This window comes from Sphingopyxis sp. BE235 (assembly GCF_031457175.1).
Classification (GTDB): domain Bacteria; phylum Pseudomonadota; class Alphaproteobacteria; order Sphingomonadales; family Sphingomonadaceae; genus Sphingopyxis.
In genome coordinates this window covers 109,255-163,848 of sequence record NZ_JAVDWC010000005.1, presented here as the reverse complement: position 1 = coordinate 163,848, position 54,594 = coordinate 109,255, and the positions used below count along the sequence as shown (strand labels likewise).

56 protein-coding genes, 2 tRNA genes, 1 other RNA gene and 1 pseudogene (2 of these 60 cut by a window edge) are annotated in these 54,594 nt (G+C 65.5%); 44 read left to right on the top strand and 16 right to left on the bottom strand.

The genetic code is table 11. The annotated features are described in order from the left end of the window. From J2X38_RS19295 to J2X38_RS19270, 6 genes are all read left to right on the top strand, one after another. Positions 1–260, top strand: the 3' portion of a protein-coding gene (locus J2X38_RS19295) for a response regulator (RefSeq protein WP_039575078.1). The gene continues 115 nt to the left of window position 1, outside the view; 260 of the gene's 375 nt are visible here — the last part of the coding sequence; its start codon lies beyond the left edge, outside the window; the stop codon is at positions 258–260. Between the two features lie 67 nt (positions 261–327). Continuing rightward, on the top strand, positions 328–1,383 hold the full coding sequence (gene cheB / locus J2X38_RS19290) for a chemotaxis-specific protein-glutamate methyltransferase CheB (RefSeq protein ID WP_310256398.1): 1,056 nt from the start codon (positions 328–330) through the stop codon (positions 1,381–1,383). Then, the gene (locus J2X38_RS19285; RefSeq protein ID WP_310256396.1) at positions 1,380–2,237 is read left to right on the top strand and encodes a CheR family methyltransferase; all 858 of its coding nucleotides are present in this window, start codon (positions 1,380–1,382) and stop codon (positions 2,235–2,237) included. The genes cheB and J2X38_RS19285 overlap by 4 nt, the downstream gene beginning before the upstream one ends. A 78-nt stretch (positions 2,238–2,315) precedes the next feature. After that, on the top strand, positions 2,316–3,005 hold the full coding sequence (locus J2X38_RS19280) for an N-acetylmuramoyl-L-alanine amidase (protein ID WP_058536091.1): 690 nt from the start codon (positions 2,316–2,318) through the stop codon (positions 3,003–3,005). A gap of 41 nt (positions 3,006–3,046) precedes the next feature. Continuing rightward, an RNA gene (rnpB, locus tag J2X38_RS19275) (RNase P RNA component class A) lies at positions 3,047–3,435 on the top strand. A gap of 76 nt (positions 3,436–3,511) precedes the next feature. Beyond that, a complete protein-coding gene (locus J2X38_RS19270; protein WP_310256393.1) occupies positions 3,512–3,667 on the top strand; it encodes a hypothetical protein in 156 nt (51 codons plus the stop codon). Positions 3,668–3,675: 8 nt separating this feature from the next. On the opposite strand, the gene J2X38_RS19265 is transcribed toward J2X38_RS19270, so the two are convergent. The 3 genes from J2X38_RS19265 to J2X38_RS19255 all read right to left on the bottom strand — a co-directional run bounded on the left by J2X38_RS19265 (position 3,676) and on the right by J2X38_RS19255 (position 6,941). Continuing rightward, complete coding sequence (locus J2X38_RS19265) at positions 3,676–4,332, bottom strand: hypothetical protein (protein ID WP_310256391.1); 657 nt, start codon at positions 4,330–4,332, stop codon at positions 3,676–3,678. 89 nt (positions 4,333–4,421) lie between these two features. After that, positions 4,422–4,904: a transcription elongation factor GreB gene (greB, locus tag J2X38_RS19260; RefSeq protein ID WP_310256389.1), complete on the bottom strand. Its 483-nt coding sequence runs from the start codon at positions 4,902–4,904 to the stop codon at positions 4,422–4,424. Positions 4,905–4,910: 6 nt separating this feature from the next. After that, a complete protein-coding gene (locus tag J2X38_RS19255) occupies positions 4,911–6,941 on the bottom strand; it encodes a transglycosylase SLT domain-containing protein (protein WP_310256387.1) in 2,031 nt (676 codons plus the stop codon). 100 nt (positions 6,942–7,041) lie between these two features. Between J2X38_RS19255 and dapA the strand changes: the two genes are divergently transcribed. The 12 genes from dapA (at position 7,042) to J2X38_RS19195 (ending at position 20,654) form a co-directional block, all read left to right on the top strand. Beyond that, complete coding sequence (gene dapA / locus J2X38_RS19250; RefSeq protein WP_310256385.1) at positions 7,042–7,917, top strand: 4-hydroxy-tetrahydrodipicolinate synthase; 876 nt, start codon at positions 7,042–7,044, stop codon at positions 7,915–7,917. 8 nt (positions 7,918–7,925) lie between these two features. Continuing rightward, positions 7,926–8,411 carry an SsrA-binding protein SmpB gene (gene smpB, locus J2X38_RS19245; RefSeq protein ID WP_058536096.1) on the top strand — a complete coding sequence of 162 codons (486 nt, stop codon included), beginning with the start codon at positions 7,926–7,928 and terminating at the stop codon, positions 8,409–8,411. Then, the gene (locus tag J2X38_RS19240) at positions 8,408–9,019 is read left to right on the top strand and encodes a DUF2062 domain-containing protein (RefSeq protein WP_156419572.1); all 612 of its coding nucleotides are present in this window, start codon (positions 8,408–8,410) and stop codon (positions 9,017–9,019) included. The genes smpB and J2X38_RS19240 overlap by 4 nt, the downstream gene beginning before the upstream one ends. Before the next feature lie 96 nt (positions 9,020–9,115). Continuing rightward, positions 9,116–11,173: a M13-type metalloendopeptidase gene (locus tag J2X38_RS19235; RefSeq protein ID WP_310256380.1), complete on the top strand. Its 2,058-nt coding sequence runs from the start codon at positions 9,116–9,118 to the stop codon at positions 11,171–11,173. Positions 11,174–11,279: 106 nt separating this feature from the next. After that, a complete protein-coding gene (locus J2X38_RS19230; protein WP_058536492.1) occupies positions 11,280–13,646 on the top strand; it encodes a response regulator in 2,367 nt (788 codons plus the stop codon). Next, on the top strand, positions 13,636–13,989 hold the full coding sequence (locus J2X38_RS19225; protein WP_058536097.1) for a response regulator: 354 nt from the start codon (positions 13,636–13,638) through the stop codon (positions 13,987–13,989). Before J2X38_RS19230 ends, J2X38_RS19225 begins: the two co-directional genes overlap by 11 nt. A gap of 180 nt (positions 13,990–14,169) precedes the next feature. Beyond that, complete coding sequence (gene recA / locus J2X38_RS19220; protein ID WP_058536098.1) at positions 14,170–15,249, top strand: recombinase RecA; 1,080 nt, start codon at positions 14,170–14,172, stop codon at positions 15,247–15,249. A 146-nt stretch (positions 15,250–15,395) separates the two neighbouring features. Then, positions 15,396–16,211 carry an agmatinase gene (gene speB / locus J2X38_RS19215; protein ID WP_310256376.1) on the top strand — a complete coding sequence of 272 codons (816 nt, stop codon included), beginning with the start codon at positions 15,396–15,398 and terminating at the stop codon, positions 16,209–16,211. An 18-nt stretch (positions 16,212–16,229) separates the two neighbouring features. Beyond that, positions 16,230–16,856: a glutathione S-transferase gene (locus tag J2X38_RS19210; RefSeq protein WP_310256374.1), complete on the top strand. Its 627-nt coding sequence runs from the start codon at positions 16,230–16,232 to the stop codon at positions 16,854–16,856. Continuing rightward, a complete protein-coding gene (locus tag J2X38_RS19205; protein WP_310256372.1) occupies positions 16,846–17,445 on the top strand; it encodes a hypothetical protein in 600 nt (199 codons plus the stop codon). Before J2X38_RS19210 ends, J2X38_RS19205 begins: the two co-directional genes overlap by 11 nt. A 72-nt stretch (positions 17,446–17,517) precedes the next feature. Next, positions 17,518–20,175, top strand: a complete 2,658-nt coding sequence (alaS, locus tag J2X38_RS19200; RefSeq protein WP_310256370.1) for an alanine--tRNA ligase — start codon at positions 17,518–17,520, stop codon at positions 20,173–20,175. Then, complete coding sequence (locus tag J2X38_RS19195) at positions 20,172–20,654, top strand: SRPBCC domain-containing protein (RefSeq protein ID WP_310256368.1); 483 nt, start codon at positions 20,172–20,174, stop codon at positions 20,652–20,654. The genes alaS and J2X38_RS19195 overlap by 4 nt, the downstream gene beginning before the upstream one ends. A 107-nt stretch (positions 20,655–20,761) precedes the next feature. Here J2X38_RS19195 and J2X38_RS19190 read toward each other — a convergent pair whose 3' ends face one another. Beyond that, complete coding sequence (locus tag J2X38_RS19190) at positions 20,762–21,175, bottom strand: holin family protein (RefSeq protein ID WP_310256365.1); 414 nt, start codon at positions 21,173–21,175, stop codon at positions 20,762–20,764. A gap of 63 nt (positions 21,176–21,238) precedes the next feature. Further along, the gene (locus J2X38_RS19185) at positions 21,239–21,808 is read right to left on the bottom strand and encodes a glycosyl hydrolase 108 family protein (RefSeq protein ID WP_310256363.1); all 570 of its coding nucleotides are present in this window, start codon (positions 21,806–21,808) and stop codon (positions 21,239–21,241) included. A gap of 71 nt (positions 21,809–21,879) precedes the next feature. Here J2X38_RS19185 and J2X38_RS19180 point away from each other — a divergent pair, with 71 nt between their 5' ends. After that, positions 21,880–22,857, top strand: coding sequence for an NADPH:quinone oxidoreductase family protein (locus J2X38_RS19180; RefSeq protein ID WP_310256360.1), 978 nt, complete (start codon positions 21,880–21,882; stop codon positions 22,855–22,857). 97 nt (positions 22,858–22,954) lie between these two features. Beyond that, positions 22,955–23,281 (top strand): EF-hand domain-containing protein, encoded by a 327-nt coding sequence (locus tag J2X38_RS19175; RefSeq protein ID WP_310256358.1) that lies wholly within the window; start codon positions 22,955–22,957, stop codon positions 23,279–23,281. Here J2X38_RS19175 and J2X38_RS19170 read toward each other — a convergent pair. From J2X38_RS19170 to J2X38_RS19160, 3 genes are all read right to left on the bottom strand, one after another. Then, the gene (locus J2X38_RS19170; protein ID WP_310256356.1) at positions 23,278–24,051 is read right to left on the bottom strand and encodes a TSUP family transporter; all 774 of its coding nucleotides are present in this window, start codon (positions 24,049–24,051) and stop codon (positions 23,278–23,280) included. The genes J2X38_RS19175 and J2X38_RS19170 overlap by 4 nt on opposite strands. 78 nt (positions 24,052–24,129) lie before the next feature. Continuing rightward, positions 24,130–25,185: a proline racemase family protein gene (locus J2X38_RS19165; RefSeq protein WP_310256354.1), complete on the bottom strand. Its 1,056-nt coding sequence runs from the start codon at positions 25,183–25,185 to the stop codon at positions 24,130–24,132. A gap of 317 nt (positions 25,186–25,502) precedes the next feature. Continuing rightward, a tRNA-Pro gene (locus J2X38_RS19160) sits at positions 25,503–25,579 on the bottom strand. Positions 25,580–25,839: 260 nt separating this feature from the next. On the opposite strand from J2X38_RS19160, the gene yajC reads away from it, so the two are divergent. Genes yajC through secF form a run of 3 tightly spaced genes read left to right on the top strand, consistent with a single transcriptional unit; the run spans position 25,840 to position 28,831 of the window. Then, positions 25,840–26,169: a preprotein translocase subunit YajC gene (yajC, locus tag J2X38_RS19155; protein WP_052182143.1), complete on the top strand. Its 330-nt coding sequence runs from the start codon at positions 25,840–25,842 to the stop codon at positions 26,167–26,169. Between the two features lie 55 nt (positions 26,170–26,224). Further along, positions 26,225–27,838 carry a protein translocase subunit SecD gene (gene secD, locus J2X38_RS19150; protein WP_310256349.1) on the top strand — a complete coding sequence of 538 codons (1,614 nt, stop codon included), beginning with the start codon at positions 26,225–26,227 and terminating at the stop codon, positions 27,836–27,838. A gap of 12 nt (positions 27,839–27,850) precedes the next feature. Continuing rightward, positions 27,851–28,831, top strand: coding sequence for a protein translocase subunit SecF (gene secF, locus J2X38_RS19145; protein ID WP_310256347.1), 981 nt, complete (start codon positions 27,851–27,853; stop codon positions 28,829–28,831). Between the two features lie 61 nt (positions 28,832–28,892). Here secF and J2X38_RS19140 read toward each other — a convergent pair whose 3' ends face one another. Together J2X38_RS19140 and J2X38_RS19135 are read right to left on the bottom strand one after the other, a co-directional pair. Continuing rightward, positions 28,893–30,068: a glycosyltransferase gene (locus J2X38_RS19140; RefSeq protein WP_310256345.1), complete on the bottom strand. Its 1,176-nt coding sequence runs from the start codon at positions 30,066–30,068 to the stop codon at positions 28,893–28,895. Continuing rightward, positions 30,069–30,629: a helix-turn-helix domain-containing protein gene (locus J2X38_RS19135; protein WP_058536123.1), complete on the bottom strand. Its 561-nt coding sequence runs from the start codon at positions 30,627–30,629 to the stop codon at positions 30,069–30,071. A gap of 87 nt (positions 30,630–30,716) precedes the next feature. On the opposite strand from J2X38_RS19135, the gene J2X38_RS19130 reads away from it, so the two are divergent. Then, positions 30,717–31,199, top strand: coding sequence for a DUF6456 domain-containing protein (locus tag J2X38_RS19130; protein WP_405053476.1), 483 nt, complete (start codon positions 30,717–30,719; stop codon positions 31,197–31,199). A 186-nt stretch (positions 31,200–31,385) separates the two neighbouring features. Here J2X38_RS19130 and J2X38_RS19125 read toward each other — a convergent pair whose 3' ends face one another. Further along, positions 31,386–33,161 carry an ATP-binding cassette domain-containing protein gene (locus tag J2X38_RS19125; RefSeq protein WP_310256342.1) on the bottom strand — a complete coding sequence of 592 codons (1,776 nt, stop codon included), beginning with the start codon at positions 33,159–33,161 and terminating at the stop codon, positions 31,386–31,388. Between the two features lie 134 nt (positions 33,162–33,295). Between J2X38_RS19125 and J2X38_RS19120 the strand changes: the two genes are divergently transcribed. Beyond that, positions 33,296–34,042: an SIMPL domain-containing protein gene (locus J2X38_RS19120; protein ID WP_310256340.1), complete on the top strand. Its 747-nt coding sequence runs from the start codon at positions 33,296–33,298 to the stop codon at positions 34,040–34,042. 90 nt (positions 34,043–34,132) lie between these two features. On the opposite strand, the gene J2X38_RS19115 is transcribed toward J2X38_RS19120, so the two are convergent. Next, positions 34,133–34,816: a 2OG-Fe(II) oxygenase gene (locus J2X38_RS19115; RefSeq protein WP_310256338.1), complete on the bottom strand. Its 684-nt coding sequence runs from the start codon at positions 34,814–34,816 to the stop codon at positions 34,133–34,135. 114 nt (positions 34,817–34,930) lie between these two features. Here J2X38_RS19115 and J2X38_RS19110 point away from each other — a divergent pair. The 13 genes from J2X38_RS19110 (at position 34,931) to J2X38_RS19050 (ending at position 45,409) form a co-directional block, all read left to right on the top strand. Further along, positions 34,931–35,007: transfer RNA gene (locus J2X38_RS19110), tRNA-His, on the top strand. 98 nt (positions 35,008–35,105) lie between these two features. After that, positions 35,106–36,155: a Glu/Leu/Phe/Val dehydrogenase dimerization domain-containing protein gene (locus J2X38_RS19105; RefSeq protein WP_310256336.1), complete on the top strand. Its 1,050-nt coding sequence runs from the start codon at positions 35,106–35,108 to the stop codon at positions 36,153–36,155. A 126-nt stretch (positions 36,156–36,281) separates the two neighbouring features. Next, entirely contained in the window at positions 36,282–36,635 is a 354-nt protein-coding gene (locus J2X38_RS19100) for a YbaN family protein (protein WP_058536128.1), read from the top strand. A 205-nt stretch (positions 36,636–36,840) separates the two neighbouring features. Continuing rightward, positions 36,841–37,575, top strand: a complete 735-nt coding sequence (gene ccmC, locus J2X38_RS19095) for a heme ABC transporter permease CcmC (RefSeq protein ID WP_058536129.1) — start codon at positions 36,841–36,843, stop codon at positions 37,573–37,575. Between the two features lie 3 nt (positions 37,576–37,578). Next, the gene (locus J2X38_RS19090; protein ID WP_156419576.1) at positions 37,579–37,734 is read left to right on the top strand and encodes a heme exporter protein CcmD; all 156 of its coding nucleotides are present in this window, start codon (positions 37,579–37,581) and stop codon (positions 37,732–37,734) included. Then, complete coding sequence (gene ccmE, locus J2X38_RS19085) at positions 37,731–38,168, top strand: cytochrome c maturation protein CcmE (RefSeq protein ID WP_310256332.1); 438 nt, start codon at positions 37,731–37,733, stop codon at positions 38,166–38,168. The genes J2X38_RS19090 and ccmE overlap by 4 nt, the downstream gene beginning before the upstream one ends. Positions 38,169–38,268: 100 nt before the next feature. Next, complete coding sequence (locus J2X38_RS19080) at positions 38,269–40,239, top strand: heme lyase CcmF/NrfE family subunit (RefSeq protein ID WP_310256330.1); 1,971 nt, start codon at positions 38,269–38,271, stop codon at positions 40,237–40,239. Continuing rightward, complete coding sequence (locus tag J2X38_RS19075; RefSeq protein WP_310256328.1) at positions 40,236–40,766, top strand: DsbE family thiol:disulfide interchange protein; 531 nt, start codon at positions 40,236–40,238, stop codon at positions 40,764–40,766. Before J2X38_RS19080 ends, J2X38_RS19075 begins: the two co-directional genes overlap by 4 nt. A gap of 140 nt (positions 40,767–40,906) precedes the next feature. Beyond that, the gene (locus tag J2X38_RS19070) at positions 40,907–41,329 is read left to right on the top strand and encodes a cytochrome c-type biogenesis protein (protein WP_310256326.1); all 423 of its coding nucleotides are present in this window, start codon (positions 40,907–40,909) and stop codon (positions 41,327–41,329) included. Next, the gene (locus J2X38_RS19065) at positions 41,326–41,997 is read left to right on the top strand and encodes a tetratricopeptide repeat protein (protein ID WP_310256324.1); all 672 of its coding nucleotides are present in this window, start codon (positions 41,326–41,328) and stop codon (positions 41,995–41,997) included. The genes J2X38_RS19070 and J2X38_RS19065 overlap by 4 nt, the downstream gene beginning before the upstream one ends. Positions 41,998–42,036: 39 nt before the next feature. Next, positions 42,037–43,998, top strand: a complete 1,962-nt coding sequence (locus J2X38_RS19060) for a potassium transporter Kup (protein ID WP_310256322.1) — start codon at positions 42,037–42,039, stop codon at positions 43,996–43,998. A gap of 89 nt (positions 43,999–44,087) precedes the next feature. Beyond that, a complete protein-coding gene (locus J2X38_RS19055; protein ID WP_310256320.1) occupies positions 44,088–44,933 on the top strand; it encodes a hypothetical protein in 846 nt (281 codons plus the stop codon). After that, complete coding sequence (locus tag J2X38_RS19050; RefSeq protein WP_310256318.1) at positions 44,933–45,409, top strand: AHH domain-containing protein; 477 nt, start codon at positions 44,933–44,935, stop codon at positions 45,407–45,409. The genes J2X38_RS19055 and J2X38_RS19050 overlap by 1 nt, the downstream gene beginning before the upstream one ends. Before the next feature lie 192 nt (positions 45,410–45,601). Here J2X38_RS19050 and J2X38_RS19045 read toward each other — a convergent pair whose 3' ends face one another. Next, on the bottom strand, positions 45,602–46,573 hold the full coding sequence (locus tag J2X38_RS19045; protein ID WP_058536138.1) for a nitronate monooxygenase family protein: 972 nt from the start codon (positions 46,571–46,573) through the stop codon (positions 45,602–45,604). A gap of 308 nt (positions 46,574–46,881) precedes the next feature. Between J2X38_RS19045 and J2X38_RS19040 the strand changes: the two genes are divergently transcribed. Next, the gene (locus tag J2X38_RS19040) at positions 46,882–47,760 is read left to right on the top strand and encodes an OmpA family protein (protein WP_058536139.1); all 879 of its coding nucleotides are present in this window, start codon (positions 46,882–46,884) and stop codon (positions 47,758–47,760) included. Positions 47,761–47,863: 103 nt separating this feature from the next. Here J2X38_RS19040 and J2X38_RS19035 read toward each other — a convergent pair whose 3' ends face one another. Next, positions 47,864–48,358 carry a hypothetical protein gene (locus J2X38_RS19035; protein ID WP_310256315.1) on the bottom strand — a complete coding sequence of 165 codons (495 nt, stop codon included), beginning with the start codon at positions 48,356–48,358 and terminating at the stop codon, positions 47,864–47,866. A 71-nt stretch (positions 48,359–48,429) separates the two neighbouring features. Further along, a complete protein-coding gene (locus tag J2X38_RS19030; protein ID WP_310256313.1) occupies positions 48,430–49,257 on the bottom strand; it encodes an alpha/beta hydrolase in 828 nt (275 codons plus the stop codon). Positions 49,258–49,395: 138 nt separating this feature from the next. Here J2X38_RS19030 and J2X38_RS19025 point away from each other — a divergent pair, with 138 nt between their 5' ends. The 5 genes and pseudogenes from J2X38_RS19025 to J2X38_RS19005 all read left to right on the top strand — a co-directional run bounded on the left by J2X38_RS19025 (position 49,396) and on the right by J2X38_RS19005 (position 54,149). Next, positions 49,396–50,409 carry a GlxA family transcriptional regulator gene (locus J2X38_RS19025; protein WP_310256311.1) on the top strand — a complete coding sequence of 338 codons (1,014 nt, stop codon included), beginning with the start codon at positions 49,396–49,398 and terminating at the stop codon, positions 50,407–50,409. Positions 50,410–50,499: 90 nt separating this feature from the next. Beyond that, positions 50,500–50,850, top strand: a pseudogene (locus J2X38_RS19020) (YciI family protein); the annotation flags it as partial. A 135-nt stretch (positions 50,851–50,985) separates the two neighbouring features. Continuing rightward, positions 50,986–52,248, top strand: a complete 1,263-nt coding sequence (locus tag J2X38_RS19015) for an RNA polymerase sigma factor (protein WP_310256310.1) — start codon at positions 50,986–50,988, stop codon at positions 52,246–52,248. Next, positions 52,245–52,916, top strand: coding sequence for a DUF6445 family protein (locus tag J2X38_RS19010; RefSeq protein WP_310256308.1), 672 nt, complete (start codon positions 52,245–52,247; stop codon positions 52,914–52,916). Before J2X38_RS19015 ends, J2X38_RS19010 begins: the two co-directional genes overlap by 4 nt. 153 nt (positions 52,917–53,069) lie before the next feature. Next, positions 53,070–54,149: a choice-of-anchor A family protein gene (locus tag J2X38_RS19005; protein ID WP_405053475.1), complete on the top strand. Its 1,080-nt coding sequence runs from the start codon at positions 53,070–53,072 to the stop codon at positions 54,147–54,149. Positions 54,150–54,243: 94 nt separating this feature from the next. Here J2X38_RS19005 and J2X38_RS19000 read toward each other — a convergent pair whose 3' ends face one another. Next, positions 54,244–54,594, bottom strand: partial view of a hemerythrin domain-containing protein gene (locus J2X38_RS19000; RefSeq protein WP_310256306.1) — the 3' portion only. The gene runs 144 nt beyond the window's last position; 351 of the gene's 495 nt are visible here — the last part of the coding sequence; the start codon falls outside the window, past its right edge; its stop codon occupies positions 54,244–54,246.

The following is a 54,594-nucleotide window of genomic DNA, read 5'->3' as shown; positions in this document are numbered from 1 at the left end:
TGACCTTCTGCCGCGCCAATCGTCCCGACGTCATCCTGCTCGACTGGAATATGCCGGTGATGAGCGGAATGGAGTTCCTCGGGGCGTTCAACGATCTCGACTATGGGCGCGAAGAACGCCCGCGCGTCGTTTTCTGCACGACCGAAAACAGCATCGACCATATCCGCGCCGCGATCGAAGCCGGCGCGGACGAATATGTCATGAAGCCGTTCGACCGCGAAACGCTCGAAGGAAAGCTGCAACTCGTCGGCATCGCTTGAGGTTTTTTACGTGGCCCGTCCACAACCCCTGATACAAGATCCAGAGCCAACCGCCCGCACCGTGCGCGTGATGCTCGTCGACGACAGCCTCGTCGTTCGTAGCATCCTCGAGCGGATCGTCGATCAGCGGCCGGGGCTCAAGATCTGCGCGTCGGTCGCCTCGGCGCACGAAGCGCTCGATTATCTGGCACGCGAGCCCGTCGATGTTGTCGTGCTCGACGTCGAAATGCCCGGAATGAACGGCATCGACGCTCTGCCGCACATATTGGAGCGCGCCGAAAAGGCGCGCGTTCTCATCCTCTCGTCGAACTGCGTCGAGGGCGGTCCCGCCGCGATCGACGCGCTCGCGCTCGGCGCCAGCGACACGCTCGCCAAACCCGGGCGCGGCAGCTTTTCGGGGCGTTTCGCCGAAGTGCTGACCGAGCGGATCATGACGCTCGGCCATCAGCGCGATTTCCCTGCAACGGTCCCCGTTGCCGAGCGCCCGGCTCCGCCGCCCGCCGCCTTCGCGATCGATACCGATCAGCCGATCGAATGCATCGCGGTCGCGGCATCGACCGGCGGCATCCCCGCCTTCGCCAATTTCCTCGCGCACCTCGATCCCAGGATCAGCGCGCCGATTCTGCTCACCCAGCATCTGCCCGACGCCTTCATGGAATTTTACGCGAAGCAGATCGCGACGATGACGACGCGCCGCGTCCGCGTTGCCGAAGCCGGAATGGCCGTCGAGCGCGGCTGCATCTATCTCGCGCCGGGGGATGCGCATTTGCTCGTCGTCGCCAATGGGCGCCGAGCCGAAATCGCGCTCGATCACCGTGTCGTCGACAATGGCTGCTGCCCCTCGGCCGACCCGATGCTCGATTCGGTCGCCGAGATTTATGGCAAGGGCGGGGTTGCCGTCATCCTCAGCGGCATGGGCCGCGATGGGGTGATCGGTGCGGCGCGGCTGAAGGACGCTGGCGGCACGATTTTCGCGCAGGCGCCTGAAAGCTGCGTGATCTGGGGCATGCCGGGCGCGGTCGCCAAGGCGGGCATCGCGGCGGCGACGCTGAACCCCGACGCGATCGCGCTGATGCTCGGCAGCTTCCTGCAAGGGCGCGGGCAGGGGCGCCGCAAGCCATGATGGACGGAAGCGCCAGCGAATCGGCGTACCGCGTCCTGATGGGCGTGCTCGAATCGCGGACGGGGCAGACGCTGTCGCCGAACCGCATCTGGCGGATCGAAATGTCGCTGAAGCCCGTGATGCAGCGCCACGGTATCGCGGATCTTGATGCGCTCGTCGCGGCGCTGGTGACCTCGAACAGTCGGCAATTGCTCGACGATACCGTCGATGCGATGCTGAACAACGAAACATATTTCTACCGTGAATATAGTGTGTTCGACGAAATAGCTGCGACCGCGCTTGAGAAGATTCGCGAAATCAACAAATTGCGCCGCCGGCTGACCGTCTGGCATTGCGGCGTATCGACGGGGCAGGAAGCCTATTCGCTGGCAATGCTGATCGCCGAGCAAGGCGAAAAATGGGCGGGTTGGCAGGTCGATATCGTCGGCACTGACGTCAGCTATCATGCGATTTCGCGCGCGCGCGTCGGCCTCTACAGCCAGTTCGAGATCCAGCGCGGTCTGCCGGTGCAGCGCATGGTGCGCTGGTTCGACCAGACCGAGGGCGGATGGCTTGCCAAGGCGGACCTGCGCCGCCGCGTCGATTTTTCGGTGCAGAATATGCTCACCGACCGGCCGCCGCTGGCGAGCCCCGCCGACCTGATCTTCTGCCGCAACCTGCTGCTCTATTTCTCGGCGCCGATGCGGCAGAAAGCCTTTGCGCGGCTCCGCGCGATGGCGGCGCCGCAAAGCTTCCTCGTGCTCGGTGCGGGGGAAACGGTGCTCGGCCAGACCGATCAGTTCGTCGCGAGCCCGCGCCTGCGCGGCCTTTACGAGCCCGCCGATCAGCAGGGGCGCCGCGCCGCCGCGGCCTAGGACAGGCTCTGCCTTGCTTTTTGCGCGCCACTGGCGCAATCGACGGCTTGGCAAGCACAGGACGGGTCCCCCGAGCGCATGAGCGATTTTATCGAACGCTGGTCTCCCAATTTCGACGAGCGCGCGCTGCCCATCTCGATGATCGTGCTGCATTATACCGGTATGAAGAGCGGTGCCGAAGCCATTGATTGGCTTGCCAATCCCGAAGCCGGGGTTTCGGCGCACTATGTCGTCAGCGAGGACGGGCAGATCACCCAGATGGTGCCCGAGGACAAGCGCGCCTGGCACGCGGGCAAGTCGCACTGGCGCGGCATCAGCGACATCAATTCGGCGAGCGTCGGGATCGAGATCGTCAATCCGGGGCATGAATGGGGCTATGTGCCGTTCCCCGATCCGCAGGTCGCCTCGGTCGTCCGCCTCGTCCACCAGATCAAGGACCGGCATTCGGTCACCCGCGGAAATGTCATCGGCCATTCGGACATCGCGCCGACGCGCAAGCAGGATCCGGGCGAGTTGTTTCCGTGGGAAGAGCTTGCGCGCCGCCGCCTCGCGCTTCCGCGCCCGACCAAGAAGCTCACCGATCCCTTGTGGACCGACGCGGGCTTCCTGCTCGCGCTCGAACGTTTCGGTTACGATGTGACCGACGGGTTCGCGGCGACCGTCGCGTTCCAGCGGCGCTTTCGCCCCGAACTCATCGACGGCACGATCGACGGCGAATGCCGCGCGATCCTGCTCGCGCTGCTGCTTCCCCAGCCCGAAGGCAATTGATTCCTCGTCAAAGCGCCCGATGAGGGCTATACTCGCTCTCGCCAGAGGGTCGGGCGATCGCCGCTTTCGCAAGAAAGGGGAGGAAAGTCCGGGCTCCACGGAAATCACGGTGCCGGATAACGTCCGGCGGATCGGGCTTCGGCCAGGTTCAGGGAAAGTGCCACAGAGAGCAGACCGCCAAAGGCTTCGGCCCGGCGAAAGGTGAAAGGGTGCGGTAAGAGCGCACCGCGCGGCTGGTAACAGGCGCGGCACGGCAAACCCCACCGGGAGCAAGGTCGAATAGGGACGGTACGGATTTATCCAGGGCTGATTCCGGCCCAGCCGTCCGGGTTGACTGCTTGAGCGTTCGGGTAACCGTTCGCCTAGAGGAATGATCGCACAGTCTCCGCAAGGGGATGGACAGAACCCGGCTTATAGACCCTCTGGCACCTCTCTCCCCAATACCCGGGCGGAACGCCCAAGCCTGGGCCGCGTTCTAGGCGGACGAGTTGGAAGGGAAACGCACCATGAAAGTCGTCGATGAGCATGTCGAAGTGACCGAGACGGAAGCGAGCGGCGGCGTCAAAGGCCATAATGTCCGCTATGTACTGGGGTTCTCACTGATTGCGGTGATCATCGTCATGTCCGCGATCTGGATCATTCCGGTGCTGTTGCAGCCCTGATTTTTTAATCACTTTGCCTTGGTAACGCCGACGAGTTCTTCCTCTGCTCCCGGCGTGTCCTCCATATAGATCGTGCGCACTGGCCGCTTGAACTTGCGCGTATGCAGCTTGTCATACCCACGGTCGCCGCTTGTCGCGACCTTCAGCAAGCTGGTGATCGTGTCGCCCGTCGCGACGTTCCAGCTCATTTCGCTGCCGTCATGCGCATAGGTGCGGCTGTACACAGTCGCATCGAGCCCAATCAGGCGCATCCGCTGCCCCGCCTTCGTCGTCGCGGACCGATAGCGATAGGTCGCCGATAGCGCGGTGGTGCCGCCGGTCAGGTCGCGGATCGTCAGGACACCCTTGTTGATCGTCAGCCCGGCGGGGCCGAGCGGATCGGGCTCCAGCTTGAAATTGCCCCCCGGTTCGTGCCCGATGTCGACCTCGCCGCGATAGCTGAGCACGACATAGAGGTGCCGCTCGTCGGGGCTGGCGACGACGAAGACGGTGTCCATATTGCCATCGCCGTTGAGGTCGCCATCGGCGCGCGTTTCGATTTCTTCGCCGAGTTCGAGCTGATCGAGAAGGAACTGGTCGCCGACCGGAGGCAAGGTTGGGCGGTCTTGCGCGGCGTGCGCCGTGCCGGACAGCAATAGCGCGGCCAGGAATACCGGTTTTCGCATTGCCCTCATCTCTCCCTCAGTCGGTATCAGACTATCAGCTGTTACGCGCTCGTCCAGCCGCTGTCGGTGATGCCGCGCACAGGCGAATGTCAGGGGTAGCCGACCGCGATCACTTCCCACTCTTTCGGTCCCGCGGGTAGCTGCACGGTGCGCAGGTCGCCGATCGCGGCGCCGCGCAGCGCGCGGGCGAGGGGGCTGTTCCAGCCGATCCGGCCTTCGCCGGCCTCGGCCTCGTCGTCGCCGACCAACGTGACGATGCGCCGCGCGTCATCGTCGTCGGCGAGTTCGACGGTGGCGCCGAACCAGATGCGGCTCTTGTCGGGCTGCTCGGCGGGGTCGACGACGCGTGCCGCTTTCATCCGCCGCGCGAGGAAGGAGAGGCGCCGGTCGATCTCGCGCAGCCGCTTGCGGCCATAGATATAGTCGCCATTTTCGCTGCGGTCGCCGTTGCCCGCCGCCCAGCTGATCACCTCGACGAGCTTCGGCCGCTCGTCGCCGAGCAGCACGTCATATTCGGAGCGCAGCGCGGCATAACCCGCTGGCGAAATGATGTTCGTCTTCTCCCCCGCCATGCGGATTTAGCCGGGCGTGCGTTTGCCGAGGTAGAAACTCAGCGGCGCCTGCTGCCGCGACCCGCTGCCATCGCGCAGCGTGTCGTAGACGACGGCATTTTCCAACACGCGCTGGACATAGTTGCGCGTTTCGAAGATCGGGATCGCCTCGATCCAGTCGACCATTTCGATCCCGCCGCCGCGCGGGTCGCCATTGGCGCGCAGCCATTTGTTCACATTGCCCGGACCGGCATTATACGCCGCGACTGCGAGCGGATAGCTGCCGCCGAAATAGCGGAGCATCTGCTGAAAATAGGTCGATCCCAGCATCATATTGTAATTGGTGTCGGTGGTCAGCGAGCCAGCGTCATAGCTCATCCCAAGCTTGCCCGCGACTTCGCGTGCGGTGCCCGGCATCAACTGCATCATCCCGCGCGCGCCGGCGTGGCTGATCGCCTGCCGGTCGAACTGGCTTTCCTGCCGCGTGATCGCGTGGATGAAGGTCCAGTTGCTTTCATGCCCGGCAGGGACGCGCACCGTCGGGAAACCCGACACCTCGACCGCATCGAGGCTGTTCGCCTGCGCGCTGCGGCCGATCATCACGCCAAGGTCGGGGCGTCCGATCTGCGACGCGAGTTTGCCCGCGAGCACATGGTCGGCGGGCGAGGTCGCCTGTTGCGCGAGGGCGCGCAGGAACTGCGACTGTTCGCGCCATGCGCCGATTTCGCCGAGCGCGCGCGCGGCGCGCACCAGCCGGTCGTCCTCGAACTCGCGGCGCTCGTCATTGCTGACCTGAATGGTCGGATCGGGGGTCGGCTTGGGCTGCGGGCGGTTCAGCCGCTCAAGCGACAACTGGCCATAGAATTGGTCATAATGCTGCGCGGCATCGGCAAAATGCGCATTCGCTGTCGAGCGGTCGCCCGCCGCCAGCGCCGCGCGGCCGGCCCAGTAAAAGCCTTTCGTGCGTGTCTGCGCCGAGCGTGCGGCTTCGCCATAGGCGCGGTAGAGGCGCACCGCCTCGGCCGGGCGGCGCAGATCGCGATAGGCAAGCTGCCCGGCGAGCCAGGCGAGCGAGGTATAATCGTCGCGCACGCCAAGCGACGTCTCGCGGATCACCGTTCCGGGTGGGAAGGCGTCGTCGAGCTGGCGCGCGATATTATAGGCGGTCGTCTTGTCGCCGCCATCGCTCGCCTGCCGCGCGTTGGTGAGCAGCGTTTCGAGCCATTCCTCCGGATCGGTCGGCGCCTTCGTCAGCGAGCGCGGCGCGGCGAGCAGCGCGCGCGCTTCGCCGACGCGGCCCGCCTTGCGCAGCCAGGTCGCCTTGTCGGTGATATAGCCCGCATCGGTGCGGGTCAGCGCCGGATTGGCGCTTTCGGCGGCCGATGCCTGAAAGGCCGCGTCGACCGAGGCGTTGCGCATCGCTAGCCGTGCCGCAAACACGTTGCGCTTGTCGGGCGAGGTATAGGCGAGCTGGCGGCCCGCAGCGGCGGTGGCGCCAAGCCAGAGCAGCCGGTCCATGCGCGCGTCATGGTCGGCGGGCGTGATCGCGCCGGGGAACATGGCGAGCGCGCGGCTCGTTTCATAATCGTCGAGCGGCCCGCTCGTCCACGCGCGGCGAACCGCCGCGGCGGCGTCCTCGCGGCGCCCCGACGCGTTGAGCGCGAGCGCGTAGCGGAGCTGTCCGCTCGCGGTCTGCGGCGGATAGGCATTGAAATAGGCGAGGGTGCGCTGCGGATCGTAGCTGTCGAGCGAGATGGCCTTTTCGGCGCGCGTGCGCATCTTGTCGTTATCGGGCCAGCCCTTGTTCGCCATCAGGAAACGCGAAAGCTGGTCGAACGAGGCGCCGGTGTTCGCCGTCAGCCGCCGCCATTCCATCACCGCATCGCCGACCGAACTCGTCGACGGCGGCGGACCCGACGTCGCCGCCAAGCCCATCTGCGCGCGATACCAGGCCATTTGTTCGGGAGTGAGTTCGCTGGCATGGGCGGTGGTCGGAATGAGGAGGGCCGCGGCGAGCGCGAGGCGGGAGATACGGGTCAGCGAGGTCATAGCTGCCATGGTAATGCCAAACTCCTTGCGGGGCGCTGAATAGACGTCCAATAGCGGCGCGCTGGCCGGATTCTATCGGTCACAGCGGGGTATTGTAAAGGAGCGGAGCATGTTTTCGGGTTCGATTCCCGCTTTGGTGACGCCATTTCGCGATGGGGCGTTCGACGCTCCGGCCTTCGCACGCCTTGTCGATTGGCAGATCAAAGAAGGGACCAGCGCGCTGGTTCCGTGCGGAACGACCGGCGAAAGCCCGACGCTCGGCTACGACGAACATTATCAGGTGATCGACAGCTGCATCGAGGCGGCGGCGGGACGCGTTCCCGTGATCGCGGGCTGCGGGTCGAACGACACCGCGACCGCCATACGGCATATGCGCCATGCGCAGGCGGCCGGCGCGACCGCGGCGCTGATCGTCGCGCCTTACTACAACCGGCCGAGCCAGGCCGGTATGATCGCGCATTTTCAGGCGCTCGCCGACGCGAGCGACCTGCCGATCGTCGTCTATAACGTCCCCAGCCGCACCGTCGCCGACATCAGCGCCGAGACGATGTGCAAGCTCGCCGAAATCCCGAGCGTCGTCGCAATCAAGGATGCGAGCGGCGATCTGGCGCGCGTGACCATCCACCGTGCGGGCGCCGGCACGGGCTTCTGTCAGCTTTCGGGCAACGACGATCTCTGGCTGCCGCACGCGGTGATGGGCGGCGCGGGCTGCATCTCGGTCACCGCCAATGTCGCGCCGCGTCTGTGTGCCGATTTCGCCGCCGCCGCCGCCGCGGGCGACTGGGCGCGCGCGCTGGTGCTGCACGACCGGCTGTTCGATCTGCACAAGGCGATGTTCTCCGACACCTCGCCGGGTCCGGTTAAATATGCGCTGTCGCGCATCCACGACTGGTTTTCGCCCGAAGTGCGCCTACCTATCATCGCGGCGAACGATGCTTCGCGCGCCGCCGTCGATGCCGCGCTGTCCGCGGCCGGAGTAATCTAGGTCCCGAAATGGCTCGTCCCCAGTCCGCCGCCGAATTCGACAAGAAGAAAGTCGTCGCCGAGAACCGGCGCGCGCGGTTCGACTTTGCCATCGACGAGGTGTTCGAGGCGGGGATTGCGTTGCAAGGAACCGAGGTCAAGTCGCTGCGCTTTGGCGAAGGGACGATTGCGGAGAGTTACGCCGAGGTAAAGGGGCACGAGGTATGGCTGGTGAACAGCAATATCCCCGAATTCAGCCACGGCAACCGGCACAATCATGAACCCAAGCGGCCGCGCAAGCTGTTGCTCAGCGGCCGCGAGATCAACAAGATGCACGCCGCGGTCGCGCGGCAGGGGATGACGCTTGTCCCGCTGTCCATCTATTTCAACAGCCGCGGCCGCGCCAAGGTCGAACTGGCGATCGCGAAGGGCAAGAAGGCGCACGACAAGCGGGAGTCGATAAAGGAACGCGACTGGAAGCGCGACAAGCAGCGGTTGATGAAGGACCGCGGATGAGCGGCAGCCCTCGCGACAAGGCGGCAGTGATGAACTGGATACGCCGCAACTCGCCGACGCGCGAGGAATTGCTCGCGAGCCGTTTCGTCAAGCCATTTGCCCATAGGGTCGCGCACAGCCATTTGTGGCGCTTCACCCGCACCTCGGTCCCGCGCGGCACCGCGCTCGGGCTGTTCGTCGGCATCTTCTTCCTGATTCCCGGGGTGCAGATATTGGGCGTGGCGCTGCTCGCGCTGCCCGTTCGTGCCAATATCCCGATCGGCGCGGCGATGACCTTCCTGTCGAACCCGGTGACGACGCCGTTCATCATCCTTGCGTCGGTGTGGCTCGGCGACTGGCTGTTCGGGCTCCATGCCAACAGCGCGACCTTTTCGGCGATGATCGAGCATGGCGCGTCGGCGGGCGAATGGGCGCGCTGGGTCTTTTCGGACGCTGCGCCCGCGATGCTCGCCGGACTGTTCGTCATTTCGCTGGTGTCGGCGATCATAGGCTATGTCTTGGCGTCGATCTTCTGGGACAATTGGATTCGCCTTCGCTGGCGGCGCAAACTAGCGCGGGCGCGCGACCAACGACATGAGGCATCGACCAGCGACACCGCGGCCGGTTGAACCCCCAAATAGCAAGCGTATAGCTGTCGCATCGCTAATCTGCGCCGTGCCAGCGCGGCGCGGATTTTCGCTTCATATCGAAAACTGGGGAATATCATGACTCTGCATATTTCTTCGCGCCTGATGGCGACCGCCGCGCTTGGCGCATTGATGCTCGCCGCCGTTCCGGCGACCGCCAAGGAAAAGGCCGCCACTGCGCCCGCCACCGAAACGACGGCAAAGCCCGAGATCGGCGATTTCGGTTTCGACCTCACCGGCATGGACAAGACCGTCCAGCCCGGCGACGACTTCTATGCCTATGCCAACGGCACCTGGGCGAAGAACGCACAGATCCCGGCCGACAAGTCGAACTATGGCATGTTCACCGCGCTCGCCGATCTGTCGCAGAAGCGCACGCGCGAAATCCTCGACGTCGCAAAGGGCGATCCGAACAGCATGATCGGCCGCGCTTACTCATCCTATCTCGATGCGTCCGCCGTCGAGGCGAAGGGCCTCGCGCCGATCCAGCCGTGGCTGACCAAGGTCCGCGCCGTCGACAAGGCGGGCCTCGCGAAGCTGCTGTCCGAGGCCGACCGCAGCGGCATCCAGCATTTCTTCGGCGGCTATGTCGGGCAGGACGACAAGAACCCCGACGTCTATATCTACACGATGTTCCAGGGCGGCATCGGCATGCCCGACCGCGATTTCTATCTGAAGGACGGCGAACGCAATACCAAGCTGCAGGCCGCCTATCTGAAGCACCTCGAAAATGTCCTGACGCTCGCGGGCGAAAAGGATGCGCCGGCGCGCGCCAAGGCGATCTATGATTTCGAAAAGCAGATCGCGACCGTCCACTGGGACAAGAACGACAGCAGCGACGCGACCAAAGTCTATAACAAGATGACGATCGCCGAGCTCGCGAAGGCGGCGCCGGGCTTCGACTGGCAGGCGTTCATCCGCGGCATCGGCGTCAATGAGGATTCGATCCTCGTGTCGCAGCCGAGCGCCTTCACCGGCGAGGCCAAGCTGCTCGCCGACGCGCCGATCGGCGTGATCCGCGACGCGCTGATCGTGCGCAGCCTCGACGGCTTCGCGGGCGCGCTGCCCGACGCGGTCGCGCAGGAGGCCTTCTCCTTCTACAGCACCGCGCTGTCGGGCACCCCGCAGATGCAGGAGCGCTGGAAGCGCGCGGTCGATTTCACCACCAACAATATGGGTGAGGCCGTCGGCCAGGATTATGTCGCGAAATATTTCCCGCCCGAAACCAAGGCGGCGATGGACGTGCTCGTCAAGAATGTGCTCGCCGCGCTCGACACGCGCATCGGCAAGCTGACGTGGATGCAGCCCGGGACGAAGGTGAAGGCGAAGAAGAAGCTCGCCAATTTCACCACCAAGATCGGCTACCCCGACCGCTGGAAGGATTATAGCAAGCTCGAAATCCGCGGCGACGACCTGTTCGGCAACCAGCTGCGCGCCAACCAGTTCGCGCACGACGACAATGTCAGCCGCCTCGGCGGGCCGATCCGCCGCTGGGAATGGGGGATGACCCCGATGGAGGTCAACGCCTACGCCAATTTCGGGATGAACGAGATCGTCTTCCCCGCCGCGATTCTGCAGCCGCCCTTCTTCGATCCGCACGCCGACGCGGCGGTCAATTATGGCGGCATCGGTGCGGTGATCGGCCACGAGATCAGCCATCACTTCGACGATCAGGGCGCGAAATATGACGAGACCGGCAAGCTCGCCGACTGGTGGACCCCCGCCGACGTCGCGGCGTTCGAGGCCGCGGGCAAGGCGCTGATCGCGCAGTACGACGCGTATGAAGTGCTTCCCGGCGAAAAGCTCGACGGCACCTTTACGCTCGGCGAGAATATCGGCGATCTCGCCGGCCTGACGATCGCCTATGACGCGTACAAGAAGTCGCTCGGCGGCAAGGAAGCGCCGGTGATCGACGGGCTGACCGGCGACCAGCGCTTCTTCCTCGGCTGGGCGCAGGTGTGGCGCCGCAACTATCGCGAGCAGAATCTGTCGCAGCGGATCACGACCGATCCGCATTCGCCCTCGATCCAGCGGACTTGGGTCTCGCGCAATCTTGACCCGTGGTATAAGGCCTATCAGATCAAGCAGGGTCAGAAGCTCTATCTCGAGCCGAAAGACCGCGTCCGCATCTGGTGATGCACCAATAGAAAGATAACCGTTGACCGCGCAAAGCCTGTCCTCCGCTGATGGTGATGTCATCAGGGGGGCGGGGCCCGCCGGGCCTTTATCGGCCCCCGCGGGCCTGTCGCCGGTCGACAAGGCAGTGCTCGGCGGGCTGGCTTTGCTGTCCGCCGCATTGCTGTTCTGGGCGACGCGCGATGCGATATTGGCAGTCGGTTTCCTCGCCGGGCTTGCGGTTGCCGCGGGCGGGGTGCTCCTCGCGCGCCGGCTGTTCCCGGCGGCGGTGACGGGCGAGGCGGTCGCGCCCGACTGGACGATGCTGCGTCAGGCGGTGAATCACGACGATGTCGCGATTGCGGTTACCGATCGCGGCGGCCGGATGGTCTGCGCGAACGATCTGTTCGGCACCTGGATGGGCGGCTTCGTCACGCCGCCCGGCCTGCCGCTTGAAGGGCGCGGCGCCGAACTGCTGAAAAATGCCGGCCGCATCGCCTGGCGCGACGGCGAAGGGTCCGTCGACGATATCGCGGTCGGCCCGCTGCAACTGCGCGCGCAGGTGACGCGCACGGGGCAGTCGGAGGATTATCTCGTCTGGCGCTTCTCGGCGATCGAGCGGCTCGACCTCGTTTCGGAAATCCTTCGCCATCTCGACGGTCCCGCAGGCCGCACGCTCGGCCATGCGGGGGTGATGGCCGCGCTCGTCAGCGCCGAGGGGCGGCTGCGCGTCGCGAACAAGGCATTCCTCCTCCGCGCGCTGGGCGAGGATGATGCGGTTCATTATGCCGGCCGCGATGTTGCGCCGATGATCCGGCTCGACGACGCCGGCGCGCTCTATTTCGCGCGCGAGGGCGATCGCGCGACGCCGGTACGCCTGATCCAGATTCCGCTCGCGCCCGCCGACAGCAACACGCCGATGCTGCTCGCGATGCTCGATGAGGAAATGGGCCCCACCGACCGCGGCACCGCGCAGACCTACGTCGAAACCCTGCTCTCGTTGCTCCCCTTTGGCCTCGCCATGGTCGATCGCGACGGGCGCTTTCTCTATGTGAACCGGGCATTCGTTCGGGCAGCTAATCTTCCCGAAGGCAAGATGCCGCGTTATCCGGGCGACATCGTCGTCGGTGAGGACAAGGGCGCGCTCGCCGATATGATCCGCCGTCACAGCAGCGGGCAGCAAGTCGGCGGTGACCTCTCGATCCGGCTCGCGGGGCAAAGCGGCGATCCGGTGTCGATGCGGATCGTGGGTGTGCGCGGACTGGGCGAGGCCGCGGTGCTGCTGAGCCTCAAGGATTCGAGCGAGGAATCGCGCCTGAAACAGCAGGTGGCGCAGGCGTCGAAGATGCAGGCGGTCGGGCAGCTCGCCGGCGGCGTCGCGCATGATTTCAACAATATCCTGACCGCCGTTCTCGGCGCGTGCGATCTGATGCTGATGCGCCATACGCCGGGCGACAGCGACTATGACGACATCCAGCAGATCCGCAGCAACGCCAATCGCGCCGCCAGCCTGACGCGGCAATTGCTCGCCTTCTCGCGGCAGCAGACGTTGCGCCCGCAGATCTTGCAACTGCCCGATGTGATTTCCGAAGTGTCGCATCTCTTGAAACGCCTGATCGGTGAGACGGTCCAACTGGCAGTGCATCACGGCCGCGGCCTTGGCGCGGTGCGCGCCGATCCGGGGCAGCTCGAGCAGGTGATCATCAATCTTGCGGTCAATGCGCGCGACGCGATGCCGGGCGGCGGGACGCTGACCATGGAAACCTATCCGGTGTCGGCCGCCGACGTCCGGCAGATGGGCAATGAATTCATGCCGCCCGCTGACTATTGCGCGTTGAAAGTCAGCGACACCGGCACCGGCATTCCCGCCGATGTGCTGCCCAAGATTTTCGAGCCTTTCTTTACGACGAAGGATGTCGGCAAGGGGACCGGGCTCGGGCTCTCGACCGTCTATGGGATCATCAAGCAATCGGCGGGCTATATCTTCGCCGAAAGCAAGCCGGGGCAGGGGACGAGCTTCTTTATCTATCTGCCCGTCCACCGTGCCGAGGGCGATGCCCCCGTCGTCGTGCCGCCGCCCGCCAAACCCAAGAAGAGCCAGTGGGGCACCGGAACGATCCTGCTCGTCGAGGATGAGGATATGGTGCGTGCGGTTGCGGAACGCGCATTGACCCGCGCGGGTTATAGCGTCGTCACCGCCTCGCAGGGCGAGGAGGGGCTTGAGCGTTTTGCGCAAATGGAGAAGGTCGATTTGATCATCAGCGACGTTGTGATGCCGACGATGGACGGTCCGGCGATGGTGCGCGCGATGCGTGCCAAGCGGCCCGACCTGCCGGTCTTGTTCATGTCGGGCTATGCCGAGGAGCAGCTCCGCCAGTCGATCGACATCGACGATGTCGCCTTCCTGCCGAAACCCTTTTCGGTCGCACAACTCGCCGAGGCGACGTCGGCGGCGCTCGACGAGGCTGCGCATCGGGTGTCCAATGGCCAGTAATAACCGCATCCTGCTCGTCGAGGACGATGTGCTGATCGGCATGATGCTCGCCGACATGTTCGACGCGCTCGACCTTCCCGAACCCGCGCAGGCGACAAGCAACGAAGAGGCGCTGGCGCTGATTGCGGCCGAGCCGCTGGCCGGCGCCCTCGTCGATATCAACCTCGGCGAGGAAAAAGGCTGGCCGGTCGCCGACGCGCTCGCCGAACGCGGCATTCCCTTTGCCTTCACCTCGGGGGGCGGCGACGTCATTCCGGCCGCGCACGCGCATCGCAAGCTGATCACCAAGCCGTTCCGGATCAGCGATATCGAGGCGGCACTGGACGAGTTTGGTTCTGATTGACCGTCGCCCCCGCGAAGGCGGGGGCCGCTGGCAACCTTGCGTAAAGTCGATTGCGGCTCCTGCCTTCGCGGCGACGACGAAAATAATTTGTTCCCCGCTTGTTCCATGAGAACAAATGTGGCACATAGTTCCGGCGTTGCGATGCTTCTGCTGTCGCTCTAGAGCTGGAAAGGACGGCAAATGGCCGGACAATTGTCACTCGTCGAATCGGGGAAATCAGTGAACAACACGGACAGGCAGAAGGCGCTCGACGCCGCGCTCGCGCAGATCGATCGCGCGTTCGGCAAGGGCTCGGTAATGAAATTGGGCTCGAAGGAAACGATGCAGGTCGAGTCGATCTCGACCGGCTCGCTCGGCCTCGATATCGCGCTCGGCGTCGGCGGCCTGCCGCGCGGCCGCGTCATCGAAATCTATGGCCCCGAAAGCTCGGGCAAGACGACGCTCGCGCTGCACACGCTCGCCGAAGCGCAGAAGGGCGGCGGCACCGTCGCCTTCGTCGACGCCGAACATGCGCTCGACCCCGTCTATGCCCGCAAGCTTGGCGTCAACATCGACGAACTCATCGTGTCGCAGCCCGACACGGGTGAACAGGCGCTCGAAATCGTCGACACGCTGGTGCGCTCGAACGCGATCGACGTGCTCGTCGTCGATTCGGTCGCCGCGCTCGTTCCGCGCGCCGAAATCGAAGGCGAAATGGGCGACAGCCACGTCGGGCTTCAGGCACGTTTGATGTCGCAGTCGCTGCGCAAGCTCACCGGTTCGATCAGCCGCTCGCGCTGCATGGTGATCTTCATCAACCAGCTGCGCATGAAAATCGGCGTGATGTACGGCAACCCCGAAACCACGACCGGCGGCAACGCGCTCAAATTCTACGCGTCGGTCCGTCTCGACATCCGCCGCACCGGCCAGATCAAGAATGGCGACGAGATCGTCGGCAACACCACGCGCGTGAAGGTCGTGAAGAACAAGGTCGCGCCGCCGTTCAAGCAGGTCGAATTCGACATCATGTACGGGCAGGGCATTTCGAAGATCGGCGAGATTCTCGATCTGGGCGTCAAGGCCGGCATCGTCGAGAAATCGGGCGCCTGGTTCAGCTATGATTCGATCCGCATCGGACAGGGCCGCGAAAATTCGAAAACCTTCCTCAAGGACAATCCCGAACTGATGGACCGGCTCGAAACCGCAATCCGCGGCCGGACCGAGGCGGTCGCCGAAGAAATGATGGCCGGCCCCGACGACGAGGGCGACGACGACAATTGATAGCCATCCGGCCGGTTCGCCTTTGGCGGGTCGGCCGGGGAAACGGCGGCGGGCCCCAATGCCCCTTGGACCTGTGTCCTCTCCCCACAGGTCGGCCCGCCTGCCGTTGATCCTTGCCTGATGACCGCAAGCGGGTACAACGCGCCATGCCCGCGATCCGCCTCTTCGGCCTTCCCACCGACATCAACAGCAGCTTCGAACGCGGCGCCGCCGCCGGCCCCGCCGCGATCCGCGCTGCGCTGTGGAGCGACCGCGGCAATATGGCGAGCGAGCTCGGCCCCGAGATCGGCCCCGACATCGCGCTCACCGACGACGGCGACCTCCCGCTGACTGAAGACACGCCGAGCGACGACGCCGCTATCCGTCGTTACATCGCGTATGTGCGCGAAGATGGAGAAGTTCCGCTCGCCCTCGGCGGCGACCATGCGGTGACCTTCCCGCTCGTCGAAGCCGCGGCAACCTGCTTCGGGCCGGTGACGATCCTCCACTTCGACGCGCACCCCGACCTCTACGACGATTTCGCGGGCAACCCGCGCAGCCACGCCTCGCCCTTTGCCCGCATCTGCGAGGCGGGCCACGCCAAGCGGCTGGTGCAGGTCGGCATCCGCACGCTCAACAATCATTGCCGCGAACAGGCGGCGCGCTTCGGGGTCGAGATTATCCCGATGGCCGGTTTTACCGCGGATACCGTGCCGGTGCTCGATGGACCGCTCTATATCTCGATCGATCTCGACGGGCTCGACCCGTCGGCGGCGCCCGGGGTCGCGCATCCCGAGCCGGGCGGGCTGACGGTACGGGAGATGCTTGCCGTATTACACAAGCAGACGGCGCCGATCGTCGGCGCCGATATCGTCGAACTTCATCCCGGCCGCGATATCGGCGATGTCACCGCGATCCTTGGCGCCAAGCTGGTGCGCGAACTGGCGGCGCTGATCGACCGCAACGGTACTTACAAGAATTGACCCTTTGAGGAGAGCGCCATGAGCCTGATCGTCCATCATCTGAACAACAGCCGCTCGCAGCGCATCCTGTGGCTGCTCGAGGAGATCGGTGCGCCGTACGAGATCCGATATTACGACCGTGATGCGGTGACCAACCTCGCCCCGCCCGAACTCATCGCGGTCCATCCGCTCGGCAAGTCTCCGGTGATCGAGGACGACGGCCGCGTCATCACCGAATCGGGCGCGATCACCGAATATTTGTGCGAGCGGCATGGCGGCGGCGCGCTGGTTCCCGAACGCGGCAGCGACGATCATATCAGCCACCTCGAATGGCTGCATTTCGCCGAAGGGTCGGCGATGACGCCGATCCTGCTGCGCATCTATACCGCCCGCCTTGGCGAAGCCGCCGCGCCGATCGAGCCGCGCATTTCGCAGCAGCTCGATTCGCATTTCGCCTATATGGAAAGCCGCGTCGGCGAAAATGGGCATTTCATCGGCGACAGCCTGTCGGCGGCCGACATCATGCTGAGCTTCCCCGCCGAAATCGCGATCATGCAGGGCATGGCGCCGCGCTATCCGAAGCTCGCGAGCTTTGTGAACGCGTGTCATGGCCGCCCCGCCTGGCAGCGCGCGCGCGAAAAGGGCGGCGCCTATTATGGCTATTGATCGCCGGGTGCGCCGCCACCGCCTGCTCGTGGCGGCCGCTTGGCTTCTCCCTATCCCAGCGGCACTTGCCGCGCCGCCGGTGGTTGCGCCCGAAGTCGAGCGCGAGGTTATCGCGCCCGAAGGCGTAACGTTCCAGCCCGTCCCGGCCGACGAGGAAGGCGCGATCGATCGGTTCGCCGCCTATACGATGGCGCTGGCGAAACGCGATTATGCGAGCGCCTATGCAATGCTGCGCCTGTCGTTCCAGGCGTCGAACCCGCGGCTCGAATGGGAAATGAACCAGCGCAAGCGTGCCGGGCTGTGGGCCGACGGCACGATCCGTATCTTGCGCCTCAGCTGGTATCTCGATCCCGCGGGCCAGCCCGCCGGGCTTTACGCGGCCTTCGATTTCCGCGGCGATCGCGCGGACAAGACGATGGATTGCGGTTATGTCGTCGTCCACCGCGCGACGCCGGTTGCGGGCTGGACGGTGGTGCGGACCGACACCTCCGAAGTGCCCGCCAACCTGATCGAAGACGGGGTTCCCAAGGCCGATGTGCTGCGCGAACTGCCCTGCTATCTGGGCAAGGGGATCGCGACCAACTTCTGACCGATTGGCCCGATGATCGTCATCGACACGAACCGGCTTGTCGCATCGCCGCAAAATCCCTAATTCGCGCGCATGACATCGACCAATGACATTCGCCGCTCGTTCCTCGACTATTTCGCGGGGACCGGCCACCATATCGAACCGTCGGCGCCGCTGGTGCCGTACAACGACCCGACGTTGATGTTCGTCAACGCCGGGATGGTGCCGTTCAAGAATGTCTTCACCGGGCTGGAAAAGCGTCCGTACAGCACTGCGGCGTCGTCGCAGAAATGCGTGCGCGCCGGCGGCAAGCATAATGACCTCGACAATGTCGGCTTCACCGCGCGGCACCATACCTTCTTTGAAATGCTGGGGAATTTCTCCTTCGGCGACTATTTCAAGGAACAGGCGATCCATCACGCTTGGTCGCTGGTCACCAAGACCTGGGGCCTTGCGCCCGAGCGGCTGACCGTCACCGTCTATCACACCGACGACGAGGCGTTTGACCTGTGGAAGAAGATCGCGGGCCTGCCGGAAGAGCGGATCATCCGCATCGCGACGAGCGACAATTTCTGGTCGATGGGCGACACGGGTCCGTGCGGGCCGTGCAGCGAAATCTTCTATGACCATGGCGACCATATCTGGGGCGGCCCCCCGGGATCGCCCGAGGAAGACGGCGACCGCTTCGTCGAAATCTGGAACCTGGTGTTCATGCAGTATGACCAGCGCGGTCCCGGCGACCGCGTCGACCTGCCGCGGCCGAGCATCGACACCGGCATGGGGTTGGAGCGCGTCGCCGCGGTGCTGCAGGGCGTCCACGACAATTATGACACCGACACGTTCAAGGCGCTGATCGCGGCGTCGGTCGACCTGACCGGCGTCCCCGCCGAGGGCGCGACGCAGGCAAGCCATCGCGTGATCGCCGATCACCTCCGCGCGTCGAGCTTCCTTGTCGCCGACGGCGTGCTGCCGTCGAACGAGGGGCGCGGTTATGTGCTGCGCCGGATCATGCGCCGCGCGATGCGTCACGCGCATCTGCTCGGCGCCAAGGATCCGCTGATGTACCGGCTGCTGCCGTCGCTGACCGCCGAGATGGGCGCCGCCTATCCCGAGCTGATCCGCGCGCAGCCGCTGATTGCCGAGACATTGGAGCGCGAGGAAACGAAGTTCCGTCAGACGCTCGACAAGGGATTGCGCCTGCTCGACGAGGCGACGGTCGGGATGTCCGCGGGCGCGACGCTGCCCGGCGATGTCGCGTTCAAGCTCTACGACACCTTCGGCTTTCCCTACGATCTGACCGAGGATGCGCTGCGCACGCAGGACATCGCGGTCGACCGCGCCGGGTTCGATGCCGCGATGGCGCAGCAGAAGGTGGCGGCGCGCGCGGCGTGGAAGGGCAGCGGGCAGAAGGCGTCGGAGGAAATCTGGTTCGACCTCGCCGAAGCCAATGGCAGCACCGAATTCACCGGCTATGGCGCCACCGCGGGCGAGGGCCAGGTGATTGCGCTGGTCAAGGATGGCGTGCCCGTCGACGAAGCCAAGGCCGGCGACGAACTGGTCGTTCTGACCAACCAGACGCCCTTTTATGGCGAGAGCGGCGGCCAGATGGGCGACGCGGGCACGCTCGCGACGCTCGAAGGCGCCAAGGCTTCGGTCAGCGACACCGGCAAACCGCTCGGACGGCTGCATGCGCATACGGCGAAGCTGGAGGCCGGCAGCCTGAAGGTCGGCGATACGGTCCAGTTGTCGGTTGATGCCGCGCGGCGCGACCGCATTCGCGCCAATCACAGCGCGACGCACCTTGTGCATGCCGCGCTGCGCAATCGGCTGGGCGGGCATGTCACGCAAAAGGGCAGCCTCGTCGCCGAGGATCGCTTCCGCTTCGACTTCTCGCACCCCAAGGCGCTGACGCCCGAGGAAATCGCCGACGTTGAAGCCGATGTGAACGCGCAAATCCGTGGCAACGAGGCGGTGACGACGCGACTGATGACCCCCGACGATGCTGTCGCGGCGGGCGCGCTGGCGCTGTTCGGCGAGAAATATGGCGACGAGGTGCGCGTGCTCAGCATGGGGGCGGCGGACGATCATAGCTATTCGGTCGAGCTGTGCGGCGGCACGCATGTGCGGGCGCTTGGCGACATCGCCTTGTTCAAGATCATCAGCGAGTCCGCGGTTTCGTCGGGCGTGCGGCGCATCGAGGCGCTGACCGGCGATGCCGCGCGCCAGTGGTTGAACGGCCGCGACGAGGCGCTCAAGGCGGCTGCGGCGGCGCTCAAGACCTCGCCCGACGATGTGCCGGCGCGTGTTGCGCAGCTCGCCGAGGCGCTCAAGAAGGCCGAGCGCGAACTGGCCGATGCGAAAAAGGCGCTCGCCCTTAGCGGTTCTGGGGGCGGCGGTGGCGGCGCGGCGGCTGGTCCCGCGGTCGAGCAGGTCGGCGATACGGCGTTCCTGGCGCAGGTTGTCGACGGGCTCGATCCGAAGGACCTGCGCGGCACGGTCGACGGGCTGAAGAAGCAGGTCGGCAGTGGCGTCGCGATGCTGGTCGCGGTCAACGACGGGCGCGCTTCGGTCGCGGTTGGTGTGACCGACGACAAGACGGGCAGCCTCAGCGCCGTCGACCTCGTCAAGGCCGCGGTTGCGGCGCTTGGCGGGCAGGGCGGCGGCGGGCGGCCCGACATGGCGCAGGGCGGCGGACCCGACGGCGGCGCAGCGAACGACGCCGTCGCGGCGGTCAAAGCCGCGCTCGCTTGAAACCGACCAAGAAGACGCGGCGCATCGATCATGCCGAACGGCTGATCGCCGCGCCGCTGGTCGATGTCTTTTCGGCGTTCACGAGCGCGGCGAAGCTCGCGATATGGTTGCCGCCCGAGGGGGCGACAGGGACGTTCGAGCACGTCGACCTGCGCGCAGGCGGCGGCTTTTTGATGCGGCTGACCTTTGACGACGCCGATGTCGAGACCAAGAGCGACGACGATAGCGACGTTGTGGAAGTCTATATTCCGACACTCGACGACGGGCGGTTGGTGGTGTGGCAGGTCGAATTCGAGTCCGACGATCCGCGCTTTTCGGGGACGATGGAGATGCACTGGTATCTGTCGCGGCAGAGCGGCGGCACGCTGGTCACGATCGACGCGCATCATGTGCCGCCGGGGATTTCGGCGAAGGATCATGTCGAGGGGTTGAATAGCTCGCTGGCGAATTTGGCGGGGGTGGTGGAAGCGGTTAAGTAACTCCCCGTTTCCGCTCGCATCGAGCGAAGTCGAGATGCCCGTCAGTACGGCGCCACCCCGATGGGTGTCTCGACTTCGCTCGACACGAACGGAATTGGTGGGCAGCCCTAACCTTCGACCCCCTTCGCTTTCCCCCACGCCCGCGCGGCCGTGTAACCCAGATAACCCGTGCCGAAGAGCGCGTAGAGCGACTCCGGGATACCCGCGAGATAGGCGTTCATGCCGTCGGCGATCCCCTTCGCCATTTCGGGACGCGCGGCGGCGATCAGGCCCATCGGGATCGCCCACAGCAAGAGCACATACATGACATAGAGGAAGCTCGGCCGCGCGCGGCTGGTCCACGGGTCGGCGCTGTTCGCCTCGGCGACGATCGCAGTCATTCGGGTGCGGATCGCTTCCATCTCCTGGCTGCCCTCCATCTTCAGCAACTCAAGCTTGGCGCGGTCGCGCGCTTCAGGGTCGGGGATGATCTTGTCGATCAGCTTGGCGATGGGGCCGATCAGGCCTTCGATAATGCTCATGGTCCTTTTCCTTTTTGCTAGAGAATCCTCACAACTTCACTCGGAATCGACATGTCGGCGGGGTCAGTGCTCGCCGATGCGATTGGCCAGCCAGCCGTAGAGGAAGGCTTCCTGGCTCGGGCGGCGTTCGGCGAGCGCGATGTAGAGTTCGCCTTGCAGCGCCTCCATCGCGCGCAGGAGGACGGTTTCGCCGTCCTTGCCGCGCGCTTTCAGGAAACCGTCGAGCGCCGACAGCGTGCGCGGGCCCACCTCGCGATCGACCGCGATGTCGGGATAGTCGCGCGCCGCGCGGTTGAGCGCGTTGAGCGCGCGCTGGAGGAAACCCGCCGCGGTGCCGGTGCCCATATTGACGCCGGTGTCGAACAATTCGGCGGCGATTTTGGAGGCGCGCAGCGCGACCTTGTCGAAGCCGGGACGCAGCCAATAGAGGCGGCGATAGATTGCGGCGGCCTCGCCGCGCGGCAGCTCGCGCATCGCGCCGGCATAGCCTTGCGCGCGTGCGACCGCCTCGGTGATCCCCCAGCAGGTCGGGCCGCCGCGGTCGGCGGGGTGGTTTACATATCGGCCTTCGCGGTCGATGACGGCATCGATCAAGATATCTGCATCGCAGGCAGACGGGTCTGGTCTTGGCATGATTCGCTCCTGTGGTTTGTTGGGCAGGTGAAACGAACCATATGGGAATATTGTAGGAAAGGATTTTCGCCATGCGGGCTTTGCAAATACGCGAATTGCTGTCCGATCATGCGGGGGCGGCGCTTGCGGATTTGCCCGTACCTTTGCCCGGACCCGGCGAAGTTCGTGTGCGGGTGCGCGCGGCGGCAGTGAATTTCCCCGACCTTTTGATGACCGGCGGTGGCTATCAGTTGAAGCCCGACCTGCCGTTCGTGTCCGGGCTGGAATTCGCGGGCGAGGTCGATGCGGTGGGCGAGGGCGTCGACGGCTGGGCGTCAGGCGACGTTGTGATCGGCGGCAACCGGTTCGGCGCGATGGCTGAATATGCCGTCGTTCCGGCGGCAAACCTTCGCCGCAAGCCCGAACGACTGAGCTGGGACGAGGCGGCCGCTTATCCGGTCGCTTATCTCACCGCTTATGTCGCGCTGGTTCGCTGCGCGCGGGTCGAGCCGGGCGAGTGGGTGCTGGTCCATGGCGCCGCGGGCGGCGTCGGGCTGGCGACGGTCGATCTGGCGAAGGCGCTGGGTGCGCGCGTGATCGCGGCGGCGAGCCGCGCCGAAAAGCGCGAAGCGATCGCGCGGCTCTACGCGCCCGATGCAGTGATTTCCGCCGGGCCGGGATTTCGCGACGAGGTGAAGGTGCTGACCGGCGGTAAGGGCGCCGATGTGATTTTCGATCCGGTCGGGGGCGACATATTCGACGAATCGACGCGCTGTATCGCGTTCGGCGGGCGCCTGCTCGTCATCGGCTTTGCATCGGGGCGCATAGCCGAGGTGTCGGTGAACATGCCGCTGATCAAGGGCTTCTCGGTCGTCGGGGTGCGCGCGGGCGAATATGGGCGGCGCTTTCCCGAGCGCGGAGCGGAGAATGTCGCGGCGATCGATGCGCTCGCCGCCGCCGGGAAAATCCGGCCGCATGTCCATGCGTCGCTCGACCTCGCCGACTGGCGAGAGGGCTTTGCGATGCTCGAGCGGCGCGAGGTGGTGGGCAAGGTCGTGCTGAAACCGTGACGAGCCGAAGCCGCTGCCATAGTTTTGCGACACAGGAGCTGCCATGTCCTCGGCGGGGCGTCCCGGCGCTATTGCCGATATGACCAAAGGACATGGAATGAAGAAATTGACGATGATCGCCGCTTCGATCGGTATGGCTGTTCCAGGCATCGCTGCCGCGCAGCCGCCGCAGGATGGCGGCCGCATGTTCGCGATGATCGACGCCAATAGCGACGGCAAGCTCGATAAGGCCGAGATCACCAAGATGGCTGAAATGCGCGCCCAGCAGCAGGGCGATCCGACGATGGCCTCGCCCGAAAAGGTCGATGCCTTCATCAAGTTTCTCGATGCGAACGGCGACGGCGTGGTCGACAAGGCCGAACTGGCCGCGAAGCAAAAGGCGCGGGCCGAACCGCCGCCGCCGGCGGAGGAGGGTCAGCCCTAAAAGAGCGTCCAGAGCGGGTTGGCGGGGTCGGCGAGGAGTTTGGCGGTCAGGGCGAAGGACATGACCACAAGCAGCGGCCGCACCCCGCGCCCACCGAAACGGATCGCGAGCCGCGCGCCGAGCTGGTTGCCCGCGACATTGGCGGCGGCCATCGAGAGGCCGAGCAGCCACAGGACATGACCGCCGATAATCATCGCGAGCAGGCCGGCGACATTGGTCGCGAGGTTGAGGAACTTTGCGTTGCCGATCGCGCGAACGAGCCCGAGCCCGCCGAGCGCGACGAGGGTGAGCGTCAGGAACGAGCCCGCGCCCGGGCCGAAGAAGCCGTCGTAGAAGCCGAGCGCCGTAACGATGAGGGTGAGCCCGAGCGGGCCGACGCGCGCGTGGCGATCGACGCTGCTCATCGGCGGCGCGAGCAGGAAATAGAAGCCCATCGCGATGAGCAGCAGCGGGACGAGCGCGGCGAGGAAATCGGACCGGACATATTGGACCGCGGTCGCGCCGAGCACCGAGCCGGCAAAGGCTCCCGCCGCGGGCCATGCGAAGCGGCGAAGATCGACATGCCCCGCGCGCCAGAAGGTCAGGAAGGCCGAGCCGGTGCCGATCGTGCTTTGCAGCTTGTTCGTCGCGATCGCCGAGACCGGCGGAACGCCGACCGCCATCAACGCGGGAATGGTGAGGAGGCCCCCGCCGCCCGCCATCGCGTCGACCGTTCCGGCAAGAAAGGCGACGCCGATCAGGAAGGCGAAGATTTCGGGGGCGAATTCCATGCCGGCGCTCCTAGATGCGATCGCCTGGCTTGGCCAGCATGGAGCGGCGCCGCATAGCAATGCGGCAGACGCGCTGCGTCACACCGGCGTGTCGAGCTCGGCAAGGCGGCGCGGGAGAGTGAAGCCCGCACCGAAGCGGTCGCCGGGCTCCCCGATCATCTCGCTGCGCCCCGAATACCAGGCCTGCCCGGCGACCCGGACGCGCGACACGGCATCGAGTCCGGCTCCGTTCATCGCGGCGAGTGTCCCGACGAAGCCTTCGCCCGATACGCCCCGGATTTCGCAGCTGTCTCCCACTGTCATCTCGTCCTTCGCTGCGGCGAGCGCGATACGCGCCGTTACCCCGCTGCCGGTCGGGGAGCGGTCGATCTGTCCATCGGCGAAGATGCAAAGATTGTAGCTGGGCTGGCCGCCATGCATGCCGAGCGCCACATCGTCGGTCAGGATCGTGCCGTAGAGAAAGCCGAGATCGGGTTCGGTCGGATGGACGATGGGCCCGTTGGCGCGGATCGCCTCGGTGATCGCGGTCGCGGCCTGTACGAGCTCTGCCAGCGGCGTTTCCATCAGCGACAGGCCGATGCGGCTCGCGGGCAGGATCGCGTAGAAGGCGCCCCCGAAAGCGATGTCGACGTGGACCGGGCCGCGGCCGGGAACCTCAACAGTCCGATCGAGCGCGCTCGCAAAAGATTCGACGCTCTCGAATGCGACACGGGTGACGCCGGCTTCGTCCGTCTCGACATCGACCTGGATGACGCCGCAAGGGGCCTCGAGCCCGAAGCGGGCCTTGCCGTCAACGCGCGCGACGCGCCCCGTGTCGACCGCCCAGCGGCCGATCGCGATGGTCGCGTGGCCGCACATCGTGCTATATCCTTCCTGATGCGTGAAGAGCACCGCAAGGTCGGCCCCCGCTGCGCAGGGCTCGGTCGGGATCACGCCGTACATGCCGTCATGCCCGCGCGGTTCGAGCATCAGCATCGTGCGCAGGTGATCGAAGCGTGTCTGGGCATCGCGCCTTTTTTCCAGGATCGTGTTGCCGGCGAGTGGGGGATATCCGGCCTCGACGATACGGACGGGCTCGCCTGCGGTGTGCATGTCGACGATGCGGATGATCGTGGTTTCGCGATTCGATGTCATATCCGTATCTCAGTCGAGCGCGGCGCTTCAGGCAAGCACGATCTGCGCCGCCTGGAATAGGAAGGTCGCGCCGATGATCGTGACGATCCAGCGGCGGCCGGCGCGGAAGTGCGCGTCGCTGATGCGGTCGAGGATAAATGCCCGAAAGGATGGAAGTCAGAAATGCGGCCGCAACGATCAGAAGGCCCGCCTGCATATCCCCGCGCTTTCCGCTCGTGCGCTGCCCGCGCGTTAATGGGGTGGACGACGCCGATGCGTCGCGCCCGGCCCCGATGGCGCGCTATCCTGTCAGGATGCTGTCAGATTGTCCGTTAAATTGGTCGGGACGAGAGGATTCGAACCTCCGACCCCCACACCCCCAGTGTGATGCGCTACCAGGCTGCGCTACGTCCCGACCGGGCCCCCGTAAGGGCAGGCGAGGCCCCTAGCGCGGGTTGGCGGACGATGCAAGCGGGGATGGCGCGTTATTGCCTCGATTGACGGGGCGGGGTTGATATGGCGGGTATCATTCCCATTTCGGCCACGCTTGCCAAGGGGGAGGGGCGCAGCGACCGGTTGCGCGGGGCTTCCCTGCGTGATAGGCGCCGCGCCATATTTGCGTGCCGGTTCCGCAAGGGGAATTGGCAATGCTTACGAACGGAAAGTTTTTCACTCATGTCGACGCAATTGCTTCTGACCCAGGCGGCCGGATCGGGCGGCGGGGCTGCCGGTTTCCTGATGCTGGTTCCCTATCTGCTGATCTTCGCGGTGTTCTGGTTCTTCCTGATCCGCCCGCAGCAGGTCCGCGCCAAGGAACATCGCGCCAAGGTCGCGGCGGTGAAGCCGCGCGACCAGGTCGTGACCGGCGGCGGCATCGTCGGCAAGATCACGCGCGTCGACGATGATTTCGTCGATGTCGAAATCGCACAGGGCGTGAAGATCAAGGTCGTCAAGTCGACCCTCGCCGACGTCCTGCAGCCCGGTGGCAAGCCCGCCAACGACTGACGCGGCGGGCCCCGCGTCCTTCGCGGTCCCGCTCTTGCTATCGGATTTCTAGACCATGCTCGATTTCCCGCGCTGGAAGACCATCGGCATCAGCATCATCCTGCTGCTCGGTATCCTTTTTTCCATCCCCAGCTTCCTGCCTGAAAAAACGAGGGACAGCCTGCCGTCGTTCCTGCAGGCGAAGGTCAATCTGGGCCTCGACCTTGCCGGCGGCAGCCACTTGCTGCTTGAAGCCGACATCGCCGACCTTCGCAAGACGCAGCTCGCGAATATGGAGAAGACCGTGCGCGCCGCGATGCGCGGCGAAAGCGGACCCGACGACGATATCGCGATCGGCGAACTGTCGACCGCGGGCGGCAAGATCAGCTTCCTCGTCCGCGATCTCGCGAAGCTCGACGAAGCTCGCGAGCGGCTGTTCAGCGAAACGCGCGGCGCGCAGCTGACGGGCCAGCGCGACTGGAACATCACGGTCGTCGATTCGACGCGGATCGAGATGACCCCGACGGGAGCCGGGCAGGCACAGGCCGTCGCGAACGCGATGGATACCGCGCGCGATATCATCGACAAGCGCGTCAATGCGCTCGGCACGCGCGAACCGACGATCATTCGCGAAGGCGACGACCGCGTCGTCGTGCAGGTCCCCGGCCTGCAGGACCCGGCCGCGCTGAAGGAACTGATCGGCAAGACCGCACGGCTTGAATTCCGAATGGTCGACGCCAACGCCGACCCCGCCGAAGCCGCCGCGGGCCGCGTTCCCGTCGGCAGTGAAATCGTCCCCTATGCCGAGGGCGAGGGCAGCGGCGCCGCGTTCGAAGTGCTGCGCCGCCAGGTGATGATCAGCGGCGAGCAGCTGATCGACGCCAAGCAAAGCTATGATCCCCAGAACAACCAGCCGGTCGTTTCGATCCGGTTCGATTCGGGCGGGTCGAGCACCTTTGCGAAGGTGACGGCGCAGAGCGTCGGCAAGCGTTTCGCGATGGTGCTCGACGGCAAGGTGCTGTCGGCGCCGTCGATCAACGAACCGATCCTCGGCGGCAGTGCGCAGATTTCGGGCAGCTTCAGCGTCGCGAGCGCCAACGCACTGGCGATTTCGCTGCGCTCGGGCGCGCTGCCGGTGAAGATGACCGTCGTCGAGGAACGCACGGTGACCCCGGAACTCGGTGCCGATTCGATCCGCAAGGGCGCGATCGCGGGGATCATCGCCACGGTGTCGGTGCTGGTGCTGATGCTCGTCGTTTATGGCCGCTTCGGCGTCTATGCGTGCGTCGCGCTGGTCTTCAACGTCTTCCTGATCATCGCGGTCATGGCGGCGTTCAACGCGACATTGACGCTGCCGGGGATCGCGGGCTTTGTGCTGACGATCGGCGCCGCGGTCGACGCGAACGTGCTGATCAACGAACGCATACGCGAGGAACTGAAACGCGGGCGAAAGGTGTTTCAGGCGATCGAGCTCGGTTATTCGGAAGCCAGCCGCGCGATTTTCGACGCGAACGTCACCAATGTCATCGCCGCCGCGTTGATGTTCTGGTTCGGTTCGGGCCCGATCAAGGGCTTCGCGGTGGTTCTGACCATCGGGATCGTCACCAGCGTCTTCACCGCCGTTACCGTCACGCGCATGTTCGTAGCCCATTGGCTGCGGACCAAGCGCCCGACGTCGATCAATATTTAAGGGAGCGAAACGATGCGCTTGCTGAAACTCGTTCCTGACGACACCAACATCGATTTCCTGCGGTGGCGGAAAGTCGCGTCATTCATGAGCTTTTTCCTCGTGGCCGTGTCGATCGCACTGGTCGCCGTGAAGGGCCTGAACCTCGGCGTCGACTTCGTCGGTGGCCAGTCGGTTCGCGTTGAATTCACTCAGGGGATGCCGCCAATCGACGAAATTCGCGAAAAGGTCGGCGACATCGGCCTTGGCGAAGCGACGATCCAGCAGTTCGGATCGGACAAGGCGGTGTCGATCCGCACCGCGCTCCCTGACGGCGACAAGGCCGCCGCCGAGCGCGCGGGGCAGCAGCTGGTATCGGGCATTCAAAAAGCCTTCCCGACCGCGAAGACCGGCTCGGTCGAAACCGTTTCGGGCAAGGTCTCGGGAGAATTGATACGAACCGGGGCGATCAGCCTGGGCCTCGCGATCCTCGGCATTTCCATATATATATGGATACGCTTCGAATGGCAGTTCGGCGTCGGTGCGCTTGGCCGCCTGTTCCATGAGGTATCGCTGACCTTCGGCCTGTTCGCGGTGACGCAGATGCAGTTCGACCTGAACAGCGTCGCGGCGCTGCTGACCATCGTCGGCTATTCGCTGAACGACACGATCGTCGTTTATGATCGAATTCGCGAGAATCTGAAAAAATACCGCAAGATGGAGATCGTTCCGCTTCTCAATCTCAGCATCAACGAAACGCTGTCGCGTACGGTCATGACGACGGTCGCCATGGTCCTGGCGCTCGGCATGCTGTTGCTCTTTGGCCCGGACGTGATTTTCGGCTTTACCGCGGCAATGCTGTTCGGCGTGTTTATCGGCGGCTATTCGTCGGTGCTGATGTCGACCCCGGTGCTCGTGTGGCTGAAGGTCGGGCCGCACAGCTTCGTGCCGCGCACGACGGCCGGGATGGACGGCGGCGAGCGTGTCGAGCGCAAGGACGACGGCGCGGTCGTCTGAGGCCCGTAGCTTTTAAAAAACGGCGCCGGCCTGCTCTGCGAGTGGGCCGGCGTTGCCGTATCTAGCGACTTGCGCAGCGGCGGAGATGCGCGGCGAGTTCGCGGCCGTTGCGGTCCCAGTCGAAGCGGCCGCCAAGGCTGGCCGCGACGTCGGACGGTGAGGCCGGGGCCGCGAGGATTGCCCGCACGGCTTCGGCAATCGCGCCCGGTGTGCGCGGGGCGATCCGCCCGGCGATTGGCGACGTTACCAGCTCGGCGGCGCCGCCCGCGTCGCTGATCACGATGGGCGTGCCGCAAGCGAGCGCCTCGACCCACGCATTGGCGAGGCCTTCGCTGACCGACGGCATCACGACAAGGTCGGCGGCGCGATAAAGCTGCGGCAGGTCGGCGTTGGCGACGGGGCCCATGAAGTGGACGCGGGTTGCGACACCAAGCTTTTGCGCGAGCGCGCGGTAACGGCCTTCCTCATCGCCCGCGCCGGCAAGCCAATAGTGGACGTCGGGCAGCGCGGGCAGCGCCTCGATTACAAGCGCCTGACCCTTGCGTTCGATCAGCGCGCCGACGGTGAGGATTGCGGGGCTGGCGTCCATGCCGAGCGCTGCGCGCGCGGCGGCACAGTCGCCGGGGTGGAAGCGTGCGGTGTCGATGCCGGTGTAGTGGACGGCGACTTTCGCCGGGTCGATGCCGATCGCGGCCATGTCGCCGCGCATCGCTTCGGAGACGGCAAGCAGGCCCGCGGCTTTCCTGCCCGCTTCGATCACCTGCGACTGCGTCGCCGGGTCATGGCCGAAGTGGCTGATGTCGGCGCCGCGCGCCTTGGTCGAAAAGGGGAGGCCGAGCGCGTCCGCGACACGCATCGCGGCGGGGCCGTCGGGATAGAAGAATTGCGCGTCGATCACGTCGAAGGACTGGCCGCGCACCCCAGACAGCACGGCGTTTGCGACTTTTGCCGGATTGAATCTTGCTCCGATCCGCGGGATCAACGTGAAGCGCGGGCGGAGGACGGTGAGGCCGTTCCAGCCCTCCCTTCGCGGGAGGCTACGGAGCGCGCGATAGCGTTTGTGGAGTGAGAGCGGGAAGGGTGGCAAGCCGACCGGCGCGACGATCGTGAGGTCGATGCCCGGCTGCGCCGCGAGCGCGCGCAGGCTTTTTTCGACGAACAGGCCGAAGTTGGGCCGCGCGGCGTCGGGGAACAACGTCGCGATCGACAGGACGCGGAGTGGCGGAGCGGCGGACACTCAGAGCGTGCGGAGCAGGCGGACGGCGACAGCGGCCCACGGCGGGTTGCTAACGACCTGCTGGCGCTGGCCGGTGCCGAGCGGGAGCAGGTGCAGCTTTTCGCCGTCGACGTTGAGCAGGCGCGCGAAAAAGAAGCGGCCGGCGGGGCGCGGAACGAGCAGGTCGCGGTTGAGCACGCTCGCCCAGTCGCCCTCGATGCGGCGGCACCAGATTTCATCGCCCGCGCGATAGTCGCCGATCGACGAGGTGACGCGCACCGCGACCATATCCTCGCCCGGGCGGGCGGTCAGCGCCTGTTCGACGCGCGTCGGCGCCTGTGCGCCCTCGGCGCCGAGCAGCGCCGTGATCGTGAGCTGCGTGTCCTGCGGTAACTGGACGAGTTCGGCGGCGTCGACGCCGAGCGCCGCGGCGATGCGGTTCATCCAGCCGAGCGAGAGGGTGCGCGTCCCCGTTTCGAGGCGGCCGATCGTCTGCGCCGTCGTCGGCGGAACGCAGCGCTGGCCGACCTCCTCGAGCGTCAGGCCCTTGGCGCGGCGGACCGAGCGGATGCTGTTGATCATCGCAAAACCCTCAAATAACCAAATCGGTTTCTTCTTTCCTACAAAATATTCCAGTGTCAAGCCCGGCGTGCAGCAAAGGAGAATCGCATGACCGCACGCCGCCTTGAAACGCATCTTCACCCCGACGACCGGATCGATCCGGGCAAGGCGGGGCCGCAGGTGATGCGCCATGTGACGGTCAACGTCGGCGAAAGCCCGATCGCCTGGCTGGCATCGCGCGGGCTGCTGACGGCGGCGCAATTGGGTGCGGGCGAAAGGCTGCGCGGCGATTATGAGCGCGCGGGGCTGGCGGCGCGGGTGACGATGCGTTGGGATGCGGCACCGCCGGGAAAGAACCGCGGCGGCGCGCGCGCGTCCGACGCGTCGCTGGCGCGGATCGATGCGCATCGGCGCTTTCATGCGGCGCTCGACGCGGCGGGACCGGGGCTCGCGGATATCTGCTGGCGCGTCATTTGCGCGGGCGAGGGGATTGGTGGGGCCGAGAAGGCGCTGGGGTGGCCGGCGCGGTCGGGCAAGCTGGTGCTCGGGCTGGCGCTCGACCGATTGGCGCGCTTTTACGGGACGGGATGATAAAACCGCATGACTGGAAGCGACTGGAAGTTGCCGGTCCACCTTTTTACTTCGTCATCCCTGCGAAAGCGGGGACCCAGCGAGCCGACGTTGCTACTGGGTTCCCGCTTTCGCGGGAATGACGATTGTTGGGAATGGCTCTAATCCACGCCAATGCCGACCCGTCGCGGAAGCGGAGGGCGCGACTTAACCGAGCGCCTCAACCTCTTCGGCCAGTTCCAGCCAGCGATCCTCCGCCGCCGCTTTTTCTTCACGCAGCTTGTCGAGCTTCGCCGTCAGCGCGGTAAAGCGCGCATTGTCGCGCGTGAACAGGGTGCCGTCGGAAAGGTCGATTTCGATTCCCGCCATTTCCTTTTCGATCTCCTCGATCCGGCCGGGCAGCATGTCGTAGTCGCGCTGGTCCTTGTAGCTCAATTTCTTGCGCGCGGTCGGGGGCGGCGGCGGGGCGGCGGTTGCGGCCTTGGCTTTGACGCTGTTGGGCTTGACCCGCTTCGCTTCCCAGTCGGCATAGCCGCCCGCGACGATATCGACCTTGCCCGATCCGTCGAGGCCGAGCGTCACGGTGACGGTGCGGTCGAGGAAGTCGCGGTCGTGGCTGACGAGTAGCACGGTGCCGGCATAGTCGGCGATGACTTCCTGCAAGAGGTCGAGCGTTTCGAGGTCGAGGTCGTTGGTCGGCTCGTCGAGCACGAGCAGGTTCGATTCGCGGGCGAACTCGCGTGCGAGGAGGAGGCGCGAGCGTTCGCCGCCCGAGAGCGCGCCGACGCTGGCCTCGATGACGCCGGGGTCGAAGAGGAATTCCTTCAAATAGCCCTGGATATGTTTTTTGACGCCGCGCACCTCGACCCAGTCGCCGCCGTCGGCAAGGATGTCGCGGACGGTCTTGTCGGGCGACATCAGGCTGCGCTGCTGGTCGATGACGATGCCGTCGAGCGTCGGGGCGAGGGTGATGCTGCCTGCGTCGGGCTGGATCTCGCCGGTCAGCAATTTGAGCAAAGTCGATTTGCCCGCGCCGTTTGCGCCGACGATGCCGATGCGGTCGCCGCGCTGGACGCGGAAGTCGAAATTTTTGATGATCGTGCGGTCGCCAAAGCTTTTCGAGACGCCCTCGGCGACGATCACCGATTTCGAGCGCACATCGTCGTTTGCGAGGCCGAGCTTGGCGACGCCGGGGCCGCCGATCATCGCGGCGCGGGTCGCGCGCATTTCCTTCAGCTTTTCGAGGCGCCCCTGATTGCGCTTGCGGCGAGCGGTGACGCCGCGTTCGAGCCAGTGCGCTTCGAGCCGCAGTTTCGAATCGAGGCGCTGGGCGGCGCGCGCTTCTTCGGCCGCGACGGCGTCGCTCCATTCCTCGAAGCCGCCGAAGCCGATTTCCTTGCGGCGGATGCTGCCGCGGTCGAGCCACAGGGTCTGGCGCGTCAGGCGCGTAAGGAAGGTTCGGTCGTGGCTGATCGCGACGAAGGCGCCGGTGTAACGCGCGAGCCAGCTTTCGAGCCAGTCGATCGCGGCAAGGTCGAGATGGTTGGTCGGCTCGTCGAGCAGTAACACGTCGGGGTTTTGCGCGAGTGCGCGGGCGAGCGCGGCGCGGCGACGCTCGCCGCCCGACGCACTGGCGGCGGTGCGGCTCATGTCGATGCCGAGCTGGTCGGCGATCGCGGCGACCTCATAGGCTTCGGGGGCGTTGGGCGACGCGACGGCGAAATCCATCAGCGTCGCGAAGGGACGGAAATCGGGTTCCTGTTCGAGCATCACGACATGCGTGCCGGGCACGATCACGCGCTTGCCCTTGTCGGCGTCGATCTGGCCCGCGAGCAGTTTGAGCAAGGTGGTCTTGCCCGCGCCGTTGCGCCCGATCAGCGCGAGACGGTCGCGTTCGCCGACATAGATGTCGAGGTCCTGGAACAGCCAGCCGCTGCCCTGCACAAGGCCAAGGCCTTCATAAGATAAAATCGGTGCTGCCATGATGAACGGCTCGCTACTGGCGCGTTCAGCATCATGCAAGCGCGCAGCGCACAAAGGCCGGAACGGGTTCGCTCCGTCTGCGTTACGGGGCGGACATAACAGATGACCGAAAGCCCGGTTCACAGGAGAATGAAATGACGAAGCAAATGTTCGCCGTTATGGCAACCGGACTGGCGCTGATGGCGGCAACGCCCGCGCTTGCTCAGCAGGGAGGTTCGACGGTGACAGCAGCAACGACCCAGGGCCCGATCCTGTCCTTTGCGGTCAGCGAGGAAGTGCGTTCGCGTCCCGACCAGGCGACCGTGGGCGCCGGCGTGACGACGACCGCGCCTACCGCGGTCGAATCGATGCGCGCGAATGCCGCGGCGATGGACAAGCTGATCGCCGCCGTAAAGGCGCGCGGGATCAAGGCCGAGGATATCCAGACGAGCGGCATCAACCTGTCGCCGCAGTATGACTATAATAATCGCGGTGATGGCCAGCCGCCGCGCTTCCTCGGTTATCAGGTGTCGAACAGCGTGCGCGTGACGACGTCGAAGATCGAAGACATCGGGCCGCTGCTCGACGCACTGGTCGCCGCGGGCGGCACGAACATCGACGGCCCGTCGTTCGGCATGAAGGATCCCGACGCGCAATTGGTCGGCGCGCGCGGTACCGCGATCAAGGCGGCCGAAGCGAAGGCGCAGGATTATGCGCGCCTCGCGGGCTTCCGCGACGTCGAGCTGGTGTCGATCAGCGAAGGCGGCAGCTTTGGCCCGCAGCCGCCGATGCCGATGGTGCGCATGGCGATGGATGCCGGTTCGGCAAAGGCCACGCCGGTCGAGCCGGGTCGCGTCGCCAACACGCTGACGCTGAATTTCCAGTATCGTCTGGTGAAGTAAGCCAAAGATAGGCGTCGCCCCAGCGAGAGCTGGGGCCGCTATCGACCTTGCGCTATGTCGCGAGCGATCCCAGCTTTCGCTGGGATGACGTCAAATCGCCAACTCGCCCTCGGCCCATGGCCAGGGCCGTTCGCGAAACCATTTGGTGATGATATATTTGCGGCCCTTGCGGACCTTCATCCCGTGATGAAGCGTGTCGGGGTTCGCGGTGCCGTCGAGATGGACATTGTTCCACGCGAGCAGCTTGCCGGCCTCGGGCTGATGCATCTTGCCGGTCGCGAGAAAACGCGTCGCGCCGCCCGCGCCGGGTTCGTTGAGATAGATCATCAGCGTCCAGCTGCGCTGCCCCGGTATCGCGCAATAGGTTTCCCAGTCGGCGCCGTGCGGATCGAAATAGTCGGTGTGCGCCTTGAATTCCTGTCCGACGTCGTAGCGCTGGCCCTGCATCGGCTCGCCATATTCGCGCGGGATGCCGGTGAGCTCGTGAAGGCGGTTGTTGACCGCGATCACGACCGGATCGCGATGATCGAGGTCGCAGGTCGTGCTGGTGCGAAAGGCGTCGTCGCCGTTCGGGTCGGCGATCGTCGACGGCCGCACGTCGCGGTCGATCTGCGTCATCAGCGCGGCGCAGGTTTCGGCGTCGAGGAAGCCCGACAGCATGAACTGTTGCAGCTTTGGCGTTGGCGCGCGGCGGATGCCGGGGACGGCGGCAAGCCGCTCGGCAGTGCGGTCGGCGCCCGAGGTCGCCATGTCGACATGTTCATTCGCAGCCATGGCGCGCTTTTTAGCAGGGAAGCGCGTGCGAACAATGCTTGACGAGCGGGGGGATGCGCGCCTATTCGCCGCGCGCTGTCGAGGGTGCTTCGTGCGCCGCTCTTCGCTTATGTGGCGACCATAGCTCAGTTGGTTAGAGCGCCGGTTTGTGGTACCGGAGGTCGCGGGTTCGAGCCCCGTTGGTCGCCCCATTTTCTCTATCTTCGCGCACATGCGGGATTTGGGGTGACTCTCAGTCCCTATCGGATTATTGCGTCCTAACGTAATTTTCTAATGCGAGGATGAGTCTATGTCCGCTGTCTGGGATTTCGCCGATTTCGACGATCATGAACATGTCCACATGTTCCGCGATCGCGCCAGCGGGCTGACGGCGGTTATCGCCGTTCACTCGACGCACCTCGGCCCCGGCGCGGGCGGCGTGCGTTACTGGCATTATCCGCAGCGCGCGGCAGCGATCACCGATGCGCTGCGCCTGTCGCGCGGCATGAGCTACAAGAATGCGATGGCGGGGCTGCCGATGGGCGGCGGTAAGGGCGTGATCCTGGCCGATGACGGCGCAGCGAAGACCCCCGAACTGCTCGCGGCGTTCGGCCGCGCGGTCGAATCGCTCGGCGGTGCCTATGTCACTGCGGAAGACGTCGGCATCACCGACGCCGACATGGTCCAGATTTCGAAGCACACCAAGCATGTCAGCGGCCTGCCGGTGGCGAGCGGCGAGGCGGGCGGCGATCCCGGCCCGCTGACCGCGCTCGGCGTGTACCTCGGCATCAAGGCGGCGATTCGCGAAGGGTTGAAGACCGACAGCGCCAAGGATGTGCGCATCGCGATCCAGGGCGTCGGCAGCGTCGGTGGCGGCGTCGCGCGGCGGCTGGCAGCCGAGGGCGCGAAGCTGACCCTCGCCGACGTCAATCTGGCGCGCGCGAAGGAACTCGCCGACGAACTCGGCGCCGAACTCGCCGATTCGGCTGCGATCATGGAGGTCGAGGCCGATGTGCTGAGCCCGAACGCGCTTGGCGCGATCCTGACCGAGGCGAGCATCGAGAAACTGCGCGTGCCGATCGTCGCGGGCGGCGCGAACAACCAGCTTGCGACCGCGGCCGACGGCCAGCGCATCCACGACCGCGGCATCGTCTACGCCCCCGATTATGTGATCAACGCAGGCGGCATCATCAACGTCGCGCTCGAATATCTGGGGCAGGGCAGCCGCGAGGAAGTCGAGAGCCGCATCCACCTGATCCCCGGCCGGCTCGCCGAAATCTGGGCCGAGAGCAAGGCCAGCGGTACGCCGGCGGCGTCGGTGGCCGACCGGATGGCGCAGAAGCTGATCGGGCGGGTGTAAGGACGTCGCCCCCGCGAAGGCGGGGGCCGCCAGAGACATAGCGTGAGGCCGCCGGCGGCCCCCGCCTTCGCGGGGGCGACGGTTGTGGGATGGCCTCGGCGAGAAAACCCGCTAAGCCATCCCCCGATGAAACGGCATTTCTATCTGGTCGCGGGCTGGGCGTCGTTGGGGCTTGGTGCGATTGGCGCGTTCGTGCCGTTGTTGCCAACGGTGCCGTTCGTCATCCTTGCCGCCTTTTGCTTTGCGCGCTCGTCGCCGCGGCTCGAGAATTGGCTGCTGACGCACCCGCACTTTGGGCACCATATTGCCGCGTGGCGCGCGAAGGGCGCGATCAGCCGCAAAGGCAAGATCGCCGCGACGGCCGCCTTTGCCTTCAGTATTGTCCTTGCTGCGATCTTTTCGCCCTGGCCGTGGGTGATGGTGCCGGTGATCGCCGCCGCCGTCACCGGAAGCTGGATATGGACGCGGCCGGAGGGTTGAGTTTCCGGCGATTTGGAGATGGAGGGCGGACACACCAATATTCGTCATCCCCGCGAAAGCGGGGACCCAGAGCGTGCGTGGGCTGACCCCGCACTGGGTTCCCGCTTTCGCGGGAATGACGAAGTGGGACGGCTACCGGTCGGCGCACGCACCGGGCAAATTGCTGGACCGCTTTCTCCGGCTCGCCTAAGGACGACGCGATCCGATGCACGCCTACGCTAATCCCACGCGCTTTCTTGCGATTGCCAAGCCGCTGACGCCGTGGTTGCTCGGCGCCGGGCTGTTGCTTGTGCTTGGCGGTGCCTGGGCCGGACTCGCGATGGTGCCGGGCGACTACAAGCAGGGCGAAACCGCGCGCATCCTTTACGTCCATGTCCCGTCGGCCTGGCTCGGCATGGGCGGCTGGACGTCGCTGGCGATCGCCGGGCTGATCCAGCTTGTGTGGCGGCATCCGCTGTCGGGCATCGCCGCGCGCGCGATCGCGGTGCCGGGAATGCTGTTCACCGCGCTGTGCCTTGCGACCGGTTCGATCTGGGGGCGCCCAACCTGGGGCACCTGGTGGGAATGGGACGGGCGGATGACCTCGATGCTCGTCCTCCTCTTTCTCTATGCGGGCTTTATCGCGCTGACGAGCGGCGATGACGGTCAGCGGCAGGGCGGTTCGCTGTCGCGCGGCGCGGCGATCTATGCGCTGGTCGGCGCGATCAATATTCCGATCATCAACCGCAGCGTCGTGTGGTGGAACAGCCTGCATCAGGGGCCGAGCATCACGCTGGGCGGGTCGAGCATCGACGGCGCGCTGCTGTGGCCGCTGGGCTTGACCGTGCTCGGCTTTTCGTTGCTATTCGGCGCGATCGTCCTGATGCGGATGCGGCGGATCATCGCCGACAACCGTGTCGCGGCGCGGCTCAGGCGGCTCGCGGACGACGAGGGGATTTGACGCGTGACGGGGGTGATCAGCGGGGGCGGGCAATGGGCGTTTGTCGCCGCGGCCTATGGGCTGACGGTCGTGCTGACCGGCGCGGTACTTTGGGCGAGCTGGCGCGCGATGAAAAAGGCCGAGAAGCGCAGCGACGCGCTGCGAAAGGATCGTAAGTGAAGGCCAAGCATCAACGGCTGATTCTTGCACTGGTCGCGCTGTGCGGCGTCGGCGGTGCCGGTGTGCTCGCGGCGAGCGCGCTGCGCGACGAGGCGGCCTATTTCCGCACGCCGGTCGAAATCGAGGGCGGCAAGGCGGCGGTGGGTGAGCCGATGCGGCTGGGCGGCATGGTCGCCAAGGGCAGCATCAAACGGCAGGCCGACGGCCTCACGATCCGTTTCGTCGCGACCGACGGCAAGGCATCGGTGCCGGTCGAATATAAGGGCATCGTGCCCGACCTGTTCGGCGAAGAGAGCGGCATGGTCGCCGACGGCCGGATGCGCGCCGACGGGACGTTTGTCGCCGACCGCATCCTCGCCAAGCATGACGAGCGTTATATGCCGCCGCAGATGGGCGATATGCCGAAGAATATGAAGGCGCCGGCAACGACATGATCGCCCCTAAATTCACGTCATCCCAGCGAAAGCTGGGATCTCTGGCGTCCGAGCAGAACGATAGCGGTCCCAGCTTTCGCTGGGACGACGAGCTTTTCCAATGATCGCCGAACTCGGTCTCGCGCTGCTGTGGATCGCGGCCGCGCTCGCGTGCCTGTCGCTCGTCGCCGGGACCTTGTTCCTGCGCGGCGGTTCGAAGGATCTGGCGGCGCTCGTGCGCCCGGCGAGCGTTGCGCAGGGCGTGCTCACCGCGGCCGCCTTCGGTTTGCTGATCGCGCTGTTCGTGCGCTCGGACATGTCGGTCGAGCTGGTCGCGCGCAACAGCAACAGTTTGAAACCGATGATCTTCAAGGTCGCGGGGACGTGGGGCAATCACGAAGGCTCGATGCTGCTGTGGCTGATGATCCTGTCGCTGTCGGGGGGGCTGATCGCGATCTTCGAAAAGCGGCTGCGCGAGGACACGCTGGTCGCGACTTTGGCGGCGCAAGCGGCGCTGAGCCTCGGTTTTTTCGCCTTCCTCCTCTTTTCGTCGAACCCGTTCAAGCGGCTTCCGGTGGCGCCGCCCGACGGGCAGGGGCTCAACCCGCTGCTCCAGGACATCGGGCTCGCCTTCCATCCGCCGACGCTTTACGTCGGCTATGTCGGGCTGTCGGTCGCGTTCAGCTTTGCCGTCGGCGCGCTGATCACGCGCGAGATCGGCCCGGCGTTCGCGCGTGCGATGCGGCCGTGGGTGCTCGGGAGCTGGATTTTCCTGACGCTCGGCATCACCGCGGGCAGTTACTGGGCCTATTATGAGCTTGGCTGGGGCGGCTGGTGGTTCTGGGATCCGGTTGAGAATGTTTCGCTGATCCCGTGGCTTGCGGGCGCGGCGTTGCTTCATTCGGTCGCGGTGACCGCCACCCGCAATGCCCTGCGCGCGTGGACGGTGATGCTCGCGGTGATCGGCTTTTCGATGTCGATGGTCGGCACTTTCATCGTCCGCTCGGGACTGCTCACGAGCGTCCACAGCTTTGCCGTCGATCCCGAGCGCGGCACGTTCCTGCTCGCGCTGATGGCAATCTATATCGGCGGGGCTTTGACCCTGTTCGCGCTGCGGGCGGGGAGTGTGGCGGAGGGCAAGAAATTCGCGTTGCTCAGCCGCGAAGGCTCGCTCGTCATCAACAATCTGCTGCTCACGACGATCCTCGCGCTCGTCCTGCTCGGCACGCTTTATCCGATCGTCGCCGAGGCGATGGGCGAGAAGATTTCGGTCGGCCCGCCCTATTATAACAAGGTAGCGGGGCCGCTCGCGCTGATCCTCTGCCTCATGATGGTCGCGGGTCCGCTGCTGAGCTGGCGCAAGGACGACGGGAAACGGCTGTGGTCACGCCTGCCGCTGGCGATTTTTGCGGGAGCGGTCGTTCTGTTCGGCCTTGTCCTGTTCGGTGGCAAGGTCGGAATTTTGCCGCTGCTCGGCATGACCGTCGCGGGCGTCGTCGCGGTCGCGAGCCTTGCGCCGCTGTGGGGACGCAACCTGCGGCGCACGCCGCTGCCGACGTGGGGCATGGTCGTCGCGCATTTCGGCGTCGCGGTGTGCCTTGCCGGCATGGGCGCCGAAAGCGCCTTCATCAAGGAACGGCTGGTCGCGGCGGCGCCCGGCGACGTGGTGAAGGTTGGCGATTTCGCGGTGAAGTTCGTCGGCGTCAAACCGATCGCCGGGCCGAATTATACCGCGATCGAGGGCACGCTGGTCGCGACGACATCGTCGGGCGGCAGCTTCACGATGCGGCCCGAGGCGCGCACCTTCCCCGGCCTGATGGGCACGGCACCGACCGAGACCAACGAGGCGGCACTACTGACGCGGCCGGGCGGGCAGCTTTATGCCGTGCTCGGTCAGCCGGTGACGAGCGACGACGGCAGCGCCGACCGCTACCAGATCCGCCTGTGGTGGAAGCCGCTGGTGTGGTGGATCTGGCTCGGCGGCGCGCTGATCGCGGTTGGAGCGGCGCTGTCGCTGCTCGGCCGCGCGCAATTGCTGAACATCTGGCGCGCGCGGCGCAGCCGCAAATCACAGGAGCGTTTCGCGCCATGAAGAACCGCTGGGTCCTTTTCGTACCGCTGGCGATCATGGGGCTGTTGTTTGGCGCCTTCATCTATCGGCTGGTGACGCCGGCCGAGACGCTGATCCAGTCGCAATGGATCGACAAGCCGATGCCGCTTTTCGACCTGCCGCCCGCGACCGCCGGGGTCGAGGGGCTGAAGAGCAGCCAGCTCGCCGACGGGCGCCCGCGACTGGTCAATGTCTTCGCGAGCTGGTGCATCCCGTGCCGTGCCGAGGCGCCGCAGCTCGAGGCGTTGAAGGCTGCGGGCGTGCCGATCGATGGCATCGCGATCCGCGACCGGCCCGAGGATGTCGCGATGTTCCTTCGCGAATATGGCAATCCGTTCGACCGCATCGGGGCCGACATGCAGAGCAGCGTCCAGATCGCGCTGGGGTCGTCGGGTGTGCCCGAAACCTTCCTGATCGACGGCAAGGGGATTATTCGCGAGCAGATTCAGGGCGTTATTCTTGCGGATCAGGTGCCCGGGATTGTCGCCAAGCTTGAGGCGATGAAGTGAGGGGTGCTCTCGAACATTTCCGTGCCCCTGCGAAGGCAGGGGCCCATCTCCAAACCGTAGAACTTTGCGCCGCCGGACGTTTCAGGACGCGATGGCCGGTGATGGGCCCCTGCCTTCGCAGGGGCACGGCGGTTCTTTTGATGGCGTTGCTTGTTTTCTCCAGCATGGCGTCGAGTCCGCTCGCGGCCCAGGACCGGCTGCCGCCCGCGCCCTATGCCTATCAGCAGCTCAAGGATCCGGCGCAGGAAGCGCGCGCGAAGGCGCTCATGGAAGAGCTGCGCTGCCTGGTCTGTCAGGGGCAGTCGATCGCCGATTCCGATGCGCCGCTCGCGGGCGATATGCGTCACGAAGTGCGCAGCAAGATCGCGGCGGGCGAAAGCCCCGACGAAATCAAGACATGGCTTGTTGCGCGCTATGGCAATTGGGTCAGCTATGATCCGCCGTTCGACGGCGCCACGGCGCTGCTCTGGCTCGGGCCGCTGCTATTCCTCGCGCTCGGCGGATGGCTGGCCTTTGGCCGTTTCCGCCGCGGCGCGAACGACGACGAGGAGGAGGCGGCATGATCTGGTTGTGGGTCGTACTCGTCGCCTTGCTGACGATCGGCGGCATCTTCTGGCTCGGCAAGCTGCCCGCCGCGGCGCGGCCGCTGGCGGGGGCGGCGGTGATGCTGGGCCTCGCGGGCTATGCGTTGCAGGGGCATCCGTCGCTGCCCGGCAAGCCCGTCGCGGCGCCCGAGGAGCCCGAGGGGTTTGGCGAGGCGATCACCGACCAGCGGCAGGGGATGTCCGAACGCTTTGGTCCCGCGGCGCAGTGGCTCGGCATGTCCGACGGTTTCGCGCGCACCGGCAAGACCGAACTCGCGGCGAAGACGCTCGAAAAGGGGCTGGAGACCTATCCCGACAATGTCGACCTGTGGGTCGGGCTCGGCAACGCATTGGCGGCGCACGGCGGCGGCGTGATGTCGCCCGCGGCGGCGCTGGCGTTCGACGAGGCGGCAAAGCGCGATCCGTCGCATCCGGCGCCGCCCTTTTTCGCGGGGCTGGCGCTGGCGCAGGGCGGCGACCTGAAAGGCGCCGAGACGGTGTGGAGCCAACTGCTCGCGCGCAGTCCCGCCGATGCGCCATGGCGGCCCGATCTGGAGATGCGGCTGGCGCAATTGCGTCAGGCGCTTGGGCCGCCGCTGCCCGCCGAAATCCCGGCCGGCGTGCCGGCGCCGGACGTCCCAAATTGAAACCTATTACAAAGGCGCAGCCTCGTCTAAAGGCCCGCAATGACTGCTGAGTCGCAACAGGCGGCGGGCGGCGCTGCAGGCGCCGTGACTGCTGGCGCCGAAACGGCCCATTACGGGCATGGGCATCACAGCGATGGCAAGCTGAAGCTTGCCGTCGGCGCGATCGGTGTCGTGTTCGGCGACATCGGTACGAGCCCGCTCTACGCGTTCCGCGAAACCTTTGCCGGCCATCATCCGATCGAGGCCGACCGGCTGCACATCTATGGCGTGCTGAGCCTCGTCTTCTGGTCGATGATGCTCGTCGTCACCTTCAAATATGTGCTGACGATCATGCGTGCCGACAACAAGGGCGAAGGGGGCAGCCTGGCGCTGCTCGCGCTGATCAGCCGTTCGTCGGGCGAGAAGCGCTGGACATGGCCGATCATCCTGCTCGGCGTGTTCGCGACCGCGCTCTTCTATGGCGACAGCATGATCACCCCCGCTATGTCGGTGCTCTCGGCGACCGAGGGCCTCAGCTACGTCAACAAGGGGTTCGAGCCCTATATCGTGCCGATCGCGCTGACGATCCTGATCGGGCTGTTCGCGATCCAGTCGCGCGGGACGGCGAAGGTCGGGATGCTGTTCGGGCCGATCATGCTCGCTTATTTCACGATGCTCGCGATCCTCGGGATGATCCATATCGTCGATCATCCGGGGATCATCGTCGAAACGCTGAACCCGGTGAACGCGCTGCGCTTCTTCTATGTCGACGGGTTTACGGCGTTCATCGCGCTCGGCGCGGTCGTGCTCGCGGTGACGGGGGCCGAGGCGCTGTATGCCGACATGGGGCATTTCGGGCGCGGGCCGATCGGGCTCAGCTGGCTGACGTTTGTGCTGCCGGCGCTGATGCTGAACTATATGGGGCAGGGCGCGATGGTGCTCGAGGCGGACATGGGGCCGCGAAGCGACCTGATCGCCGATCCCTTCTTCCAGATGATGCCCGATGCATGGCAGGTGCCCGTCGTCATCCTGGCGATCCTCGCGACGATCATCGCCAGCCAGGCGGTGATTTCGGGCGCCTTCTCGCTGACTCAGCAGGCGATCCAGTTGGGCTTCATGCCGCGCCTGCGCGTCGAGCACACGAGCGCTTCAGCGCAGGGGCAGATCTATATCCCGATCGTCAATTGGGGGCTGATGGTGATGGTGATCATCCTCGTCCTCTTCTTCGGATCGTCGAGCAACCTTGCCGCGGCCTATGGCATTGCGGTGACGGGGGCGATGTTCATCGATACCTGCCTGCTCAGCGTCGTCCTCTTCACATTGTGGAAATGGCCGGCGTGGAAGGCGCTGCCGGTGCTCGCGGTCTTCTTCATCGTCGACATCGCCTATTTCGGCGCAAACCTGATCAAGGTGCCGGACGGCGGCTGGGTGCCGCTCGCGATCGGGCTCATCATCTTCACTTTGCTCACCACCTGGTCGCGCGGACGCAAGCTGATGCAGCAGGAGATGGCCGAAGGCGCGATGCCGATCCCGGTGTTCGTGAAGTCGGCGGCGAACAGCGCGACGCGCGTGCCGGGCACCGCGGTGTTCATGACATCGAGCAGCGACGGCGTGCCGCACGCGCTGCTCCACAACCTCAAGCACAACAAGGTGCTCCATGCGCGGATCATCCTGCTGACGATCAAGATCGCCGACGTGCCGTTCGTGCAGGAGGAGAAATTCTGCATGCTTGAGGATCTGGGACAGGGGTTCCACCGGCTGGTGCTCAACTATGGCTTCATGCAGCCGATCGACGTGCCCGAGGCGCTGACCCGCGTCACGAGCTGCGGCGGCGAGTTCAAAATGATCGAGACGAGCTTTTTCCTGTCGCGGCAGACGCTGATCGCGGCGAGCAAGCCCGGCATGCCGATCTGGCGCGAAAAGCTGTTCGCGTGGATGCTGCGCAATTCGGAAAGCGCGATGGAATATTTCCGCCTGCCAACCAATCGCGTCGTCGAACTGGGAAGCCAGGTCGCGATCTAGGTTAACTTTCCGACATCGGGCAATAAGCGTTTGTACATCGGGGCAAGTCTTGCGATGCAAGGGCGACCCAAAAAAGGCCGCGCAACACTATGGATGTCGGCAACCCTGACGCTCTGATCCTGCCGGTCCCGCCGGAACCATTTGCCCTGATCGTCGGCGCGGCGATGCAGGGCGGTTCGAGCGAGGCCGTCGAAACCGCGCTACGCCGCATGGGGCTGCGGCCCGAGCGGGTCGAGGGCGGCGGCGCCGATGTCGCCGCGCGCGTTGCGGCGCCCCGTTTCCGCCTGACCTTCGGGGCGGTGTCGGTTCTGGCCGGCCCCGCGGCCGGTGCTGCGCTGGATCTTGCCGATCCCGACCACCCATCGACCAGCCTGCTTGCCGCGAGCCTGCCCCGACGATGGCGCGAGAGCGGGGCGTGCTGGGTCTTTATCCCCGAGCGCGACCCCAAGCGCGATGGGGTGCCGGGGGCATCGACCGTGCAGCCGACACGGATGCGCGAATTCTTCAAGATGATGGTGCTGCTGATCGACCTGTTCGATGCCAGCCATATTTTCTGGTCGCCGGCGCGGCTGTGGTCGGATGCGCCGCAATTTCGTGCTTCGATCGCCGAAATGCTGGCCAGCGGAATGCCGCCGGTGCTGCACCTCGTGGCGTTCCGGCGCCGCGAAAATGGCGCCGATGCCAGCATGGGAACACGGGGGCTGGTGCTGTTCGCGGGGCAGGAACTGGAAGCGCGAATACCCGTCGGCTGGACCGTCGCCGAAATGGTCCGGCGGCTGTCGCGGCTTGCGCTCGACATGATGCTCAACGGCCCCGTCCAGCATGCGCGGACAATGCGCGGGCTGGAGGCGGGAGAGTGGATTGAACTGCTGCCGCCTTTGCGCAGCACGGACCACAGGTCGACCGTCATCGTCGAGTTCGGCCGCGATAGTTGATGCCGCCGCGGGGATGGCAGGGCGCACCGCCGCCGCAAAGTGGGTTCCAGCGCCATCACCTGATCCCCATCGCTCTGACCCAGCGCCCGCAAATGGCAGCGATGTTTGAGCAACTGCATGCCGAAGGCTTCGCGCTCCAGCATTTTGGGCGCAACGGGTTGATGCTCCCCGCGTGCGAGCCCGCGGCTTTGCAGTCCGGCCATGCGCTGCACCGCGGACCACACCATGGTTATAGCGATGTCATCGCGGCGCGGGTCGAGCGGATCAGGGCGCATTTCGCAATTCACGCGCCGAGCGATCCGCGAATGGCACGGCGCACCGCCGTCATGCGCCTGCGTCTGTTGCAGGACACGACGCGCCGCGCACTGACCGATCGGCACGGCGCGGGTTTCTGGCTCAACCGGCGCGACCCGATGCGGCTGTTCGTCGACCGCCCCTATCTCGACGAGGCGATCGACAGGCTGTTCGGTGCGTAGGGTGATATCGGCTTTCGACCGATTGCGGACGACGCTAAACCGTCGCCCCCGCGAAGGCGGGGGCCGCTGGAGAGGTAGCGCAAGGCCGACGGCGGCCCCCGCCTTCGCGGGGGCGACGGTAAAAGGAACGACAGCTCACCACCCCAAAGCAGACATAGCTGAACGGCCTGGCAAGCGGCGTCGGTACTTGGCTTAAAGCCTGACCTTCGCCTCAAGTTCGCGGCGCGCGGCGAGATATTGGGCTTCGAGCTCGGCGACATATTCGGCGACCGGGCGTACCGCGGTGACCGGGCCGATGCCCTGGCCCGATCCCCAGATGTCCTTCCACGCCTTGACCTTGGTGTTGCCGCCCGAGCCGAAGTTCATCGTCTTGAGGTCGCCTTCGGGCAGGTTTTCGGGGTCCATGCCCGCGGCGACGATCGACTGGCGGAGGTAATTGCCGTGAACGCCGGTGAAGAGGTTCGAATAGACGATGTCGCCCGCGCGCCCCTCGACGATGCCGTTCTTGTAGGTGTCTTCGGCATTGGCTTCGGTCGTGGCGATGAAGGCGCTGCCGATATAGGCGAGGTCGGCGCCGCATGCTTGCGCGGCGAGGATCGAGCGGCCGTGGCCGATGGCGCCCGACAAGGCTACGGGTCCGTCGAACCATTCGCGGATTTCCTGTACCAGCGCGAAGGGCGATTGCCGGCCGGCATGGCCGCCCGCGCCCGCGGCGACGGGGATGAGGCCGTCGGCGCCCTTTTCGATCGCCTTGCGTGCGAAACGGTCGTCGATGATGTCGTGGAGCGTGATGCCGCCCCAGCCATGGACCGCCTGATTGAGCTCTTCGCGCGCGCCGAGCGAGGTGATCGTGATCGGCACCTTCCATTTCTCGCACGTCGCAATGTCGTCGAGCAGTCGGTCGTTCGATTTATGGACGATCTGGTTGACGGCGTAAGGCGCCGACAAGCGGTCGGGATTGGCGCGGTCCCACGCCGCAAGTTCCTCGGTGATCTGGTGCAGCCATTCATCGAGCAGCGATTGCGGGCGGGCATTGAGCGCCGGGAAGCTGCCGACGACGCCCGCCTTGCACTGCGCGATGACAAGCTCGGGTCCCGATACGATAAACAACGGCGAGCCGATCACGGGCAGGCGCAGGCGGTCGAAAATCGGGGGAAGGGCCATGAATCACTCTCCGGTTGCGGTCTGCAACTAACCTTAACGTAAACGGAAAGCTGTGCAAGCGGGTATCGGGCGAAGTGGGCGTGGCGGATGATCGCCACGTTGACGGACGCGGGGCGCTGATTTTCTGCCCTCGAAAAGCTACAAAATAAAAAAATTACGCTTTTGCGACACGGTCTTATCGGTTCGTCGCACCGTCCGTACGACGACCTGCGCAACTTTCGACTTCGCCGCGAGTAATCTTGTCCCAGAACGGACCACGCGAATACGCGGGCCCATCTGCGCGGGCGGCTGTTTAGAAGGAGAAGTATATGGGCGCCGTTTCCAAGAGTCCGAAAATTCTATTGGCGCTGGCCCTTTTGGCCGGCACCGCAACGGGGAGCCTCGCTGCCCAAGAGCAGGCCCCGAACGATGGCGAAGTCATGGCGACCGTTGTCGGCACGCTGCCTTCGCCCGACCAGATGACCAAGGGTCCGAAGGTCGAGGGCATCATCGCCGCGCGCACCGATGGCCGGATCAAGGTCGCGACCGCCGACGGCAACAGCACGACCGTGGCGATCGCCGACTACACCAAGATCAAGAGCAGCGGCGGCTTCCTGGGCCTCGATCGCGACAAGCTTGGCGCGGCTCAGCTGCTCAACGGCCTGCCCGTCACCATCGACACGCTGCAGTGGGATGGCGGACTGGTGGCAAGCCAGGTCCAACTCAAGAACAAGGACCTCCGCACCGCATCGATGATCCACACCGGCACCGATCAGCGCTTTGCCGAACAAACAGCGGCAACCGAGGCGCTGCGCAGCCGCGTGGGCGATATCGACCAGTATAATGTCAAAGGCACGACGAACGTGAACTTCGACACCGGCAAGGCGGTGCTGACCGAGCAGGCGAAAGCCGATCTCTGCAGCGCGGCATCGCAGGCCGACGGGATGGACAACGCCCTGCTGCTGGTCGTTGGCTACACCGATTCGACGGGCAGCCAGGAACTCAACCAGGTGCTCAGCGAAAAGCGCGCAAGCCGCGTCGTCAATCATCTTCAGCAGGCGTGCGGCTGGAAGCCTTATCGCATGCTGACCCCCACCGGGATGGCCGAAGCCGACCCGGCGGCGGACAACACCACCCCCGAAGGCAAGGCCCAGAATCGCCGCGTTGCGGTGAATATTCTGGTCAGCAAGGGTCTGGACGGTATGTAAGATGCGCGGGGTGGGCGGCGCCCACCCCGGCATTTCCGGCCGGGAGCGGCCGTGACGCAACGAAGGGCGGCCGCGAGGCCGCCCTTCGTCGTTTGCGGGTGGGTCAGGCCGCGAGCGGGCGGCGGCTGGCTTTGACAGCAAGGTAGCCGAACAGGATCGCGGTGAGGAGGAGTGCGCCCTGCGCTGCGGCGAACGGGGGTTCGGTGCCGTTCGGGGCCAGCGCATTGAGCGCGGGGACCTTCAGGAACGACTGCACGACCAGCACGAAGAGGTTGAGGTAGAGCGCGGCGGTGGCGCTGACCGCGTAGACCGTCGCTGCGCGGCCGGCGAGCTTGCGGCCATACCAGGCCCAGAAGGCGACCGCGAGCACCAGCGTCGAGACGATCCCCGTGCCGAGCGCCGGGGTGAAAGCGACGATCGGGAACAGAAAGCCGGTCAGGCTGGTAAGCAATGTCGTCCAGAGGAAGACGCCGTTCGTCCGGGGCAGGATGCGGCCGCGAGCGTAGGCGGGAAGCGCGATGAGACCCGCGCCGATGCCGACGAAGCTGATCGCGACATGGAGGGCGGTGAACTGCGGGATGGTCAAACCGAGGATCATGACACGTCTCCTTTACGGGTGAGGAGGCGCGGCCCGTCCCAAAAATTCTTGGGACCCGCGCCTCTCCCTTATCAGCTGTTGATGAAATCGAGAAGGTCGGCGTTGAACCGGTCCTGATGGGTGACGGTGAGGCCGTGGTCGGCGCCTTCATAGACCTTGAGCACGGCGTGCTTGACGATCTTGACCGTCGAGAGCGCCGCGGCGCCGATCGGCACGATCTGGTCGTCGTCGCCGTGGAGGACGAGCGTCGGCTTGTCGAACTTCTTGAGGTCTTCGTTGAAGTCGCTTTCCGAAAAGGCGCGGATGCTGTCGAGCAGGCCCTTGAGGCCGCCGTTCATGCCCTGCCGCACGAAGTCGTCGCGCACCGCTTCGGAGACGACCGCGCCGTCGCGGTTATAGCCGTAAAAGGGCAGGCTCAGGTCCTTGAAGAATTGCGGGCGGTTGTCGAACGTGCCCTTGCGGATGCCGTCGAAGACGTCGATCGGCAGGCCGCCCGGATTGGCTTCGGTCTTGAGCATCAGCGGGGGGACCGCGCCGATCAGCGCGACTTTGGCAACGCGGGCGGTGCCGTGGCGGCCGATATAGCGGGTGACTTCGCCTCCGCCGGTTGAATGGCCGACGAGGATGACGTCCTTGAGATCCAACTGTTCGATCAGTTCGGCGAGGTCGTCGGCGTACTGGTCCATGTTGTTGTTGTCCCAGACCTGATCCGAGCGGCCATGGCTGCGGCGGTCGTGGGCGATGGTGCGGAAGCCCTGATTGGCGAAGAAGACCATCTGGGCGTCCCAGGCGTCGGCGCTGAGCGGCCAGCCGTGCGAGAAGACGATCGGCTGGGCATCCTTCGGACCCCAGTCCTTGAAGAAGATGTTGGTGCCGTCCTTGGTGGTGATGGTGGTCATGATATGGTTCCTTTCGATGAGCTTGCCGTTTTTGGGCGGGGGTGTCCGTCCCGGTGAAACAACAGATACGGCGATGCGCGCTTGATCGGGATTGGCGGACGCGACATTATCCGGGCCGATTCCGACAAAGGAGCCGATATGCCCAAACTGAAGGTGCCCGACGCCGCGACCGTGCCGCTCGTCGAGGTCGGGATGATGACCTATCCCGACTGCCAGATGGGCATGGTCCACGGGATTACCGACTTGTTCGACGTCGCGGGGCGCTTTGCGGTGGATCACGGCCGCAGCCCGATCCGCGTCAGCCATTGGCAGCTGCAGGAGGCCGGAGGCTTCGCGCGCTGGTACGACAGCCACCCGGCTGAGCCCGCGGGCAATTCGCCCGCGGTGCTGATCGCGCCGGGGAGCCTCCACAAATTGCTCGAGCCGGGCGAAGTCGAGCCCTATGCGCGCTGGCTGCTCGACCGGCATGCGCAGGGCACGGTGCTCGCGTCGAATTGCGGCGGGGCGTTTGCGCTGGCGGCGACGGGATTGCTCGCGGGGCGGCCGGCGACGACGCACTGGTTTTTCGCCGAGGAGTTTCGCAGCCGCTTTCCCGACGTGCGGATGGAGGCCGACCGGATGGTGATCGACGATGGCGACATCGTCACCGCGGGCGGGCTGATGGCGTGGACCGACCTGGGGCTGCGCATCGTCGAACGCTTGCTGGGTCCGACGGTGATGATGGAGACCGCGCGCTTCCTGCTGATCGATCCATCGGGGCGCGAGCAGAAACATTATGCGAGCTTCGCGCCGAAGCTGACGCATGGCGATGAGGCTATATTGAAGGTGCAGCATTGGCTGCAGGCGCGCGGAGCCGGGCCGGTGGCGGTCGCGGAGATGGCGGGCGAGGCGGGGATGGAGGAGCGCACCTTTCAGCGCCGCTTCAAGGCGGCCACCGGAATGACTCCGGTCGAATATGTCCAGCATCTGCGCGTCGGCAAAGCGCGCGAATTGCTGGAGTTCACGAAGCGGACGGTCGACCAGATTGCGTGGAGCGTCGGCTATGAGGATGCGGCGGCGTTCCGCAAATTGTTCCACCGCCTGATCGGCCTGTCGCCGCACGAATATCGGCAGCGTTTTTCGACCCCGCAGTCGCTGGCGGAGGTCGCCTGAAATTTTTTTCGCGCTCGTGTCGATTTGGCGGCGGCTCGTTCGTCGTGTTGGCAGGAGCCGCTGTTGGCCCGATCAAAGAGGAGATGGACGATGCGTGTAATGGTCTTTGTCAAAGCGACCGAGGATAGCGAGAAGGGCCTGCCGCCGACCGAGGACATGACCGAAATGTTCGAGGCGATGGGCAAGTATAACGAGGAGCTGGTGAACGCCGGCGTGATGGTCGACGGCGACGGGTTGAAACCCTCGTCGGCCGGCAAGCGCATCGCGTTCGACGGGGCGAGCCGCACGGTGATCGACGGCCCCTTTGCCGAGACGCGCGAACTCGTCGCGGGCTATTGGGTCTGGGAGGTCAAGGACATGGACGAGGCGGTCGCCTGGGCGAAGCGCTGCCCGAACCCGATGCCCGGGCCGAGCGAACTCGAAATCCGTCCTTTCTATGAAATGGAGGATTTCGGCGATGCGATGACGCCCGAGATTGCCGAGCGCGAACAGCGTCTCCGCGAAAAGCTGGGCGGCGATTAAGTCGTGCAGGCCGCCATGCTTGCCTCCCCGGCCGCGTTGGCCGAGAAGGCGGGCATGGCAGTCGACGAAACTCACCGGGCGATCGAGGCGGTGTTCCGGATCGAGCGGGCGCGGTTAATTGCCGCGCTCGCCCGGATGACGCGCGACGTCGACCGGGCCGAGGAACTGGCGCAGGAGGCGCTGCTGATCGCGCTGACCGAATGGCCGAAGTCGGGGGTGCCCGATAATCCGGGCGCCTGGCTGACCGCGGCGGCGAAACGGCGGGTGATCGACGGCGCCCGGCACCATGCGATGCGGGAGCGAAAACATGCCGAAATCGCCCGCGAACTCGATGAGGAGCGCGATATGAGCGCGGAGGCCGTCGAGGCGGCGCTCGACGATCCGCTCGGCGACGAGCTGCTCGGGCTGATCTTTGCCGCCTGTCATCCGGTGATTTCGCCCGAGGCGCGCGCTGCGCTGACGCTGCGGCTGGTCGGAGGGTTGACGGTCGAGGAGATCGCCCGGGCTTTCCTGTCGAACGAGGCAACGATTGCAGCACGGATCACGCGGGCGAAGAAGGCGATCGCCAAGGCGGGGGCCCAGTTTGAGGTTCCGCGCGGCGCCGAGCTTCAGGCGCGCCTGGGGTCGGTGCTCGAGGTCGTCTATCTGATCTTCAACGAAGGCTATGCCGCGACCGCAGGGCCTTCGCTCGTCCGACCGCCGCTGTGCAGCGAGGCGCAGCGGCTGGGGCGCATCCTCGCCGGATTGATGCCCGAGCAGCCCGAGGTGCTGGGCTTGCTCGCGCTGATGGAAATTCAGGCGTCGCGGCTGACGGCGCGGGCGGGACCCGATGGGCGGTTCGTGCCGCTGACCGAACAGAACCGGGCACGGTGGGACCAGCTGCTCATCCGCCGCGGATTGAATGCGCTCGATCGGGCCGAGGAACTGGGCGGAACGGGCGGGCCCTATGTATTACAGGCGGCGCTTGCGGCGTGCCATGCCCGGGCGCGTTCGGCGGAGGCAACCGACTGGCAGCGCATTGCCGGCCTCTACGACCGGCTGGGGCAGGTGATGCCGTCGCCGGTGGTCGAGCTCAATCGGGCGGTCGCGCATAGCATGGCGTTCGGCCCGGAGGCCGGATTGCGGCTGGTCGACGCGATCGCCGATGCGGCGGCGCTGCGCAATTATGCGCCGCTGCCTGCCGCGCGCGGCGATTTCCTGTTCCGCGCCGGGCGGCCGGATGAAGCGAGGGTTCAATTCGAGGCGGCGGCGGCACTGTCGAGCAACGAGCGCGAACGCGATTTCCTGCTGGCCCGCGCCGCGGCATGCACCGAATGACGTCGGTCCGTATCGAGACGATCGGAACCGAGGCGCAGCCGCTCGTCATCCTCGACGATTTCGCGCCCGATCCCGATGCCTTGCGAAATTTTGCGCAGGCGGCCGATTTCGCCCCGGCACTCAACCATTTTCCGGGGGTGCGTGCGGCGTTGCCCGCCGACTATCTCGCGACGCAGCTCCCGGTCATTTCGGCCGCGGCCGCTGAAGCGTTCGGGCGGACCGGGCCGATCACCGTGGTCGATGCGAGCTTTTCGATCGTCTCTACCCCTGCCGGCAACCTGACCATCCCGCAGCGCCTGCCGCATATCGACGCCTTCACCGAGGATCGCATCGCGCTCGTCCATTATCTGTCGCCTGCTGGCGGCGATGGCACCGCCTTCTTCCGCCACCGCTCGACGGGCTTCGAGACGGTGGACGAAACGCGGCGCGACCTGTTCTTTCGGCATCTCGACATCGAAATGCGCCACGGCGGGGTGCCGCCGCCCGAATATGTTCAGGGCGATACGCCGCTGTTCGAATGCCTCCGCACCGAACCGGCGCGCTATAATCGCGCGCTGCTCTATCGCAGCTGGAACCTCCACAGCGGGGCGATTTCGTCGGACAACTTGCTGGCGGCGGACCCGGTGGCGGGGCGTTTGACGGTCACGTGTTTCCTCTCGATCGGCTAAGTCCGCATCCGCCGCGATTTTGGCACGGCTGCGCGACGGTATCGCGCTGCTGTTCCGGAACAGGACAACGGTCCGTCGCACTTCGGTGTAAGTTGGGCGACGAACGGCTTATGGGCGCCCGCGCCTTCCCACTGAAAACTGGACGATAAACCTGTGTCTTTTCCGATCCGTATCCTGTTCCCTGCCGCGCTCGTAGCGGCGGCGATGACGCTGCCCGCTCTTGCGCAAAGCAAGGCGATCACCGGGATCGACGCGCTGCGCGAGTGGAACCTCGTCGTGCTCGGCAACCTTGAATCCTCGTCCGAAGTCGAGGGTCGGACGTTCGTCGGTGGCAATCTCAGCGGCAATTCGTCGAACTATGGCATCCGCGCGACGACCTCGCCGAACGGGCAGCCGGGGCTGACCGTCGTCGGCAATGTCACGGGCAGCCACAAGAATCTGAACAACGGATCGGGCGCCGTGATCGGCGGCAACGTCTCGAGCGGCTTCAATCTCAACGGCCCGAACCAGACGGTGAAGGTCGGCGGGACGATCAGCAATACCAATATCAACCAGAATACGGTGATTTCGAACCTCGACGCGAGCAACCCGGCGTTCGGGCTGGGGTTGCAACAGAACAAGGCCGAATTGAAGAGCAGCATGGGCAGCCTGTCGTTCGAAATGGGCACGCTCAAATCGAACAGCCAGCTGACGGTGCAGGGCAACCGCGGCACCTTCACTGCGCAGCCGAATGCGCAGGGCCTGGCGGTGTTCAACATCACCGCGGCCGACCTCGACAAGATCGGCGAGATCCAGTTCAACCTGAACGGCGCGGACACCGCAATCGTCAACGTCAGCGGCCGGTCGATCAACCTCAACGACAATTTCCTCGGCGGCACCAACAACCTCGGCGAACGGGTGATCTGGAATTTCCCCGAGGCCGAGGATCTGAAGCTGACCACCGCATGGGGCGGGTCGGTGCTCGCGCCGCTCGCCGATGCCGAGACGCGCAATTACATTCAGGGGTCGGCGGTGTTCGGCAACCTCAAGCAGAGTGGCGAGATGCATATCGGGACGTTCAAGGGCGGTTATGCGACATCGCCGTCGGGCAGCAGTTCAAGCGGCGGCGACAGCTCGACGGGCGGCGGCGCGACGCCGGTTCCCGAACCGGAGATGTTTAGCCTGTTCGGGCTGGGTGTCGGCGGATTGATCCTGTTGCGGCGACGGCGCCCGGCGAAGCGGGACAAGGCTTAGCGCGCTTAACGTCGCTTTCATCCACCGGTGGATGACAGCGCACAAGTCGGGCGATGACGCGTGAGACAATCGCGCCATCGCCCCGACGAGATAGTTACATCGTCGTCGTTTGTGCGGGCGGCAGGCCGGTCGATTTGGCCTGCGCCTTCAGCTCTTCTTTCCGCGCGAGCATCTGTTCGCCGAGGGCGTCGAGGTCGACGTCGGCGGCGCGCGCTTGCTGGAACATATTGTCGTGCTCTTTCTCTTCCTCTTTCACATGATGCTCGATCTCTTCCTTGAGCACGGTGACCTTGGAATCGAAAAATTCGTCGTCGGGACTGGAGGCGACGATCTCGTTGATCAGTATCTTGGCGCCGTCATGCTCGACATAGGCTTCCTTCAAGAGGTCGTCGTCGATCTTGCCCTTGAGCGCGGGGTAGAAAACTTCTTCCTCGATCTGCGCATG

What these genes read in the sequence shown, in the direction of transcription:
- J2X38_RS19285 (WP_310256396.1), top strand. Translation starts at nt 1,380, where the DNA reads ATGATGGACGGAAGCGCCAGCGAATCGGCGTACCGCGTCCTGATGGGC.
- J2X38_RS19280 (WP_058536091.1), top strand. Translation starts at nt 2,316, where the DNA reads ATGAGCGATTTTATCGAACGCTGGTCTCCCAATTTCGACGAGCGCGCG.
- J2X38_RS19270 (WP_310256393.1), top strand. Translation starts at nt 3,512, where the DNA reads ATGAAAGTCGTCGATGAGCATGTCGAAGTGACCGAGACGGAAGCGAGC.
- J2X38_RS19265 (WP_310256391.1), bottom strand. Translation starts at nt 4,332, where the DNA reads ATGCGAAAACCGGTATTCCTGGCCGCGCTATTGCTGTCCGGCACGGCG.
- greB (WP_310256389.1), bottom strand. Translation starts at nt 4,904, where the DNA reads ATGGCGGGGGAGAAGACGAACATCATTTCGCCAGCGGGTTATGCCGCG.
- J2X38_RS19255 (WP_310256387.1), bottom strand. Translation starts at nt 6,941, where the DNA reads ATGGCAGCTATGACCTCGCTGACCCGTATCTCCCGCCTCGCGCTCGCC.
- dapA (WP_310256385.1), top strand. Translation starts at nt 7,042, where the DNA reads ATGTTTTCGGGTTCGATTCCCGCTTTGGTGACGCCATTTCGCGATGGG.
- smpB (WP_058536096.1), top strand. Translation starts at nt 7,926, where the DNA reads ATGGCTCGTCCCCAGTCCGCCGCCGAATTCGACAAGAAGAAAGTCGTC.
- J2X38_RS19240 (WP_156419572.1), top strand. Translation starts at nt 8,408, where the DNA reads ATGAGCGGCAGCCCTCGCGACAAGGCGGCAGTGATGAACTGGATACGC.
- J2X38_RS19235 (WP_310256380.1), top strand. Translation starts at nt 9,116, where the DNA reads ATGACTCTGCATATTTCTTCGCGCCTGATGGCGACCGCCGCGCTTGGC.
- J2X38_RS19225 (WP_058536097.1), top strand. Translation starts at nt 13,636, where the DNA reads ATGGCCAGTAATAACCGCATCCTGCTCGTCGAGGACGATGTGCTGATC.
- recA (WP_058536098.1), top strand. Translation starts at nt 14,170, where the DNA reads ATGGCCGGACAATTGTCACTCGTCGAATCGGGGAAATCAGTGAACAAC.
- speB (WP_310256376.1), top strand. Translation starts at nt 15,396, where the DNA reads ATGCCCGCGATCCGCCTCTTCGGCCTTCCCACCGACATCAACAGCAGC.
- J2X38_RS19210 (WP_310256374.1), top strand. Translation starts at nt 16,230, where the DNA reads ATGAGCCTGATCGTCCATCATCTGAACAACAGCCGCTCGCAGCGCATC.
- J2X38_RS19205 (WP_310256372.1), top strand. Translation starts at nt 16,846, where the DNA reads ATGGCTATTGATCGCCGGGTGCGCCGCCACCGCCTGCTCGTGGCGGCC.
- alaS (WP_310256370.1), top strand. Translation starts at nt 17,518, where the DNA reads ATGACATCGACCAATGACATTCGCCGCTCGTTCCTCGACTATTTCGCG.
- J2X38_RS19190 (WP_310256365.1), bottom strand. Translation starts at nt 21,175, where the DNA reads ATGAGCATTATCGAAGGCCTGATCGGCCCCATCGCCAAGCTGATCGAC.
- J2X38_RS19185 (WP_310256363.1), bottom strand. Translation starts at nt 21,808, where the DNA reads ATGCCAAGACCAGACCCGTCTGCCTGCGATGCAGATATCTTGATCGAT.
- J2X38_RS19180 (WP_310256360.1), top strand. Translation starts at nt 21,880, where the DNA reads ATGCGGGCTTTGCAAATACGCGAATTGCTGTCCGATCATGCGGGGGCG.
- J2X38_RS19175 (WP_310256358.1), top strand. Translation starts at nt 22,955, where the DNA reads ATGAAGAAATTGACGATGATCGCCGCTTCGATCGGTATGGCTGTTCCA.
- J2X38_RS19170 (WP_310256356.1), bottom strand. Translation starts at nt 24,051, where the DNA reads ATGGAATTCGCCCCCGAAATCTTCGCCTTCCTGATCGGCGTCGCCTTT.
- J2X38_RS19165 (WP_310256354.1), bottom strand. Translation starts at nt 25,185, where the DNA reads ATGACATCGAATCGCGAAACCACGATCATCCGCATCGTCGACATGCAC.
- yajC (WP_052182143.1), top strand. Translation starts at nt 25,840, where the DNA reads ATGTCGACGCAATTGCTTCTGACCCAGGCGGCCGGATCGGGCGGCGGG.
- secD (WP_310256349.1), top strand. Translation starts at nt 26,225, where the DNA reads ATGCTCGATTTCCCGCGCTGGAAGACCATCGGCATCAGCATCATCCTG.
- secF (WP_310256347.1), top strand. Translation starts at nt 27,851, where the DNA reads ATGCGCTTGCTGAAACTCGTTCCTGACGACACCAACATCGATTTCCTG.
- J2X38_RS19135 (WP_058536123.1), bottom strand. Translation starts at nt 30,629, where the DNA reads ATGATCAACAGCATCCGCTCGGTCCGCCGCGCCAAGGGCCTGACGCTC.
- J2X38_RS19130 (WP_405053476.1), top strand. Translation starts at nt 30,717, where the DNA reads ATGACCGCACGCCGCCTTGAAACGCATCTTCACCCCGACGACCGGATC.
- J2X38_RS19125 (WP_310256342.1), bottom strand. Translation starts at nt 33,161, where the DNA reads ATGGCAGCACCGATTTTATCTTATGAAGGCCTTGGCCTTGTGCAGGGC.
- J2X38_RS19120 (WP_310256340.1), top strand. Translation starts at nt 33,296, where the DNA reads ATGACGAAGCAAATGTTCGCCGTTATGGCAACCGGACTGGCGCTGATG.
- J2X38_RS19115 (WP_310256338.1), bottom strand. Translation starts at nt 34,816, where the DNA reads ATGGCTGCGAATGAACATGTCGACATGGCGACCTCGGGCGCCGACCGC.
- J2X38_RS19105 (WP_310256336.1), top strand. Translation starts at nt 35,106, where the DNA reads ATGTCCGCTGTCTGGGATTTCGCCGATTTCGACGATCATGAACATGTC.
- J2X38_RS19100 (WP_058536128.1), top strand. Translation starts at nt 36,282, where the DNA reads ATGAAACGGCATTTCTATCTGGTCGCGGGCTGGGCGTCGTTGGGGCTT.
- ccmC (WP_058536129.1), top strand. Translation starts at nt 36,841, where the DNA reads ATGCACGCCTACGCTAATCCCACGCGCTTTCTTGCGATTGCCAAGCCG.
- J2X38_RS19080 (WP_310256330.1), top strand. Translation starts at nt 38,269, where the DNA reads ATGATCGCCGAACTCGGTCTCGCGCTGCTGTGGATCGCGGCCGCGCTC.
- J2X38_RS19075 (WP_310256328.1), top strand. Translation starts at nt 40,236, where the DNA reads ATGAAGAACCGCTGGGTCCTTTTCGTACCGCTGGCGATCATGGGGCTG.
- J2X38_RS19070 (WP_310256326.1), top strand. Translation starts at nt 40,907, where the DNA reads ATGGCGTTGCTTGTTTTCTCCAGCATGGCGTCGAGTCCGCTCGCGGCC.
- J2X38_RS19065 (WP_310256324.1), top strand. Translation starts at nt 41,326, where the DNA reads ATGATCTGGTTGTGGGTCGTACTCGTCGCCTTGCTGACGATCGGCGGC.
- J2X38_RS19060 (WP_310256322.1), top strand. Translation starts at nt 42,037, where the DNA reads ATGACTGCTGAGTCGCAACAGGCGGCGGGCGGCGCTGCAGGCGCCGTG.
- J2X38_RS19055 (WP_310256320.1), top strand. Translation starts at nt 44,088, where the DNA reads ATGGATGTCGGCAACCCTGACGCTCTGATCCTGCCGGTCCCGCCGGAA.
- J2X38_RS19050 (WP_310256318.1), top strand. Translation starts at nt 44,933, where the DNA reads ATGCCGCCGCGGGGATGGCAGGGCGCACCGCCGCCGCAAAGTGGGTTC.
- J2X38_RS19045 (WP_058536138.1), bottom strand. Translation starts at nt 46,573, where the DNA reads ATGGCCCTTCCCCCGATTTTCGACCGCCTGCGCCTGCCCGTGATCGGC.
- J2X38_RS19040 (WP_058536139.1), top strand. Translation starts at nt 46,882, where the DNA reads ATGGGCGCCGTTTCCAAGAGTCCGAAAATTCTATTGGCGCTGGCCCTT.
- J2X38_RS19035 (WP_310256315.1), bottom strand. Translation starts at nt 48,358, where the DNA reads ATGATCCTCGGTTTGACCATCCCGCAGTTCACCGCCCTCCATGTCGCG.
- J2X38_RS19030 (WP_310256313.1), bottom strand. Translation starts at nt 49,257, where the DNA reads ATGACCACCATCACCACCAAGGACGGCACCAACATCTTCTTCAAGGAC.
- J2X38_RS19025 (WP_310256311.1), top strand. Translation starts at nt 49,396, where the DNA reads ATGCCCAAACTGAAGGTGCCCGACGCCGCGACCGTGCCGCTCGTCGAG.
- J2X38_RS19015 (WP_310256310.1), top strand. Translation starts at nt 50,986, where the DNA reads ATGGCAGTCGACGAAACTCACCGGGCGATCGAGGCGGTGTTCCGGATC.
- J2X38_RS19010 (WP_310256308.1), top strand. Translation starts at nt 52,245, where the DNA reads ATGACGTCGGTCCGTATCGAGACGATCGGAACCGAGGCGCAGCCGCTC.